The 54,901-nt window shown below is 62.6% G+C and carries 62 protein-coding genes and 1 pseudogene (2 of these 63 cut by a window edge); 32 read left to right on the forward strand and 31 right to left on the reverse strand.

The window, feature by feature from the left end; genetic code table 11:
• The 6 genes from lepA to B5526_RS15980 all read left to right on the forward strand — a co-directional run.
• On the forward strand, positions 1-93 hold the 3' portion of the coding sequence (gene lepA / locus B5526_RS15955; RefSeq protein ID WP_079545029.1) for a translation elongation factor 4. Its footprint begins 1,713 nt before the window's first position; 93 of the gene's 1,806 nt are visible here — the last part of the coding sequence; its start codon lies off the left edge, out of view; it ends in the stop codon at positions 91-93.
• A gap of 111 nt (positions 94-204) precedes the next feature.
• A complete protein-coding gene (locus B5526_RS15960) occupies positions 205-417 on the forward strand; it encodes a hypothetical protein (protein WP_079539387.1) in 213 nt (70 codons plus the stop codon).
• Between the two features lie 119 nt (positions 418-536).
• Positions 537-725: an antitoxin MazE family protein gene (locus tag B5526_RS15965; protein WP_244562306.1), complete on the forward strand. Its 189-nt coding sequence runs from the start codon at positions 537-539 to the stop codon at positions 723-725.
• Positions 722-1,048, forward strand: a complete 327-nt coding sequence (locus B5526_RS15970; protein WP_079539391.1) for a type II toxin-antitoxin system PemK/MazF family toxin — start codon at positions 722-724, stop codon at positions 1,046-1,048. Before B5526_RS15965 ends, B5526_RS15970 begins: the two co-directional genes overlap by 4 nt.
• Before the next feature lie 118 nt (positions 1,049-1,166).
• Entirely contained in the window at positions 1,167-2,339 is a 1,173-nt protein-coding gene (locus B5526_RS15975; protein WP_079539393.1) for an acyl-CoA dehydrogenase family protein, read from the forward strand.
• Positions 2,340-2,500: 161 nt separating this feature from the next.
• Complete coding sequence (locus tag B5526_RS15980; protein ID WP_079539395.1) at positions 2,501-4,471, forward strand: methyl-accepting chemotaxis protein; 1,971 nt, start codon at positions 2,501-2,503, stop codon at positions 4,469-4,471.
• Between the two features lie 40 nt (positions 4,472-4,511).
• On the opposite strand, the gene B5526_RS15985 is transcribed toward B5526_RS15980, so the two are convergent.
• A complete protein-coding gene (locus B5526_RS15985; protein ID WP_079539397.1) occupies positions 4,512-5,231 on the reverse strand; it encodes an RDD family protein in 720 nt (239 codons plus the stop codon).
• Positions 5,232-5,351: 120 nt separating this feature from the next.
• On the opposite strand from B5526_RS15985, the gene B5526_RS15990 reads away from it, so the two are divergent.
• Entirely contained in the window at positions 5,352-5,714 is a 363-nt protein-coding gene (locus B5526_RS15990; RefSeq protein WP_079545030.1) for a plasmid stabilization protein, read from the forward strand.
• Between the two features lie 80 nt (positions 5,715-5,794).
• Positions 5,795-6,274 (forward strand): DUF1801 domain-containing protein, encoded by a 480-nt coding sequence (locus B5526_RS15995; RefSeq protein ID WP_079539399.1) that lies wholly within the window; start codon positions 5,795-5,797, stop codon positions 6,272-6,274.
• 151 nt (positions 6,275-6,425) lie between these two features.
• Here the strand turns inward: B5526_RS15995 and B5526_RS16000 are convergent, their stop codons facing one another.
• Both B5526_RS16000 and B5526_RS16005 read right to left on the reverse strand, forming a co-directional pair.
• Positions 6,426-8,663 (reverse strand): putative bifunctional diguanylate cyclase/phosphodiesterase, encoded by a 2,238-nt coding sequence (locus B5526_RS16000; RefSeq protein WP_079539400.1) that lies wholly within the window; start codon positions 8,661-8,663, stop codon positions 6,426-6,428.
• A 354-nt stretch (positions 8,664-9,017) separates the two neighbouring features.
• Entirely contained in the window at positions 9,018-9,464 is a 447-nt protein-coding gene (locus B5526_RS16005) for a L,D-transpeptidase (protein WP_197688442.1), read from the reverse strand.
• Positions 9,465-9,689: 225 nt separating this feature from the next.
• Between B5526_RS16005 and mepA the strand changes: the two genes are divergently transcribed.
• The 7 genes from mepA (at position 9,690) to B5526_RS16040 (ending at position 14,766) form a co-directional block, all read left to right on the forward strand.
• A complete protein-coding gene (mepA, locus tag B5526_RS16010; protein ID WP_079539401.1) occupies positions 9,690-10,637 on the forward strand; it encodes a penicillin-insensitive murein endopeptidase in 948 nt (315 codons plus the stop codon).
• Between the two features lie 129 nt (positions 10,638-10,766).
• A complete protein-coding gene (locus B5526_RS16015) occupies positions 10,767-10,976 on the forward strand; it encodes a TOBE domain-containing protein (protein WP_079539402.1) in 210 nt (69 codons plus the stop codon).
• A gap of 2 nt (positions 10,977-10,978) precedes the next feature.
• A complete protein-coding gene (locus tag B5526_RS16020; protein ID WP_079539404.1) occupies positions 10,979-11,482 on the forward strand; it encodes a hypothetical protein in 504 nt (167 codons plus the stop codon).
• A 176-nt stretch (positions 11,483-11,658) separates the two neighbouring features.
• Entirely contained in the window at positions 11,659-12,444 is a 786-nt protein-coding gene (gene modA / locus B5526_RS16025) for a molybdate ABC transporter substrate-binding protein (RefSeq protein ID WP_079539406.1), read from the forward strand.
• 9 nt (positions 12,445-12,453) lie between these two features.
• Positions 12,454-13,149 carry a molybdate ABC transporter permease subunit gene (gene modB, locus B5526_RS16030; RefSeq protein WP_079539408.1) on the forward strand — a complete coding sequence of 232 codons (696 nt, stop codon included), beginning with the start codon at positions 12,454-12,456 and terminating at the stop codon, positions 13,147-13,149.
• Positions 13,150-13,151: 2 nt separating this feature from the next.
• Positions 13,152-13,820: a molybdenum ABC transporter ATP-binding protein gene (gene modC / locus B5526_RS16035; protein WP_079539410.1), complete on the forward strand. Its 669-nt coding sequence runs from the start codon at positions 13,152-13,154 to the stop codon at positions 13,818-13,820.
• A 157-nt stretch (positions 13,821-13,977) separates the two neighbouring features.
• A complete protein-coding gene (locus tag B5526_RS16040; protein WP_079539412.1) occupies positions 13,978-14,766 on the forward strand; it encodes a class I SAM-dependent methyltransferase in 789 nt (262 codons plus the stop codon).
• Positions 14,767-14,793: 27 nt separating this feature from the next.
• On the opposite strand, the gene B5526_RS16045 is transcribed toward B5526_RS16040, so the two are convergent.
• The 3 genes from B5526_RS16045 to B5526_RS16055 all read right to left on the reverse strand — a co-directional run bounded on the left by B5526_RS16045 (position 14,794) and on the right by B5526_RS16055 (position 19,945).
• Entirely contained in the window at positions 14,794-15,987 is a 1,194-nt protein-coding gene (locus tag B5526_RS16045; RefSeq protein WP_079545032.1) for a CaiB/BaiF CoA transferase family protein, read from the reverse strand.
• 59 nt (positions 15,988-16,046) lie between these two features.
• Positions 16,047-16,976 carry a glycine reductase gene (locus B5526_RS16050; protein WP_079539413.1) on the reverse strand — a complete coding sequence of 310 codons (930 nt, stop codon included), beginning with the start codon at positions 16,974-16,976 and terminating at the stop codon, positions 16,047-16,049.
• A gap of 1,175 nt (positions 16,977-18,151) precedes the next feature.
• The gene (locus B5526_RS16055) at positions 18,152-19,945 is read right to left on the reverse strand and encodes a potassium/proton antiporter (protein ID WP_079539415.1); all 1,794 of its coding nucleotides are present in this window, start codon (positions 19,943-19,945) and stop codon (positions 18,152-18,154) included.
• Positions 19,946-20,184: 239 nt separating this feature from the next.
• Between B5526_RS16055 and B5526_RS16060 the strand changes: the two genes are divergently transcribed.
• The 3 genes from B5526_RS16060 (at position 20,185) to radC (ending at position 23,786) form a co-directional block, all read left to right on the forward strand.
• Positions 20,185-21,501 (forward strand): mechanosensitive ion channel family protein, encoded by a 1,317-nt coding sequence (locus tag B5526_RS16060; protein ID WP_079539418.1) that lies wholly within the window; start codon positions 20,185-20,187, stop codon positions 21,499-21,501.
• 179 nt (positions 21,502-21,680) lie between these two features.
• Entirely contained in the window at positions 21,681-22,505 is an 825-nt protein-coding gene (gene map / locus B5526_RS16065) for a type I methionyl aminopeptidase (protein WP_079539420.1), read from the forward strand.
• A gap of 567 nt (positions 22,506-23,072) precedes the next feature.
• A complete protein-coding gene (gene radC, locus B5526_RS16070; RefSeq protein WP_079545033.1) occupies positions 23,073-23,786 on the forward strand; it encodes a RadC family protein in 714 nt (237 codons plus the stop codon).
• 80 nt (positions 23,787-23,866) lie between these two features.
• Here the strand turns inward: radC and B5526_RS16075 are convergent, their stop codons facing one another.
• Positions 23,867-24,973 (reverse strand): hypothetical protein, encoded by a 1,107-nt coding sequence (locus tag B5526_RS16075; protein ID WP_154071325.1) that lies wholly within the window; start codon positions 24,971-24,973, stop codon positions 23,867-23,869.
• A gap of 337 nt (positions 24,974-25,310) precedes the next feature.
• On the opposite strand from B5526_RS16075, the pseudogene B5526_RS16080 reads away from it, so the two are divergent.
• From B5526_RS16080 to B5526_RS39445, 4 genes and pseudogenes are all read left to right on the forward strand, one after another.
• A pseudogene (locus B5526_RS16080) lies at positions 25,311-25,475 on the forward strand (JAB domain-containing protein); the annotation flags it as partial.
• A gap of 151 nt (positions 25,476-25,626) precedes the next feature.
• Positions 25,627-26,667, forward strand: a complete 1,041-nt coding sequence (locus B5526_RS16085; RefSeq protein ID WP_172842055.1) for an NHL repeat-containing protein — start codon at positions 25,627-25,629, stop codon at positions 26,665-26,667.
• A gap of 133 nt (positions 26,668-26,800) precedes the next feature.
• Positions 26,801-27,193 (forward strand): hypothetical protein, encoded by a 393-nt coding sequence (locus B5526_RS16090; RefSeq protein ID WP_154071327.1) that lies wholly within the window; start codon positions 26,801-26,803, stop codon positions 27,191-27,193.
• Positions 27,194-27,420: 227 nt separating this feature from the next.
• The gene (locus B5526_RS39445; RefSeq protein WP_283807623.1) at positions 27,421-27,555 is read left to right on the forward strand and encodes a hypothetical protein; all 135 of its coding nucleotides are present in this window, start codon (positions 27,421-27,423) and stop codon (positions 27,553-27,555) included.
• 45 nt (positions 27,556-27,600) lie between these two features.
• On the opposite strand, the gene B5526_RS16100 is transcribed toward B5526_RS39445, so the two are convergent.
• The 6 genes from B5526_RS16100 to B5526_RS16125 are packed head-to-tail and all read right to left on the reverse strand — an operon-like array spanning position 27,601 to position 34,013.
• Positions 27,601-28,539, reverse strand: coding sequence for an acetamidase/formamidase family protein (locus B5526_RS16100; RefSeq protein ID WP_079539429.1), 939 nt, complete (start codon positions 28,537-28,539; stop codon positions 27,601-27,603).
• Between the two features lie 26 nt (positions 28,540-28,565).
• Complete coding sequence (locus B5526_RS16105) at positions 28,566-29,258, reverse strand: ATP-binding cassette domain-containing protein (RefSeq protein ID WP_154071328.1); 693 nt, start codon at positions 29,256-29,258, stop codon at positions 28,566-28,568.
• Positions 29,259-29,260: 2 nt separating this feature from the next.
• Positions 29,261-29,986: an ABC transporter ATP-binding protein gene (locus B5526_RS16110; protein WP_079539435.1), complete on the reverse strand. Its 726-nt coding sequence runs from the start codon at positions 29,984-29,986 to the stop codon at positions 29,261-29,263.
• Positions 29,983-31,080 (reverse strand): urea ABC transporter permease subunit UrtC, encoded by a 1,098-nt coding sequence (gene urtC / locus B5526_RS16115; protein ID WP_079539437.1) that lies wholly within the window; start codon positions 31,078-31,080, stop codon positions 29,983-29,985. The genes B5526_RS16110 and urtC overlap by 4 nt, the downstream gene beginning before the upstream one ends.
• Positions 31,077-32,699 carry an urea ABC transporter permease subunit UrtB gene (gene urtB, locus B5526_RS16120; protein WP_079545034.1) on the reverse strand — a complete coding sequence of 541 codons (1,623 nt, stop codon included), beginning with the start codon at positions 32,697-32,699 and terminating at the stop codon, positions 31,077-31,079. Before urtB ends, urtC begins: the two co-directional genes overlap by 4 nt.
• A gap of 60 nt (positions 32,700-32,759) precedes the next feature.
• Positions 32,760-34,013 carry a substrate-binding domain-containing protein gene (locus B5526_RS16125; protein ID WP_079545035.1) on the reverse strand — a complete coding sequence of 418 codons (1,254 nt, stop codon included), beginning with the start codon at positions 34,011-34,013 and terminating at the stop codon, positions 32,760-32,762.
• Positions 34,014-34,464: 451 nt separating this feature from the next.
• Here B5526_RS16125 and B5526_RS16130 point away from each other — a divergent pair, with 451 nt between their 5' ends.
• Positions 34,465-34,836: a transposase gene (locus B5526_RS16130; RefSeq protein ID WP_079545036.1), complete on the forward strand. Its 372-nt coding sequence runs from the start codon at positions 34,465-34,467 to the stop codon at positions 34,834-34,836.
• A gap of 83 nt (positions 34,837-34,919) precedes the next feature.
• On the opposite strand, the gene B5526_RS16135 is transcribed toward B5526_RS16130, so the two are convergent.
• The gene (locus B5526_RS16135; protein ID WP_197688443.1) at positions 34,920-35,894 is read right to left on the reverse strand and encodes a GlxA family transcriptional regulator; all 975 of its coding nucleotides are present in this window, start codon (positions 35,892-35,894) and stop codon (positions 34,920-34,922) included.
• Positions 35,895-36,004: 110 nt separating this feature from the next.
• Here B5526_RS16135 and B5526_RS16140 point away from each other — a divergent pair, with 110 nt between their 5' ends.
• The 3 genes from B5526_RS16140 (at position 36,005) to B5526_RS16150 (ending at position 38,801) form a co-directional block, all read left to right on the forward strand.
• A complete protein-coding gene (locus tag B5526_RS16140; protein WP_079539441.1) occupies positions 36,005-36,667 on the forward strand; it encodes an HD domain-containing protein in 663 nt (220 codons plus the stop codon).
• A 66-nt stretch (positions 36,668-36,733) separates the two neighbouring features.
• On the forward strand, positions 36,734-38,248 hold the full coding sequence (locus tag B5526_RS16145) for a catalase (protein ID WP_079539443.1): 1,515 nt from the start codon (positions 36,734-36,736) through the stop codon (positions 38,246-38,248).
• The gene (locus B5526_RS16150; RefSeq protein ID WP_079539445.1) at positions 38,235-38,801 is read left to right on the forward strand and encodes a Dps family protein; all 567 of its coding nucleotides are present in this window, start codon (positions 38,235-38,237) and stop codon (positions 38,799-38,801) included. Before B5526_RS16145 ends, B5526_RS16150 begins: the two co-directional genes overlap by 14 nt.
• A 307-nt stretch (positions 38,802-39,108) precedes the next feature.
• Here the strand turns inward: B5526_RS16150 and B5526_RS16155 are convergent, their stop codons facing one another.
• Entirely contained in the window at positions 39,109-39,642 is a 534-nt protein-coding gene (locus tag B5526_RS16155; protein WP_079545037.1) for a TetR/AcrR family transcriptional regulator, read from the reverse strand.
• A 154-nt stretch (positions 39,643-39,796) separates the two neighbouring features.
• Here B5526_RS16155 and B5526_RS16160 point away from each other — a divergent pair, with 154 nt between their 5' ends.
• The gene (locus B5526_RS16160; RefSeq protein WP_079539447.1) at positions 39,797-40,108 is read left to right on the forward strand and encodes a DUF3551 domain-containing protein; all 312 of its coding nucleotides are present in this window, start codon (positions 39,797-39,799) and stop codon (positions 40,106-40,108) included.
• An 87-nt stretch (positions 40,109-40,195) separates the two neighbouring features.
• Here B5526_RS16160 and B5526_RS16165 read toward each other — a convergent pair whose 3' ends face one another.
• Positions 40,196-40,978 (reverse strand): TetR/AcrR family transcriptional regulator, encoded by a 783-nt coding sequence (locus tag B5526_RS16165; protein WP_172842056.1) that lies wholly within the window; start codon positions 40,976-40,978, stop codon positions 40,196-40,198.
• A gap of 34 nt (positions 40,979-41,012) precedes the next feature.
• On the opposite strand from B5526_RS16165, the gene B5526_RS16170 reads away from it, so the two are divergent.
• Positions 41,013-41,585: a TetR/AcrR family transcriptional regulator gene (locus B5526_RS16170; RefSeq protein ID WP_172842057.1), complete on the forward strand. Its 573-nt coding sequence runs from the start codon at positions 41,013-41,015 to the stop codon at positions 41,583-41,585.
• Positions 41,586-41,631: 46 nt separating this feature from the next.
• A complete protein-coding gene (locus tag B5526_RS16175; protein ID WP_079539451.1) occupies positions 41,632-42,477 on the forward strand; it encodes a universal stress protein in 846 nt (281 codons plus the stop codon).
• A 191-nt stretch (positions 42,478-42,668) separates the two neighbouring features.
• Here the strand turns inward: B5526_RS16175 and B5526_RS16180 are convergent, their stop codons facing one another.
• The 7 genes from B5526_RS16180 to B5526_RS16210 form a co-directional block, all read right to left on the reverse strand.
• A complete protein-coding gene (locus B5526_RS16180; RefSeq protein WP_079539453.1) occupies positions 42,669-44,069 on the reverse strand; it encodes a tetratricopeptide repeat protein in 1,401 nt (466 codons plus the stop codon).
• A gap of 133 nt (positions 44,070-44,202) precedes the next feature.
• Positions 44,203-44,730, reverse strand: coding sequence for a DUF1993 domain-containing protein (locus B5526_RS16185; protein WP_197688444.1), 528 nt, complete (start codon positions 44,728-44,730; stop codon positions 44,203-44,205).
• A complete protein-coding gene (locus B5526_RS16190) occupies positions 44,727-45,221 on the reverse strand; it encodes an SRPBCC domain-containing protein (protein ID WP_079539455.1) in 495 nt (164 codons plus the stop codon). The genes B5526_RS16185 and B5526_RS16190 overlap by 4 nt, the downstream gene beginning before the upstream one ends.
• A complete protein-coding gene (locus tag B5526_RS16195) occupies positions 45,218-45,586 on the reverse strand; it encodes an ArsR/SmtB family transcription factor (RefSeq protein WP_154071714.1) in 369 nt (122 codons plus the stop codon). Before B5526_RS16195 ends, B5526_RS16190 begins: the two co-directional genes overlap by 4 nt.
• Before the next feature lie 292 nt (positions 45,587-45,878).
• Positions 45,879-47,438, reverse strand: a complete 1,560-nt coding sequence (locus B5526_RS39005; RefSeq protein ID WP_154071330.1) for a M15 family metallopeptidase — start codon at positions 47,436-47,438, stop codon at positions 45,879-45,881.
• The gene (locus B5526_RS16205) at positions 47,438-48,712 is read right to left on the reverse strand and encodes an RNA polymerase sigma factor (protein ID WP_079539459.1); all 1,275 of its coding nucleotides are present in this window, start codon (positions 48,710-48,712) and stop codon (positions 47,438-47,440) included. The genes B5526_RS39005 and B5526_RS16205 overlap by 1 nt, the downstream gene beginning before the upstream one ends.
• A gap of 31 nt (positions 48,713-48,743) precedes the next feature.
• Positions 48,744-49,097 carry a YciI family protein gene (locus B5526_RS16210; RefSeq protein ID WP_079539461.1) on the reverse strand — a complete coding sequence of 118 codons (354 nt, stop codon included), beginning with the start codon at positions 49,095-49,097 and terminating at the stop codon, positions 48,744-48,746.
• Between the two features lie 248 nt (positions 49,098-49,345).
• Here B5526_RS16210 and B5526_RS16215 point away from each other — a divergent pair, with 248 nt between their 5' ends.
• Positions 49,346-50,056, forward strand: a complete 711-nt coding sequence (locus tag B5526_RS16215) for a TetR/AcrR family transcriptional regulator C-terminal domain-containing protein (protein WP_433994629.1) — start codon at positions 49,346-49,348, stop codon at positions 50,054-50,056.
• A 25-nt stretch (positions 50,057-50,081) separates the two neighbouring features.
• Entirely contained in the window at positions 50,082-51,107 is a 1,026-nt protein-coding gene (locus B5526_RS16220) for a fatty acid desaturase family protein (protein WP_079539463.1), read from the forward strand.
• 12 nt (positions 51,108-51,119) lie between these two features.
• On the opposite strand, the gene B5526_RS16225 is transcribed toward B5526_RS16220, so the two are convergent.
• The 5 genes from B5526_RS16225 to B5526_RS16245 form a co-directional block, all read right to left on the reverse strand.
• On the reverse strand, positions 51,120-51,530 hold the full coding sequence (locus B5526_RS16225; RefSeq protein WP_079539465.1) for a GFA family protein: 411 nt from the start codon (positions 51,528-51,530) through the stop codon (positions 51,120-51,122).
• A gap of 195 nt (positions 51,531-51,725) precedes the next feature.
• On the reverse strand, positions 51,726-52,025 hold the full coding sequence (locus B5526_RS16230) for a hypothetical protein (RefSeq protein WP_197688445.1): 300 nt from the start codon (positions 52,023-52,025) through the stop codon (positions 51,726-51,728).
• Between the two features lie 78 nt (positions 52,026-52,103).
• A complete protein-coding gene (locus B5526_RS39010) occupies positions 52,104-52,328 on the reverse strand; it encodes a GDCCVxC domain-containing (seleno)protein (RefSeq protein ID WP_079539469.1) in 225 nt (74 codons plus the stop codon).
• A gap of 4 nt (positions 52,329-52,332) precedes the next feature.
• A complete protein-coding gene (gene merP / locus B5526_RS16240; RefSeq protein ID WP_079539471.1) occupies positions 52,333-52,617 on the reverse strand; it encodes a mercury resistance system periplasmic binding protein MerP in 285 nt (94 codons plus the stop codon).
• 13 nt (positions 52,618-52,630) lie between these two features.
• Positions 52,631-53,017 carry a mercuric transporter MerT family protein gene (locus B5526_RS16245; protein WP_079539473.1) on the reverse strand — a complete coding sequence of 129 codons (387 nt, stop codon included), beginning with the start codon at positions 53,015-53,017 and terminating at the stop codon, positions 52,631-52,633.
• Positions 53,018-53,065: 48 nt separating this feature from the next.
• Between B5526_RS16245 and B5526_RS16250 the strand changes: the two genes are divergently transcribed.
• On the forward strand, positions 53,066-53,500 hold the full coding sequence (locus tag B5526_RS16250) for a MerR family transcriptional regulator (protein WP_079545042.1): 435 nt from the start codon (positions 53,066-53,068) through the stop codon (positions 53,498-53,500).
• 117 nt (positions 53,501-53,617) lie between these two features.
• On the opposite strand, the gene B5526_RS16255 is transcribed toward B5526_RS16250, so the two are convergent.
• The 3 genes from B5526_RS16255 to B5526_RS16265 all read right to left on the reverse strand — a co-directional run.
• Entirely contained in the window at positions 53,618-53,869 is a 252-nt protein-coding gene (locus B5526_RS16255) for a DUF2171 domain-containing protein (protein WP_079545043.1), read from the reverse strand.
• Between the two features lie 327 nt (positions 53,870-54,196).
• Positions 54,197-54,895: an AprI/Inh family metalloprotease inhibitor gene (locus B5526_RS16260; RefSeq protein WP_154071331.1), complete on the reverse strand. Its 699-nt coding sequence runs from the start codon at positions 54,893-54,895 to the stop codon at positions 54,197-54,199.
• Positions 54,895-54,901, reverse strand: the final stretch of a protein-coding gene (locus B5526_RS16265; protein ID WP_079539475.1) for a 2-hydroxyacid dehydrogenase. It continues 983 nt past the right edge of the window; the window shows 7 of its 990 coding nt (coding positions 984-990); the start codon falls outside the window, past its right edge; it ends in the stop codon at positions 54,895-54,897. Before B5526_RS16265 ends, B5526_RS16260 begins: the two co-directional genes overlap by 1 nt.

Raw genomic sequence — 54,901 nt, forward strand, 5'->3', positions numbered from 1 at the left:
AAGCAGAAGGAAGGCAAGAAGAAGATGCGGCAGTTCGGCAAGGTCGACATCCCGCAGGAGGCTTTTATTGCCGCGCTGAAGGTGGATAGCTGAGGCTGGCTCGTCTTCAATCTTTTGTGCTGATTGAACCTAAGGGAGTGCCGACGGCACTATCCAGAATATGGATCACTCCCCCTCCCTCAAGCGGCACCAAGGAAAATCGTCATGCGGAAAAGAAACTGGCGGCTGATCATCGCGGGCGCCGTGCTGCTGGGTTTTGCCGGCCTGTTCTTCCTGGCCATGCTGGGGATGGTACCAAAGTCGAACGATCCAGCCGCGCTGATGAGCACGGTCGGCCAAGTCTCCGGCGCCGTCGTCGGGATCAGCATTGTCCTGATCGTCTTTGGCCTGATCGGCAAGAAGGTGCCGACCGGCTAGTACCCGGCGGCCGGCAGATCTCGCAAATCCAAATGATTGGATTTCCGAGCGTAACATGTTACGCTCGCGCCATGGCCACCACCCCGAAAAAGTCAAAACCCCGAACCCCGAAGCAGCGCATGGCGTCGCGTCGCGAGCGGCTGCGCGCGCAAGGGCTGCGGCCGGTACAGCATTGGGTGCCCGATCTGCGCAATCCCAAGGTGCTCGCGGAAATCCGCCGTGAGATAAGGCTGATGGCGCAGCACCCGGAAAATGACGCGATTGACGATTGGCTTGACGCTATCCGCGATCCGAAAGACTGGTCTTGAAGCGCGGAGATGTCGTTCTGGTCGTCCTTCAGGGCGAATTAGGTAAGCCGCGTCCTGGCGTTCTTGTTCAATCCGACGAACTTGGCGCGTTGTCTTCCCTGATTGTCTGCCCAATGTCGTCCTACATCGATGCGGCCAATCGGATGCGGCCGATCGTTGCTCCAACCGTACAGAACGGTTTGCTCGTTCGCACGCAGATCATGACCGACAAGCTTAATACGCTTCGCCGCGATCGGATCAGGCGAATTATAGGGGCGCTCGATTCGGACGCCTGCGAAAGGCTGAATAGCGCGCTCCTTCTGGTCCTCGGCTTGACGCGGTGACGTATGCACCCCGCCCCTGCGCTTCTGCCATCCCCTCCCCCATCTTGATCCGCCGCCGCGGATAGATCACCATTGCGGCTTCGCCACTCAAAAGACCCACAACGGGCAGAGGAAAAGCATGAACAAGCTTCCCGGTTTCGGACTGATCGAGCGCGCGAAGGCGCTGGCGCCGCTGATTGCGCAGGAGGCCGACGAGATCGAGCGGACCAGGCGGCTGACCCCGCCGGTGGTTGCCGCCCTGATCGAGAACGGGCTTTACCGGGCGCTTTTGCCGCAAAGCATCGGCGGCGCCGAAGCGCCACCCGAGATATTCATGCAGATGCTCGAAGAAGTGGCAAAAGCCGACGCTTCCACGGCTTGGTGCCTCGGCCAATGTTCGGTCTGCGCCATGACGGCGGCCTATCTTGATCAAGACGTGGCGCGCGAAATTTTCGGTGCCCCCGACGGCATCCTCGCCTGGGGCGCGATCGCCCACGAGGTGCATGTCGTTCCCGGCGGTTTTCGCATTACCGCGCGCTGGGATTTTGCTAGCGGTTCGCGGCAGGCCAACTGGCTCGGCGCTCACGTCCAGGTCGTCGAGGCCGACGGCACCAAGCGGTTAAAGCAAAATGGCACGCCGGAAATCCGCACCATCGTGTTTCCCGCAACCAGCGCCACGATGTACGATGTCTGGGACGTCATCGGGCTGAGCGGCACCGGAACCGATTCCTATTCGGTCGAAAATCTGTTCATCCCCGAAAAATTTACCGCGCTGCGCGACGATTTCACGGCGCTGCGCGAAAAAGGCCCGCTCTACGGGATCACCACCTACACCATGTTCGGACTGGGTTTTGCGGCGATCTCGCTCGGCGTCGCCCGCGCCACGCTGGATGCGGCCATCGAGCTGGCGCGCGGCAAGGCGTCGGTCGGGCTGAAGGCGATGCGCGAGAACAACGCCGTTCAGGGTTTGATCGGCCGCACCGAAGGCAATTTGCGCGCCGCCCGCGCCTATCTCTATGCGACAGCCACTGAGGCCTGGCGCGATCTCAACCACACCGGAAAATTGACGGAGGACCACCGGACCGCGCTTCGCCTCGCCTCGACCTGGACCATCCATCAATCGTCCCAGGTGGTGGATGCCGCCTATCACATGGCCGGCGCCACCGCCGTGTTCAGGGCCAACAAGTTCGAGCGGAGATTCCGCGACATGCACGCCATCGGCCAGCAGATCCAGGCCCGCGACACCCATTACGAGGATGTCGGCAAGGTGATCCTGACCGCCGCTGTCCTGCCGCGCGGACCGACCACTTAAGACCCCGTGGAAGCCGGCAGCTGTTCGAAAGCGTCAAGACCTTCCTGGCCTGCGTGACGCCGCATAGCCGTATGCGATTCTGCGGGCCTGAATTTACCCGGTTGTTAAGCAGTTTCTGGGACCTTCCGAATCTTCCTGTCGCGGAGCTTCGGAAATCCCCCATGTTCAGACTTAGATCGATCGCGGCCCGCCTGATCCTGGCCATTTCGCTGACCGTTGCGGCGGCCTGCGCGATCCTCGGGACCTTTTCGATCATGCAGCAGCGCGCGCTGACCCAGCTCGCGCTCGATCAGCAGCTCAAGCTGCAATATGACAGCGTCATCGCCGCGCTCGACTATGAGGGGCGCGCGGGGCTCGCCGTCAGCGCCGTGATCGCGAATCTGCCGCCGGTCGGCGACGCCATCCTCAAAAGCGACCGCGACGCGCTGGGGACGCTGCTGGGCGGCGCGATGAAGGCGCTAAAGGCGCAAGGCATCTCGCTGGTCACGTTCCAGACCCCGCCGGCGACGGCCTTCTACCGAGCCCACGATCCCAAGGCTTTCGGCGACGACGCTTCCGGCCGCCGCGCCACGGTGGTGCAAGCGAACCAGACCGGCCAATCGATTGTCGGCGTCGAACCGGGCCGCGATACGCTCGGCATTTTCGCCATGACGCCGATCATGCGCGACGGCAAGAGCATCGCCAACACCGACATCGGCATCGCTTTCGGCAAGGAATTCGTCGACCGCGCCAAGAACCGCTTTGGCGTCGATCTCGTCGTGCATTGGTTCGACGGCAAGGCTTTCCGAAAGCTTTCCTCAACGCTGGACGATGCCGCCGTGGTCGCAACGCCGGAGGAAATGAAGAAGGTGTTCGATGGCGGCACGCTGCGGCGCGAGGCGACGCTCAGCGGCCACCCGGTCGCGCTCTATCTCGGGCAGATCAAGAACTATGCCGGGCAGCCGGTCGCGGTGCTTGAAGTCATCAAGGACATCACCGAATACGAGGCGGCGGCGACCAGTTCGCAGCGCAATCTCATTTTCGGCGCCGTCGCGATCCTGGCCGGCGCCGTGCTGCTGGCGTTCCTGCTCGGCCGCGGCCTGTCGCGGCCGCTCGCGGCGATCACCGCGGTGATGAACCGCCTTTCGAGCGGCGACACGGATCTCGCGATCCCCGGCGGCGAGCGCAAGGACGAACTCGGCACCATGGCGCAGGCGGTCGACGTGTTCCGCCGCAACATGCTGGAGGCCCGCAATATGCGCGAGGCGCAGGAGGCCGCCAAGCAGGAGGCCGAACGCGAGAAGAAAGCGTTGCAGCGCCAGATGGCCGACCGGTTCGAGGCCGACGTCAAGAGCGTGGTCGGCGCGGTCGCGAAGGCGACACAGGACATGCAGCGCGTCGCCGGCGAGATCACCGTGAGCGTCAACGGGACGTCGGAGCGGGCCGCGGCGGCAGCCGCCGCGTCGGAAGAGGCATCGGCCAGCGTCAGCACAGTGGCGGCTGCCACCGAGGAGCTCGCCTCGTCCGTTGCCGAGATCGGCCGCCAGGTCACCCATTCCAGCGGCGTCGCCGATGCCGCCGTGGTCAAGGCCGGGCAAACCACCGAAATGGTCGCGAGCCTCACCGCCGCCGCCGAGAAGATCGGCGATGTGCTTCGCCTGATCGGCGCCATCGCCAGTCAAACCAACCTGCTCGCGCTGAATGCGACCATCGAGGCGGCGCGGGCCGGCGACGCCGGCCGCGGCTTTGCCGTGGTGGCATCCGAAGTCAAGGAACTCGCCAGCCAGACCGCGAAGGCGACGGAGGAGATCGCGAGCCAGGTCACCGCGATCCAGTCCGCCACCGGCGATTGCGTCGTCGCGATCGACGGCATCAGCGACACCATTCGCGAGATCAGCGGGATTGCCACCACCATTGCGGCAGCCGTCGAAGAGCAGGATTCGGCGACCCGTGAGATCGCGCGCAGCGTGCAGCAGGCCGCAGCCGGCACCGGCGAGGTTTCGCACAATGTCGCCGGCGCCAGCCACGCCGCCGACCAGTCGCGCGCGCTTGCCGACAATGTCCTGGTCGCCTCCGGCGAACTCAGCCAGCACGCCAGCGCGCTGTTCGAAAGCGTCGATAGCTTCCTCGCTGGCCTGCGCGACGCGGCCTAGAGCCGCATTCGAGAAAACCGGCTAACAGCCTCGGCAGCGCCTAGGACGCCCTGCGCGCGCCGAATAGCTTGCCTCGCCAGCCGAGAACGATGCACAGCGCGCTCGCCGCCAACATCATGAGCGGCACCGCGATGCTGACAAACCGCTCTCCCGGCGAACAGTAATTGAAGTCGACACAGCGCGGCGGCACGAGGCCCGCGACGACGCCGAGATAGATGACGAAAGTCAGCAACAGGTAACAACCAATCACGGCGAGCCGCCGCCAAGGCGGCGGCATGTTCGAATCCGAGAGCTCGGTTCGTTCGGTAATGTATTGATACGGCAAGGCTTTCGCCGGATCGCGGATTTGCACCGTCGACTCCGTCAAAAGGTCGTGCACTGCCTGGTTGCGGCGCGTGGCGGTCATCACGATGAACGAATACCAGCCGAGCACGCCCTTGATGATCATGCGGGCGCAAGCTTTGAGGAAGCTGACATTGCCGCCGCTGTGCTCGTCCACCACGCGCAGATTGCTGAAATAATGCCCCAGCGTACCGCCCGTGAACGACACCAGAACCGGTTCGTACAGCACAAGCGCAATCACCACCAACGTTCCGAGCGCGCGGGAAAGATTGTCGTTTGCGACCGTGGTTGCAACCAGCACCGCGCCGAAAATGACGACCAGGGTAATGATCCAGTCGAGCATGATGCCGCGAACGCGGCGCGAGAACCGCGCGTAGCGCGGCACCTGTGTCGGGGAGACTTCCGCGTCAGGGCGCATGCGAGATATCCGACTTCAATCCTATGTCGACGGAAGCGTGGGTGAGGTTCACAGAAAGCGGAACCCGGGTGCGGCGATAGGCGTTGCGTTGGCAACGGCAACGCCAAAAGGGTGACGATCATGCCGCGCGGTGACAAATCGAGCTATACCGACAAGCAGAAACGCCAGGCCGAACACATCGAGGAAGGTTACGAGCATCGCGGCCTCGGCAAGAAAGAGGCCGAACGTCGCGCCTGGGCGACGGTCAACGAGGAGACCGGCGGCGGCAAGAAGCGCGGCTCGGGCCGCGGTGTCCGTACCTCTAACGTGTCCTCGAAGCGCGGCGGGGCGATCGGCGGACCGCGCGGCGGCAAGGCCTCCGCGAGCCGGCCGGCGGCGGCCAGATCGCGCTCCGCCAAGAAAGCGGCCGCATCGCGTAAGCGACATGCCGTGAAGAGGTCGGCGGCGCGCAAGACCACTCGTAAGACGGCGCGGAAGAAATAGCGATCACAACTCCGCTTCCGCTGGTTCCGATCGTGTTCTACGCTGCGCGACAGCATCGATCCGAATAAGCGGAACACACCGTGAAGAAGCCCGCCAAGAAGAGCACCGCAAAGCGCGCGGCAAGCAAGCCGCGCGCGGATTTTTCCGATCCCGCGGTGGATGCGGTGTTCAACGCCTATCCGGCGCCGCTGAAGGCAAAATTATTGGCTTTGCGGCGGCTGATCTTCGATACGGCTAAGGCCACCGCGGGCGTCGGCCGGCTCGAGGAAACCCTGAAATGGGGACAGCCGAGCTATCTCACGCCGGAGAGCAAAAGCGGCAGCACGATCCGGATCGACCAAGTGAAAACCGCCGCCAACCAATACGCGATCTATTTCCATTGCCAGACCGATCTGGTGGAAACGTTTCGCGAGCTGTATCCGACGGAGTTCAGCTATGAGGGCAACCGTTGCATCCTGTTGAACGCTGCGGAAAAGCTTCCCGAGCCGGCGCTGCGCCATTGCGTGGCGCTGGCGCTGACCTATCATCTGAACAAGCGCAAGGCGGCGCGCGGGAAATAATTGTTCGCCGTCATTGCGAGCCAACGGGTCGCGCGAATGCGCGCCCGATGACAGGCTCCGTGAAGCAATCCATCGCACGGCATAGCAACTATCAATTGCTTCGTCGCTTCGCTCCTCGCAATGACGGGAGTAACGCTCCCGGCCGGGCCTGTTACGCCACCAGCGCGGCTTCCTCGGTGGCATCGCCAAGTGCGACGGAGTCCACGCCGCACTGCGCTTTCAACAGTCCGACGATCTCGACATTGGGCCGGGCGCGGCTGAACAGAAAGCCCTGTCCCTCGTGACAGCCTTCCGAGCGCAGGCAGCTCAATTCGGCCTCGGTCTCGACGCCCTCGGCGGTGATGGTGACGCCGAGGCCCATGCCGAGGCTGATGATCGAGCGGACGATCGCCTGCGCGTCGGGATTGGCGCCGAGGTCGCGCACGAACGACTGGTCGATCTTGATCTTGTCGAACGGAAAGCTTCGCAAGTAGCTCAGGCTGGAATAGCCGGTGCCGAAATCGTCCATCGAAATGCGCACGCCGAGCGCGCGCAGCGCGTGCAGCGTGGCCAGCACCTGGCTGCTCTTTTCCAAGAGCAGCGTCTCGGTGATTTCCAGCTCCAGCCGTTTGGGCGGCAGGCCGGATTGCTTCAGCGCATCCATCACCACCGACAACAGATTGCCGCCGCGGAACTGCAACGGCGACAAATTGACCGCGACGCGGACTTCGTCGGGCCAGATCGCCGCATCCATGCAGGCGCGGCGCAGCATCAACCCGCCGAGCGCATTGATCAGGCCGGTGTCTTCGGCGACCGGGATGAACTCGGCGGGCGAGATCATGCCGCGTTCGGCGTGTGGCCAGCGCACCAGCGCCTCGAAGCCGGTGATGCGCCCGGTCGAAAGGTCGATCAGCGGCTGATAATACGGCCGCAGCACGTCGTTCTGGATCGCGTCGCGCAGGTCGATCTCGATCTTGCGGCGGCTCTGGGCGCGGGCGTCCATCCCGGCCTCGAAAAATGAGAAGGTGCCGCGCTGCTCGTTCTTGGCGCGGGACAGCGCCATGTCGGCGTTCTTCAGAAGCTTTTCGGACTCGTCACCATCGCTGGGCGCCATCGCGATGCCGATGCTGGCGCCGATCACGACGGAATGGCCGTCGAGCAGATAGGGATCGCCGATCGCCTCCAGCAGCCTCCGGCACAGCAACACGGCGTCCTCGGGCCGAGCGAGCCCGCTCTGGACGATCGCGAATTCGTCGGAGTTGAGGCGGGCAATGGTATCCTCCTCGCGCAGCGTCGAGCGCAGCCGCTTGGCGACGCCGCGCAGGAGCTTGTCGCCGACGCCGTGGCCGAGCGTGTCGTTGACCGATTTGAAATTGTCGAGGCCAAGTACCAGCACCGCGACCTTGTCGCTGCTGCGCCTGGTGTGCGAGAGGATTTCGTCCATCTGCTGGCGCAGCAGGTTGCGGTTCGGCAGCCCGGTCAAACCGTCGTGCTGGGCCATGAAGGCGAGCCGCGCCTCGGCGCGCTTGCGCTCGGTGATATCCATCAGCGCGAGCAGCACCGCGGGCCGGTCGTTATAGACGAGCTCGCGCGAATAGATCGCCAGATCAATCAGCGTGCCGTCGGCCCGGACGTGCTTCCAGGTGCGCGCCGTCAGTTCGTCGCTCGAGCGGTCGCCGGCCCAGGGCGGCTCAGATTCGAAGGCCTGGAGCTTGCGAATGGACAGCTTCTCGAATTCGGCGCGGCTATGGCCGTAATGGGCGAGCGCGGCGTCGTTGACGCCGAGGATGCGTTCATCGTCCAGCGCGCAGACGATCATCGGCACCGGATTAGAGTCGAACAACAGCCGGAACGAGTCCTCGCGCTGCTTCAATTCGGAGATGTCGACGCGCAGGCCGATAATGCCGCCGTCCTCGGTCAGCCGCTCCTCGATCAGGATGCAGCGGCCGTCGGCGAGGATCTGCTCATGGCGTTCGCCGGGCCGAAAAAGCCTGGTGAGCCGCTCGGCGATCCACTCTTCTTCGCGGCCGACCGCTTCCGGATAATCGCCGCGCTCGACGCCGATGCGGATCGTATCCTGCAGCCGCGCGCCCGGCACGAACAGGTCCGAGCTGCGGCTGTAGATCTCCGAATATTTCTTGTTCCAGAGGATGTAGCGGCCCTCGGCGTCGAGAAACACGATGCCCTGCGGCAGGATGTCGATCGCCTCGCGCAGCCGTTCGTGGGATTTTCGCGCATCGGCGATCGCGGCCTCGGCTTCGGCGCGTTTGCGCACGATCTCGCCGATCTCGGCCGCGACGCGCCGGCTCGGGCCTGCGAGTTTGGGAATGGGCTTCGCCGGCAGCCCGGGAATCCGGGCAATCGCCGCGCGCTTCAGTTTGTTGGCCGCCTTTGGCCGGACTTTTCGCATTACCGCCGCCCCATTCCGCATTTCTGCGGGTTCCCTTTTCCGATAAGTATCTGAAAAAATGGTATCCTTTGCCGAATTCGGCGTTCGCGCGCGATGCCTTGCGGGATCACCTTGTATTTCGGCTGCCTGTTTATGAGGCGAACTCGCAGGTGTCAGCGTAACAGAGGTTGTACTGCCGCAAGCGATGAGCTGCGCCCGCGAAGCCGCAAGGCAAAATCGTCTACGCGTGTTAACGGATGTCGCGATTGGAGAAGCGCTAGCGCGGTTTTCCGCGCATTCGCACGAAATTTCGCCAATGATGATAAGGGTTATCGAACGGTTAAGATCGCGGCCGCGCTGCGGCGGACCGTCGCGCTAGTTCGAAATCTCGATCCGCGTGTTGCGCGGCCCGTTGCGCCCGACCAGCGCGAACAGGGTCGCGGCATGCGACGGATCCAACCTGACGCAGCCATGCGACGCCGGACCGCCGAGCCGCGTCAACTCGTAAGTGCCGTGAATGGCGAAGCCGCCGTAAAAGAAGATCGCGTGCGGCATCGGCGAATTATAATACTTCCGCGAGAACCAGCGCCGCGCCATCAATTGCGGGTGAAACGTCCCGCTCGGGGTGCCGTAACCGCTGCGCCCGGTCGAGACCGGCCAATTGTGTCGCATCATGCCGTCGACGCTCATCGCCATGCGCTGGGCTGATTTGTCGATCTGGACCACCACATCGGCGCGGGCCGGCGACCATGCTAATCCCGCCATGACGACCGCGGCCGCAAACACCAACCTTGCGCGCCGTCCGACTGACAGCCGTTTCATGACGCAACCCCTGCCGACAATTTTGTTGGAGGCATGATTCGTTTTTGGTTGCGCGTTGTAAAGGCCCGCGCGGCGTGTGACGGCAAGCTGCCGCGGTTAAGCCTGATCCGCCGCCGGCCGATGGTTCGCAGCGGCGAGGCCTAGCGAAAAATCAAGCAATTGCGATTGCCGCGCCATATCCCCGGCTGCAGAATTCCGTGCTACGCTTTGCTGCCAGAGTGAGCCATGAATTCCCGCCTGATTCTCATTCCCCTGCTGTTGTCCGCCATCCTCGCCAGTGCCTCCGCCGCGCTGGCGCAGGACAAGGGCAGCGTTGACCCAAAGCCGCTGCCGCCGCTCGCCAATCCCAAGGATCCCAAGCTCGGCGCTAAGGAGCTGTTCGGCCGCAAGGTGTTGCCGGCGGCGATGCCGACGCACGTGATCGGCTTCTACGCCAAAGGCTGCATCGCCGGTGCCGAAGCGCTACCGATCAACGGCGACACCTGGCAGGTGATGCGTTTGTCGCGCAACCGCAACTGGGCGCATCCCGACATGGTCGCGCTATTGGAACGGCTGTCGGCCAAGGTGCACAAGGAGGCCGGCTGGCCGGGAATCCTGATTGGCGACATGTCGCAGCCGCGCGGCGGCCCGATGATCACCGGTCACGCCAGCCACCAGGTTGGGCTCGACGCCGACGTCTGGCTGACGCCGATGCCGGACCGGCGATTGTCGCGCGAGGAGCGCGAGGAAGTGTCGGCGGTGATGATGGTGCGCGCCGACCGGCTCGACGTCGATCCGGCGGTCTGGACACCAGGGCATCTGATCATGATCCGCGCCGCCGCACAGGAGCCGAGCGTGCAGCGCATCTTCGTCAACGCCGCGATCAAGAAAGCGTTATGCCGCGAAGCCAAGGGCGACCGCAGCTGGCTCGGCAAGATCCGGCCGATGTATGGCCATGACTATCATTTTCATATCCGCATCAAATGTCCTCCCGGCAGCAAGGAATGCGAGAGCCAACCGGACCCGGAATCTGGCGAAGGCTGCAGCGCCGCCGATTTCGCGTTCTGGTTCAAGGACTCTACCATCCACCCCAAACCGTCGACAGAGCCGCCGAAGCCGCATCCGGGGATCACGCTGGCGCAACTGCCGGCAGCCTGCCGCAAGGTCTTGGCTGCGCCGGACGCAAAGCAATAGGGCCCAGGCGGCTATCCTCGCACCCTCGAAATGCGCTAATATTGCGCGTCGTTGCGCCGTAAGCGCGCGGCCACTCCATGACGCGGCATCACCGCGCGCGCAACCCAATTCACCCCAGCGAGAACCATCATGCGCATCAGTGCACGCAACCAGATCAAAGGCACCGTCGTCGAAGTCAAGAAGGGCGCGACCACCTCCCACGTCCGCGTCGACATCGGCGGCGGCCATATCGTGACTTCCTCGATCACCAACGAGGCGGTCGATGATTTGGGCATCAAGGCCAAGGGCGCAGTGACCGTCGTGATCAAGGCCTCCGACGTCATGATCGCGGTGGATTGATCATGCGCGGTTCTTTGTTGATTGCATTGCTGCTGTGTGGGGCTCCCGCTTACGCCGCAGAAGAGCCGAGCGGCTGCGACAAGTTCAAATGGAATATCGAGCACGAACGCACGGCACTGACCGCGCCGGATCGCATCAAGCTTGTGTCGGGTGGTGAACTTGACGCGCTGCCATCGACCGGGATGACGCTCGCTTTGGTCGCACCGGGCGAGGCAAAACTGCCCTCGCCGCCGGAACGCGCGCCCAAGGAAGGCACCTTCGCCGGTTTTGCCAATTTCACGAGCGCACCGAAGGCAGGCCTCTACACCATCAGCCTGTCCGCCGGCGGCTGGGTCGACGTGGTGCAGGACGGGCATTTTGTCAAACCCAAGGGGTTTAGCGGCGCGACCGATTGTGACGGTATCCGCAAGACCATGAAGTACGAGCTTTCGGCCAGCCCGTTCGTATTGCAGGTCAGCGGGACCAAGGAGAATTCGGTATCGGTTGCGATCCTGCCCTCGGAATAGGTCAACAGGCCTTTACCCAAACCTCCAGCCTGTTATTGTTTTTGCTCGCGAAATCCCGGTCGGCCGTAAGCCGCCGGGAGAACGGAACGGCGCTTCCGCCTGTCGCGTCCATGTCAACCAACGCCTGATTTGCGCGCGCGGAAAAGCGCGCCCGCGAATACGCACGGAGCGTCATCATGCATCGTCTTGCCGGACTCGTCGCCGCCTTCATGATCCTGTGCGGATCTGCCTTTTTGCCTGCGCTTGCCCAGGACAAGAACCTCGTCGTGTTTGCCGCGGCCTCGATGAAGAACGCGCTCGACGACATCGACCTAGCCTTCACCTCCAAGACCGGCGTCAAGGTTTCGGCGAGCTATGCCGCAAGCTCGGTATTGGCAAAGCAGATCGAGCAAGGCGCGCCGGCGGATATTTTTGTCTCTGCCGACACTGACTGGATGGACTACGCGGTCAGTAAGAAGAACATCAACGAGCAGACGCGGATCAATCTGCTCGGCAACAGCATCGTGCTGATCGCGCCAAAGGATTCAGACATCAACAACGTCACCATCGCGCCAGGTTTCGATCTGGCAAAACTCGCCGGCGACGGCAAGATCGCCACCGGCGACGTCAAAGCCGTCCCTGTCGGCAAATACGCCAAGGCGGCGCTGGAGAAACTCGGGGCCTGGCAGGCCGCCGAGCCGAAATTCGCCATGGCCGAGAGCGTGCGCGCGGCGCTTACCCTGGTGGCGCGCGGCGAGGCGGCGCTCGGGATCGTCTATTCGACCGACGCCAAGGTCGAGCCCGGCGTCAAAATCGTCGGCACTTTTCCGGCGGATTCTCATCCGCCGATCATCTACCCGGTCGCGGCGACGACGACCGCAAGAGCGGAAGCCGCCGATTATTTGACCTTCCTGAAATCATCGGCGGCGAAGACGATCCTGGAAAGATATGGATTCACGTACCTGATCCGCCCGACCTCCTGATCCCCTTAAGTGTTCGACATCTCGCCCACGGAATGGACCGCGATCGCGCTTTCGCTGCGGGTGGCGACAGTCGCGACGCTGGTCGCGACGCCGCTCGGGATCGCGGTCGCATGGCTGTTGGCGCGGCGTGATTTCTGGGGCAAGTCGGTCGCCGACGCGTTGATCCATCTGCCGCTGGTGCTGCCGCCGGTCGCCACCGGTTATCTCCTGCTTTTGACGTTCGGCCGGCGCGGCCTGGTCGGCGCCTGGCTCGCCGATCATCTCGGCATCGTGTTCGCGTTCCGCTGGACCGGGGCGGCGCTGGCCTGCGGGGTGATGTCGTTTCCGTTGCTGGTGCGGCCGATCCGGCTATCGATCGAGGCGGTGGACCGGAGGCTGGAGCAGGCGGCAAGCACGCTCGGCGCCGAGCCCTGGCGGGTGTTTGCGACCGTCACCTTACCCCTGGCATTGCCGGGCGTGCTGGCAGGGATGGTACTGGGCTTTGCCAAGGCGATCGGCGAATTCGGCGCGACCATTACTTTCGTGTCGAACATTCCCGGCGAAACCCAGACCATTTCCTCGGCGATCTATTCGCTGATCCAGACTCCCGACGGCGATACCGCGGCGCTGCGGCTGGTGGTGGTTTCTGTGGTGATTGCGATGGGCGCATTGATCGCTTCCGAATGGTTCGCGCGGCGCGCGACCCAGCGCCTGCACGGGAATTGACCATGCTGCGCGTCGACATCACAAAGAGGCTCGGCGAATTCTCCCTTGAGGCTTCCTTCACCAGCGAGGGGCGCGTGACCGGCCTGTTCGGCGCCTCGGGTGCCGGCAAGACCTCGCTGATCAACATGATCGCGGGATTATTGAAGCCCGACCGAGGCATCATCGCCATCGACGGCGAGACGCTCGACGACACCGCCAAACGCGTGCATGTCCCCGCGCATCGCCGCCGCATCGGCTATGTGTTTCAGGACGCGCGGCTGTTTCCGCATCTTAACGTCGCACAAAACCTCGACTATGGCCGACGGATGAACAGGCTCGCCGAGGACCCCGCGCAATTCAAGCGCGTCACCGACCTGCTCGATATTGGCCACCTGTTGGATCGCCGTCCCGGCAAACTCTCCGGCGGCGAGCGCCAGCGCGTCGCGCTCGGACGCGCGCTGTTGTCAAAGCCGCGACTGCTGCTGATGGATGAGCCGCTCGGATCGCTCGATGAGGGGCGAAAAGTCGAGATCCTGCCCTATCTGGTGCGGCTGCGCGATGAGGCCAATGTGCCGATGGTCTATGTCAGCCACGACGCCGCCGAATTGCGCCAATTGGCGACACAGATCGTGATGCTTAGGGGTGGACGGGTGACTGCGCTCGGCGGAGTCAAGGTGCTGCCGGGCGTTTGATGATCCTCATGGTGAGGAGGCGCTCTTGCGCCGTCTCGAACCATGAGGCCCCCGTGCTGCCTCATCCTTCGAGACGCGGCCAAGAGGCCGCTCCTCAGGATGAGGTTCTTTGCTATTCTCGTGATCCGAGGCACGCCCTCAACCGGAGAAACAGCCCATGGCCGAGCCGCAGATCCGCTTCAACGACGGTGCAGGCTATGAGCGGATGATGGGGGTCTGGAGCAAACTCGTGGGCGAAGTCTTCCTTGACTGGCTCGCGCCGCGCTCCGGCCTGCGCTGGATCGACGTCGGCTGCGGCAACGGGGCCTTCACCGAGCTGATCGTCAGGAGATACGCACCCGCCGAGATTTCCGGCGTCGATCCCTCCGAAGGCCAACTCGCCTTTGCCCGCGCACGGCCAACCACGCGCATCGCGCAATTTCGGCAAGGCGACGCAATGGAGCTTCCCTACGCAGCCCACACATTCGACGCGGCGGTGATGGCACTGGTGATATTCTTCGTTCCCGATCCCGCCAAGGGTCTCGCCGAGATGGTTCGGGTGGTGGCCCCGGGCGGATCGGTCGCCGCTTATGCCTGGGACGTCCTGGGTGGTGGATTTCCTTTACTGCCAATCCAGAGAGAAATGCGCGCCATGGGCGTTCCCGTACCTCTGCCGCCGAGTTCGGACGTTTCGAGAGCCGAGGCGCTTCAGAAGCTATGGACCGATGCGGGTCTTGAAGGCGTGGAGACGCGGAAGATCGAGGTGCAACGGACCTTCCCCGATTTCGACGATTATTGGACGACGGCCATGCTGGCATCCAGCACCGGTCCGACGGTCGCTGCGATGCCGCCGGATGACGCCGCGCGGCTGAAAAGCCGCGTGCGGGCGGCCATGCCCGCAGACGATGCAGGACGCATTACCTATCGTACGTGGGCCAATGCAGTTAAGGGACGCGTACCGAGTTGAACGGCGGCTGCCACGAGCCGCTGCCGCTCAGACGATCTCACGCGCGCGCAAATCCGCGATTGCATCTGCATCGTAGCCGAGCGAACCCAGCACCTCATCGGTGTGGGCGCCGAGTTCGGGTGCCATTGAATCGAGCCTGCCGCCGCCATGGGCGAGCCGAAAACCGCTGCCGGCAAAGCGCAGGCGGCCATAGGGCGTATCGATCTCCTGCACGGCGCCGCGCGCCAAAATCTGCGGGTGATCGATCACTTCCTCGACCTTCCAGATGCTGGCGCAGGGCGCGCCCGCGGCCTCGAGGATTTTTTCCCACTCGCGCGGAGTCTTCTTCGCAAGCGCTTCCTCGATGATGGCGCGCAGCGCCAGCTCGTTTTCCTGGCGCGCGAACCAGTCAACAAAGCGCGGGTCTTCAAACGTATCGGCGCGTCCGAGGGCCGCCATCAGCGCGCGATATTGCTTCTCCGTGTTCACGGCGAGCAACAGATAACCGTCGCCGGCCCGGAATAAATTGGCGGTCGGCCGGCGGCTCACCGCCTGATTGCCGGACAGTTGCTGACGATGGCCGGCGACCGTGTAGTCCGCCACCGGTCCCGACAGACACGCCAGCGTCGCCTCGAGCATGGAGACGTCGACCAATTGCCCCTTGCCGGTGTGGCTGCGCTGGAACAACGCGCTCGATACGCCGAACGCCGCGGTGGCGCCCGACAGCACGTCGCAGACCGCAAAGCCCGCGCGGGTCGGCCCGGTCTCCTCGTGGCCGGTAATTGCCATGATGCCCGACATCGCCTGGATCTTGCCGTCATAGCCGGCGCCCGATCGTTCCGGGCCGGTCTGGCCGAAGCCCGAGACCGCGCAATAGATCAGCCTGGAATTGATCGCCGAGAGTGCGGCGTAGCCGATGCCGAGCTTGTCCATCACGCCGGGACGAAAATTTTCCATCACCACGTCGGCCTGGGCGGCAAGCTGTTTGACGATGTTGATCGCCTCGCCCTTCTGCAGGTCGAGCGTCAGACTGCGCTTGTTGCCGTTGATCGCCTGCCAGCCAGGCGCAAGGCCGCGAGCGGCCCATTCGCGGCTCAACGGGGTACGGCGCATGTCCTCGCCTTCGCGCCGCTCCACCTTGATGACGTCGGCGCCGAGGAGCGCCAGTTGGTAGCTTGCATAGGGGCCGGCCAGCACCTGCGTGAAGTCGAGAATCTTCACGCCTTCGAACGGTCGGGTCACGCGGGACATCCTCCTGATGGGTAGTTTTCTTGTTCTTGCTTCTTGTTCTTGATGGCGCGTCAGGCGGCCCGGTTGCCGCGCGCGATCTCTTTTTGCTTGTCGAATTCGGCGCGGCGCCGTGCCAGTTCTTCCGGGCTCATCTGCGCGATGTTGTTGTAGTCGAGCTTCCAGGAGGCATCCTCGCTCCAGCGCAGCGGTGACTGCATCGTGGTGCGTGCGCCGGAGGCATGCTCCAAGAGGCCGAGCGCCAGCTCGAGCGTCAGCGCCTGCGACTCGATATCGTGGGGCTTGCCGGCGGAATTGCCCAGCGGGAAGTCGGAGAACAAAAAGCGCGGCACGGAAGCGTGCTCGACGATGTCCTTGGCGCATCCCATCACGACGGTGGGAATGCCGCCTGCCTCGAGATGGCGGGCAACCAGCGCTGACGTCTGGTGGCAGACCGGGCAGTTCGGCACCAGCACGGCGACATCGACCTTGTCGTCGAGGCAGCGGGCCAGGATGTCCGGGGCATCGACATCGATCGTGACCCGGTGGCTGCGATTGGTCGGCGCGCCGAAGAAGCGCGGCGCGACCTCGCCGATCCGCCCCTTGGCTTTGGCCTTGAGGAGCTGCGGCAGGGGAAACCAGGTGCCACTGTCGGTCGCGGTCGTGTGCTTTCGGTCATAGCCGATATGCGAGATGCGCAAATCGTGCTGCTTTCCGGTGTCGCCGTCATAGACCTTGTAGAACTTGGCACCGCCATTATACGCAGCACCAGGGCCCTGATCGCCCTTCGCCGGATCATAGGGGGCGGCGGTGGTAATGATCGTCACGCGCGATTGCGCCAGGGGCTTTTTCAGCTGATAGAACGGCGTATCGACATAATGTGCCCAGCGGTAGGGCGTGGTGTAGCCGATCGCGGCGTAGTAGTCGCGGGTCCGCTGCATATAGGGGACCGGGGAATCGTAGTCCGGCGCAAAGCCGAGTTGTTCATCGAGGGGGGCGGACATTGTTGTGTCTCTCCTGCGTTTCCACCGTAGGGTCATGGATCGACCTTCGGCCAGACTAGAGATAGTCCGCTCATTCCTCAACTGCCGAAAGAGCAACTCACCCCCCGCGATCGGCGACCAGAGGTCGGTCTCGAACAGTCGGGACAAGCCCGGACACACCTCCACACTCGCAGGCGCCGGGCGCCCCGAGTTGATGCGACGTTAATGTCCCTCGGAAACAACGAGGGAGCAGGGAATGCCGGGTGCGCGCTGCACCCGCGGTCTCGTGTGCAAAATGCACGAAAGAAAACGCACACGAGCATACAGGTTCAGCGGAGGCACTCCGGCATTCCCTGCGCAATGGCTTTACGGCTTATAGCGCGCTCTCCCCGGCGACGAATTCCTTTTGTCACCGTCGTCTGCGGATTAAGGTTTGTCCAAGCCCGGTTGGGCCGACGCGCCTCCGCAGACTTGACACCAGCAACGGGTGCCAGGACCACACGGTTTTGCCGTACGCAGCCACCCGTCTTCACCCAAAGGCTTCGCCGGGCTATGGCGCCGTCGTCTTGCGCGAGGAATCTCGCTCACGGGACAAACCCGCCCTGCGATTCCGTTCCGCGCCGACGCTGCCGCGTCCACCGCATCCCACCGCGCGTTTCGTGACGATCGCGACCCGCCCCTCTTCTCGGGTGAGACGGGCAGAGTCAAATCACTGATTTGCCCGACGGCACCAGCGGAATATTTTTGTCGGCAGGGCTGGACAGAGAAATTCGCGAGCGCAACGCTGATTTGCCCGTCGGGCAATCGGCGTTCAGTCCGTGGGTGGCAGTGCCCTTAATTACCACATCGCGTCATTGCCCGGCACTCTGGCGGACAATCGCATGGGTAAAATATCTTGAGAGCACTGTCACGTAATGCGGACGTGAGCGAACGAGTATCCCCGCTTGCTCTCGGCTCTATGACTCACGACGAATTCTTTGATCGTACGACATGGTGATCTTCTCAATTTCGCCCTTGACGATGTTCGTTCCGCTCAAATCGATGGCATGTGGCACCGGCATGCCCCATATTCTAACTGTTTCGTGCGGGGAACCAAGGCATCTGGCTAGGAAGGACAGCCCAATTCTTCCGAGCCGGACACGCAACTGGCGAACGATCGTATTGGTAAAGTAGTTGATATACCCTAATTTCGTAATCTAGACCCCCGCCACCGACGCCCAGAGGTCGCCGAGCTTGCGCTTGAGCGTCTGCATGCGAGTCAAGGGTCCGCTGTCTTCCTCGTCCTCGGGCAGCCTCAATCCGACAACATTGACCCGGCCGCCGCCGATATTGCGCGCCACCAGAACGATGGAATCGAGAGCAAGCTCCGCGCCCTCCCTCGGGGCGTGATCGAGATGCACGTCGAAATAATCGGCCAGTGTCAGTTTTGCGTCCGCCTCGTTCACTTTGACGCCGTAGATCTCGGCAAGTTCGGAAAGCGTGTGCTCGCCCGAAACGATGAAATCGCCGAGCAGATGCGGGTCGGGCGCGCTGCTCGGCAGCATGTCGACAAAGAAGCGGTCCAGCGCCGCGGCCTTTTCCGGCGGCGCCAGCAGATAGATGTAGTCGCCCGGCGCAATCGGATCGGCTTCCACGGGCGAGAGGATGCGCTGGTCGCGGATCACGAGCGTCGGTTTCGACCAGGAAGGAATGAGGCCGCGCCGGAAGAACAGGCTCTTGGGGCGCACGGAATAGCCGACCAGTTCCTGCTCGAGCTGGCCGGGCAAGTCCAGCTCAACACGGCGCGGGCCGCGATCGGCGCGCGGCAGCGCCACATGCAGCCGCCGCGCCGCGGCCGCCAGCGTCCAGCCCTGCAGCAATAGCGAGATGATGACGACGACAAAGGCGACGTCGAAATAGAGATAGGCTTTTGAGAGCCCGACCAGCATCGGGATCGACGCCAGGAAGATTGCGACCGCGCCGCGCAGGCCGGTCCAGGCGATGAACATCTTCTCCCGCCAGTTGAAGCGAAACGGCGCCAGACACAGAAACACCGCGATCGGCCGCGCCACCAGCATCAAGACCAGCGCCACCATCACGGCCGCCACGGCGCTGCTCATCAGCCGCTGCGGCGAGACCAGAAGCCCGAGCAGCACGAACATCACGATCTGCGCCAGCCAGGTCGCGGCGTCGAGAAACGTCACCACCGAATTATGCGCCCGGGTCGGCCGGTTGCCGATGATGATGCCGGCGAGATAGACGGCGAGAAATCCCGAGGCATGGCCGAGCTGCGCGGCGCCGAAAATCACCAGCGCTGCGGTCGTGACAAAGGGCGCGTGCAGGCCCTGCGGCAGCGCGACCCGATTGAGCGCCATCACCACCAGACGCCCGCCGACCACGCCGATCAGGGCGCCCAGCGCCGCCTCGCGGCAAAATTCCAGCACGACATGCCAGGCCGAGCTGTGACCGACCGAAATGAGCTCGACCAGCATCAGCGTGAGAAACACCGCGAACGGATCGTTGGTGCCGGATTCGGCCTCGAGCGTCGCGCCGACGCGGGGGCGCAATCGGAGCCCCTGCGCATGCACCAGCAAGAACACCGCCGCCGCATCGGTCGATGCGACTACCGCACCCACCAGCAGCGCCTCGGTCCAGTTCAGATCGAGCGCATATTTGGCGACCGGTGCAGTGATCAGCGCGGTCAGCAGCACGCCGACGGTGGCCAGCACCATCGAGGGCGCCAATACCGCGCGGATGCTTTGAAAGCGCGTCCGCAAACCGCCGTCGAACAGGATCAGCGCAAGCGCCACCGAGCCGACCAGATAGGTGGTGCGCAAATCGTCGAACTGCAGCTGGCCGGGGCCGGAATCGCCGGCCAGCATGCCGATCACCAGAAACACCAGCAGTAGCGGCGCGCCGAAGCGCAGCGCGAGCAGGCTCGACAGGATGCCTGCCATCACCAGGACCGAGCCCAACAGAATGGCCAGGCTGACAGAATCGAGAGAAGCCATGAACCTCCGAAAACAAAAGCAAATACCTTAGCTTGCATCCTTATCGTCGCCACAGTTCATCGCCAACCCATTTCTGGCTGGAGCGGCAAAGTGCCCGATTTGACGGCCTCAACTCGCGCTCGTATCGATGGTGCGGGCGCCGCGGTTGTGGGAATCTGGACGATATTCGAATCAGGTTTGACTGACGATCCGACTTGCCGGGCGACTCTGGGATGAGATTTTGATGATGGGTTTTGAAGATGGATTTCGACCTCACTGACGTCATCGATGTCCTGCATGCCGCCGCGCGTTCGGTCGGCGCGGAGGTCGCCTCACCCTGGTTCTATCTGCAGCTCGGCCTGATCCTGGCCGGCGCCGGGATCTCGCTGGCCTTGGGCGCCGCGATCCGCGCGCGGATCGACATGACCTCCCTCGGCATGGGCTGGCCGGCGCCGCTGCGGCTGTTCATGCGCGTATTGGTCGGCAGCGCATCGACCGCGATGTTCGCGCTGTTGATGCGGATCGCGCGCACCATCATGGTGGCGTCGACCTGGCCGAGCCGAAGTTACCTGCTCAGCATATCCGCCAAGCTGGCATTTGCCTGGCTCGTCATCCTCCTCGTCACGTCGGTCATTCGCAACACCTTCCTCGTCCGCCTGGTGTCGTTGTCGGCGTGGCTGGTGGCGGCGTTGAGCATTCTCGGCGAGCTTGATCCGGTGATCGACGCGCTCGACTCGGTCGCGATCATGGTCGGCGGATTGCGGCTGACGCCGCTGCTCCTGATCAAGCTCACGGTGCTGTTGGCGGTCGCGCTGTGGTTCACCAATATCGCCAGCAAATTCGTGGAGAGCCGGATCACGCAAACCAGCGACCTGACGCCGTCGCTCCAGGTGCTGCTGATCAAGATCATCCGCCTCGCCCTGATGGCCTTCGCGGTCACGGTCGTGATGAGCGCGGTCGGCATCAACCTGTCGGCACTCGCGATCTTCTCCGGTGCCGCCGGCGTCGGCATCGGCTTCGGCCTGCAAAAGATCATCGCCAATTTCATCTCCGGCATCATCCTCTTGGCGGACAAATCGGTGAAGCCGGGCGATCTCGTCACCATCGGCGACGCTACCGGGCGCATCAACGAGATGAAGACCCGCTACATCTCGGTCGCCGCCGGCGACGGCCGCGAATTCCTGATCCCGAACGAGGACCTGGTCACCCAAAAAGTCGTCAACTGGACCTACACCGACAAGAACACACTGGTGAAGGTCACCTTCGGCACCAATTACGACGCCGATCCGCGCCTGGTCTGCAAGCTCGCCGTGGATATTGCCGCAGCGGCCCCGCGCGCCATCAAGAGCAAGCCGCCGAACTGCCTCCTGGTCGAATTCGCCGAGGCCGGCATGAAGTTTTCCCTGACTTTCTGGATCGCCGACCCCGATGGGATGGACAACGTCAAGAGCGAGGTGATGCTGTCGCTGTGGGACGCCTTCAAGCGCGAGGGCATCCAGGTACCCTATCCGGTGCGCGAACTTCGCGTCCGCGGCGGCGCCTTGCCGGTGGAGACCATGGTCGACGCGACGACCTGACGGCGGGCACCCCAAGCCCAAATCCGGGGTGGCTAAATCCATTGGTTCCCCTCGCCGCACCAGCCTTCACAACAGCTCTGGGCGGCCCAACCTTGGCTTGCGCTGACCGCGCCGATCATTAAATTAGGCCGACAAATCACCCCTTTCGGCCCCTTTTCACGCGAAGACATGATCCGCCCATGAGCTACATCGAAGCCACAGATACCTCCTTGCGCAAGACCGGACAGATCAAGCTGCACGGGCCGAGCGGCTTTGCCGGCATGCGCAAGGCAGGCGCGCTGGTCGCGAAATGCCTCGATGAACTGACCGATATCGTCAAGCCGGGCGTGCCGACCTCTGAGATCGACGAGTTCGTCCGCGAGTTCGCCTTCAGCCATGGCGCCTATCCGGCGACCTTGATGTATCGCGGCTATCGCTATTCGACCTGCACCTCGATCAACCACGTGGTCTGCCACGGCATGCCGGGCGACCGCGCGCTGAAGGAAGGCGACATCGTCAACATCGACGTCACCTTCATCGTCGAGGGCTGGTACGGCGATTCCAGCCGGATGTACGCGGTAGGCGCGATCGCCCGCAAGGCCGAACGGCTGATCGAAGTGACCTATGAAGCCATGATGCGCGGCATCGCCGCGGTCAAACCGGGCGCCACCACCGGCGACATCGGCCACGCGATCCAGGGCTTTGTCGAGCCGCAGGGCATGAGCGTGGTGCGCGATTTCTGCGGGCATGGTCTCGGCCGCATGTTCCATGACGAGCCGAACATCATCCATATCGGCCGGCCCGGCGAGGGCGTGACGCTGAAACCCGGCATGTTCTTCACCATCGAGCCGATGATCAATCTCGGCAAGCCGCATGTGAAGATCTTGTCCGACGGCTGGACCGCGGTGACCCGCGACCGCTCGCTGTCGGCGCAGTTCGAACATTCGGTCGGCGTGACCTCAACCGGCGTCGAGATTTTTACGCTGTCACAGCGTCATGGCGAAAAGCCGCCGGGGGTGGGGTAGTCGCGGTTCTTATTGACGCGCTGTGCCTGCTCCATAGGAGGTCGTCATACCCCGCGCATGCGGGGTATCCAGTACGCCGCGGCCTTTCGGCTCTATCGCTGATGTCTCTGGAATACTGGATCGTCCGCCGGAGCCTGTCATCGGGCGGCGCCTTGCGCCGACCCGGTGACGGACGATCGCGACCGCATGGGCGACGACTTCGCTCAGGCTGTACGGCGAGGACAAATATACCGAGCTCTTATCGAATACTGGCTTCTATCCAGCGGGTCACCGCACGACAATCACGGGTATCGCCGCCCGCCTCGCGCACGTCGACCCCGATCCTATCCGGGTGCATTTGCGGACCTTGCAGATAGTCGGAGAAACGGCACGCCGCCAAGCCTCGGTCTTAGCGGTTTCCAGCACTCTTGCCGATCTTGGCTGGTTCCTGTTCGCAAGTTGCGTCCTCGTTGTCCTGATGGCCGAATTAGGTAACGGCTTTCCCGGACGGCGACTTTAGCAAATCAACCCGTCATCATCGACAATTCGCGGTTGCAAAAGTTGACCGACACGGCATGGTTGGCGCCGATGCCCGCCAAGACAAGCGAACCTGAAGATCAATCCCCCGAGACGCCGCACTATCACGGCCACCGCGAGCGGCTGCGCGAGCGCTTTCACGGCGCCGGGCCGGACGCCTTAAGCGATTACGAACTGTTGGAGATGGTGCTGTTCGCAGCCCAGCCCCGGCGCGACATGAAGCCGCTCGCCAAATCGCTGCTCAAGACATTCGGGTCGTTCGCTGAAGTCATTCACGCGCCGGAAGCGCGGTTGAAGGAAGTTGACGGCGTTGGCGACGTCACCATTACCCAATTAAAGCTGATCGCCGCCGCTGCAAGCCGCATCGCCAAGGGCCAGTTGCAGCGGCGCACGCTGTTGTCGTCGTGGAACGACGTGCTCGACTATTGCCGCACCTCGATGGCGTTCGCCGACAAGGAGCAGTTCCGCATCCTGTTTCTGGACAAACGCAACCAATTGATATCCGACGAGGTGCAGCAGGTCGGCACCGTCGACCACACCCCGGTCTACCCGCGCGAGGTCATAAAACGGGCGCTGGAATTGTCGGCAACCGCCGTGATCCTGGTGCACAATCACCCCTCCGGCGATCCCACGCCGTCAAGTGCGGATATCCAGATGACGAAAGCGATCATCGGCATCGCCGCCCCGCTGGGCATCTCCGTGCACGATCACATCATCGTCGGCAAGAACGGACATGCGAGCATGAAGGCGATGAAGCTGATATGACACAGCTCGGGATTAGAGAAGGTGAACCCTGCTAATCCACCGGAAATAGCGGTTACGCTCCGCTCATCCGCCTTGCGCGCTCAGAACTTCACCGTTAGCCCGCTACCGGCATAGTAGCTCGTCTCGGCCTGAAATGTGATAGCGGCTGCCGCCGGTACCGGCAACGCCGGCGCAGCGTTAAACGGACAGGAAAACGTCGGCGCCATAATACCAGGAACCGAATTGTCATAGTTCAGACCGACGAAGGTCCTGAGCGAGACGTTCTTCATTGGCTGAAAGGTGATGTTGGCTTCGGCATTAGCGAGAAGCACGCCTTTGTTAGCGTCGGCACCGATAACGCCAGTCGCAAAGGTGCCAGCGTTCGTAGTCCCCACGGAATCGTTACCAGACAGATTTGTACGGCGGTTTGCGAAACCTAGGGAGCCGCCAAGGCCTACCGAAAATTGGTTCGTCAGGGCGATGGCGGTATCGGCGCCGAGCCGCGCGCCCCAATCGACCCATCTCAACTGCGTATTCGCGTTGTACAGTAGGTTGTCCGCACTAAAGCCGTTATTGGTGAAATGGGACAGCGCCTGGTCGTTGCGGCTGGTGCCGCCGAAGATCGCAAGCGACGGGGTAAACGTCACCGCACCGGATTTCAAATCAGTCGCAACTTTGCCGTTGAACTGCCAGCTGTCGTAGGTGGTGTTCACCGTCGATGTTGAGTTGCATAGGCCGGGACCGCGGCCTACGAATTGGGCGCAGGAAAAGCTGGCCACAAACCGGCCATCCATCATTTGGAGTGTACTACTCGGCAAGTTGTAAGCGCCGGAGCTCGCGCTTTGCGAACTGGTCGCGCGCACGTAGGACCCGCCGATTTCAACCCTCACGTTCGAGCCAAACAGCAGGCCTTGCGGCAGGAAATATCCTGCTCCACCCGAGATGCCGTAGCCATCGGCATGCGGGTCGATGCTAACGATTTGCGCTCCGTAGGTGGCCGTTCCACCGACATTCGTTGCCGGGCCTAGATTGTAGGTCGGCAGGTTCACACGTTGATACGAACCATCGAGCCAGACATAAGCGTTCCATGAATCCACCATCACGGCGCTTTGCGGGGCTTTCACCGGCATGTCGGCGGCGAGCGCGCCAGGAAGGCTGGCAACACTCAGCGCGGTTGCACCGAACAAGGCAGTAATGATTTGACGCATGAGCGCCCCAAAAAACGTCCGCCCGACGGCATGGACTGCATAAGAATTGCGCCAGGCGCTACATCGGAGGCCGTCTTGGACCATGCGGAAAAGACTACAGGCCTCAGCGGAAGTTCTTGCATTGATCGAACTCATTGTTGCCCGCGAGCAACACAGATTTTGAAATCCAATCCCAAATTCTATTTTCGATCTCCAAGACCGGTCGACAAGCCCGGCCAACATTCGCGTAAATCTCTGTCGGTGACGCGAGCGCAACTAACGCCCCCGTTGCTGTCCCCTGCCGTGGCCCGCGGAGTCAAAAACTGAGTTAGATCACTGCGGCAACGCGCATAGTGATTTGCTGCACAACCACCCCTCCGGCGATCCGACGCCGTCGCAGGCGGATATACAGATGACGAAAGCGATCATCGGCATCGCAGCTCCGCTCGGCATCTCCGTGCACGACCACATTATCGTCGGCAAGAACGGACACGCCAGCATGAAGGGGTTGCGGCTGATATAGGTCTCGGACCGGCGCTAGACTAGCCCAGCTTGGTCCTTGAACCAAATCCGCGAACGATACGACGTACAATGAAGCAAGATTGCCCGTTATGGGCGGAGCGTTGAAGGATACGCGCGATTGGCATTTTATAGGCGGATCGTCGATATGGGAAATGGCGTTTGAAAAGCGTTTCGTCCGCGCGGCCACGTGGGCGTGTGGGCTGACGGTGATGGCGATCTCAGTGACCGTCCCCGCCGGCCCGGCCAAGGCGCAAGCCTACACCTACTCCGCAACGATCGGCGCCGGCGCGCTTCTCAGCGACCCGGTGGCAAGCGCGGTCGACATCGCTCAAGGCCGCCTCTTGGTTGCCGACCGCAACAATGACGCGGTTCTGGTCTATGACACAACGACGCTCGCCCATATTGCCACGATCGGCGTGGTCGGGGTCGCCGTCCCGCTCGACAATATTCATCTGAACCAGCCCAGCGGGGTCTGCGTCGACGCCGCCAACGATCATATCCTGGTCGTCGATGGCGGCAATGAGCGGGTCCAGATCTACGACGCCAAGAGCCTCGCTTATGTCGCGACGATCGGCGAGCCCAACGTCGTCGGTATCGACAATGCCCATTTCAACCGGCCGGCATCGGTCAAGATCAACCCGGTCGCCGGCCAGATCTACGTCGCGGACAGCTTCAATGAGCGGATCCAGATCTTCGACGCGAAGAGCTTCCGCTACGTCGCGACGCTCGGCACGACCCGGGTTCCCGGCACCGACGCCAATCAGCTCATCCAGCCCAGCGACGCCGAATATAACCCGCTAACGAACCAGATCATGATTGCCGACAGGCTCAACGAGCGTGTGATGCTCTACGATGCCACTACCTTGAAGCCGCTCTCGCAGCTCGGCGAGACCGGCATCCCCGCCTATGAGGCGGGCGACAACGCGCATTTCTACGCCCCGACCGCGATCGCGTTCGATGCCGCGAACAAGGTCGTCCTGATCGTCGATTCAGGCAATCATCGCGTTCAGATATATCATGCGCAGAACTACAAGTTTTTCCGGACCCTGGGGAAGGCCGGCGAGGACGGCACCGACAACAAGCACTTCGCCACTCCGAAGGGCGTCAGCGCCGACCCCGCCCATTCCCGAATCTTCGTCGTCGACTCCGGCAACTCCCGCGTGCAGGTCTACACGACGAAGCCGGCGCGCTAGCTGATGTCACGTGGGCACGCTTAGATGTCAGATTTTCCGTGTAGGATTATGGTAGTAGAGAAAAAATTAACCCAGGCTGGGATCGTCCAGCGCAACCGCGAAGCACCGAGCTTTTTCCTGAAAGGACCTTCAAATGGGAATGAACGAACGCCGCAAAATCAAGGAATTGGAAGACACCACCTTCCCCGCCCGCGTGGAAGACATCAAGGAGATCTGCGGTGCGGCCATCCCCTATGAGGTCGATTGGGAAAGTCTGGCCGACGATGCCGAGGGGCTGAATTTCATCGACAACCTCTCCTGCCACCGCCTCAACATGGCGCTGCGCGTGATCTGTCGGGATGATCTCGGAAAGGCCGCCGTGCGCGACGGCCTCAAGCTGATCAAGCTGAAGAACGTAAAGGACAAGGCCGCGATGAAGATGACGATGCAGAGCGGCACTTTGGAAATGCACTGCGCCTATGCCTTGAAGTCCGACGGCATGTTCAGCGAAAGCGAAATCCAAAAGCTGCTGGAAGAGAAACTCTAGAGCGCGATGACTTTTCTTCGAATCGTCATCCCGCTCTATCTTTTTGATTGAGCACGATCTTCCGGAAAATCGGTGTCCACTTTTCCGGATCATGCTCTAGGCTAGCAGAGTTGCGATCCACGGGAGGTCAATTTCGTCAAATGGTCTTGCCTCTACCTCCAGGCGGTGTGCGCGTTGCTGGCGATCGCCATGATCCATTGCGACAACCGGCTGGCATCTGCCGTTGGATGGGTCTGTTTGCGACCGGCGTAGCCACCTCGGTGCTGCTGATCGCAGCGCACGATCGGCCGTTTACCGGACAAATCTCGATCACGCCGGAACCGCTGCTGCAGATCATGCCGGATGCGCCGGCGGATCGGTGAGCGGAAGGGAAGCTCTAGACCGGCGCCGCGAGCATTTTGCGCCTCTCACAAATACGCCTTCGACAGCAGCATGTGGATGCCCTTGTTGCCGTCGACGAGCTGGGTGACACGCAGATTGCCGGCGAGCGAGCACAGCATATAGGCCTGATTGCGCGACAGATTGGTGCGCTCGCAAATATGCTTCACCATCTCGCGCACCGCCTGCTTGGCAGCGTCGTCGAGATCTTCGTCGAGTCCGATCGACATCAGATGGGTGGCACTTTCGGCGAACGGCCATTTCAAGTCCATGTCCTTGCGAACCGTAAGACGGAACGTGCCGGTCACCCCGGTTTCGAGCGCGGTGATGCATACCTCGCCGTCGCCCTGCACGCCGTGGCCGTCGCCGGCGAAAAAGAGAGCGCCCTCATTGAACACCGGCAGATAAAGCGTGGTGCCGGGACGCAGTTCCTTGTTGTCCATATTGCCGCCAAAGGCGCGCGGCACCGGCGATCCGCAGCGTCCCCACGCCGGCGGCGGCGCGGTCGCGATGATGCCGAAGAACGGATCGAGCGGAATCTCCAGGCCCCAAGGCATCACGCAAACCTGGCGGGCATGGTCGACGGTCGGATGAATGGTCTCATATTCGGTGAACTCGTCCGGCAAGGTGCCAAGCAGCGGCAGGATCGACACAAAGCCCCAGTCCTGGCGCACCTTCACGCTGACGATATCGACCTGCAGCACGTCGCCGGGACGCGCGCCGTTCACATAGACCGGCCCCGTGATGAAATGCGGCCCGGGGCCCTGCACCAGCGTGTCGAGCGCCAAGAGATAATCCGGCGGCACCAGGCTCTTGTCTTCGGGCAGCGATTCCTTGCCGCCGGCGGGGAAGGAATGCAGCGTCACGGTATCGCCGGAGGCGATTTCCAGCACCGGCGGCGTGGCGCTGTCGATATATCCCCACACCATGTTTTCGGGGGCCGAGGAGATTTCATGACGGCGGGACATAGGTTTGCTCCGTGGCTGGTTTTGGTTCAGATGGCGATGTGCCGGCTCAAGAGTTCGCGGCTGGAGGATTCGGTGCGGCCGGCTTCGATGACGCCGCCACGCGACAGCACCACGAAAGCATCGGCAAGGCTCAATGCAAAGTCGAGATATTGCTCGACCAGCAGCAGCGAGATCTTGCCCTTGAACGAGGCCAGGACGTCGCGGATCGCCGCGACCAAATTGGGCTGGATGCCTTCGGTCGGCTCATCGAGGATGAGCAGGCTCGGTCGCGTCACCAGCGCGCGGGCGATGGCGAGTTGCTGCTGCTGGCCGCCGGACAGCGCGCCGCCGGGACGCCGCCACATTTGCTTCAATATCGGAAACAGCGCGATGGTGTCCTCGACCGTCGCGGTGCCGAAAGTGCCGTGCGCGCGGGCCGCCGCATCGATGTTCTCGCCGACCGTGAGTTCAGAAAAAATCTCGCGGCCCTGCGGCACATAGGCGAGGCCTGCGGCCGAGCGTCGGTACGACGACCAGCCCGTGATCTCGGTCTCATCGACCAAAACCCGGCCGCGGGTCGCCGGCAGCACGCCCATCAGGCATTTCAGCAGCGTAGTCTTGCCGGCGCCGTTGCGGCCGAGCACGGCGACGCATTCGCCTGGCGGCACCTCGAAGCCGACCCGGCGCAGCACCTGTGCGCTGCCATAATGCTGATCGAGCCCCTCGACGCGGAAGCGCATGGTCAACGCCCCAAATACACGTCGACGACGCGCTCATCGGCCCGCGCATTGGCCATCGAGCCCTCGAACAGGGTTTTGCCCTCATGCAGCACGGTGACGCGGTCGGCGATCTGTTCGACGAAATCCATATCGTGCTCGACTACCACGATGGCGCGATCGGGCCGCTTCAGGCTGCGCACCAGCGCCGCGGTGCGTTCGGTTTCCTCTTCGGTGAGGCCGGCCACCGGCTCATCCAGCATCAGGATCTTGGGGTTCGACGCCAGCACGGTGCCGACCTCGAGCCACTGCTTCTGTCCATGCGCCAATTCCGACGCCGGACGCTCGGCGAAGTCGGCCAGTCCCACCACCTCGAGCACCTCATGCACCCGCTTGCCCAGCGCCTCTTGCGACAGCGCGCGGCGAAAGCCGCCCTGCGCCCCGATGGCGATGTGCTGGTAGACGCTCAGGCCCTCAAAGATACTCGGCTTCTGGAATTTGCGCCGGACGCCGGCCCGCGCGATGACGGCTTCGCTTGATCGGGTGATGTCGGATGTGTCGTCGAAGATGACGCGGCCCTGCTTGGGGCGGGTGATGCCGGAGATCACGTCAAGCAAGGTCGTCTTGCCGGCGCCGTTCGGGCCGATCACAGCGCGGACCTCGCCGAAATCGACCGCGAGCGACAGCGCGTCGATGGCGCGGAAACTGCCGAACTCGACGGTGACGCTGTCGACCAGCAACGCCGCACTCATCCGCGCAACTCCGGCGTCTCGGAGGAAAGCCGTTTTAGGCCCATCGGCCGCACCAGCTTCAGCGTCGCAACATCGACCAATCCGTTGGGGAACACCAGCACCACCAGCATGATCAGTCCCGACAGGATAAAAGGCCACAGCTCGGGAGCTGCCGCCGACAGCCAGAATTTTAGGGCGTTGACCAGCACCGCGCCGATCATCGCGCCGATCAGATGGCCGCGGCCGCCGATCGCGACCCAAACCGCGATTTCGAGCGACAATTCCGGCGCCAAGAGCCGCGGATTGATGATGCCGACCTGCGGCACATAGAGCATGCCGGCGAGTGCGGCGATCAGCGCCGACAGGCACCAGACCGCCAGCTTCAGCCGCAACGTCTCATAGCCCAACGTGCGCAAGCGCATCTCGTCGTCGCGGGCAGCGATCATCAAGCTGCCGAAGCGGCTGGCGAGCAGCATCCGGCAACCCAATAGGGTTATGCCGAGCGCGAGCACCGAGAGCGCCGCCATGGCGATGACGACGCTCTTGAGGCCGATCGGCCAGCCGAACACCACGGCAAAGCCGGTCATGCCGTTATTGCCGCCGAAACCCGTGTCGTTCCGGAACATCAGGAGCATCGCGACATAGACCAGTGCCTGGGTGATGATCGCAAAATAGACCCCGCCGACGCGGGAGCGGAACGACACATAGCCGAACACGCCGGAGATCAGGAGCGTCACCGCGACCGTCACCAGCACCGCATAGGGAAAAAAGCCAAACCCCGCCCAGTAGAACGGAAACTCGTGCCATCCCATGAACTGCATGAAATCGGGCACCTTGCCGGTGACTTCATAAGAATGCTTCAGGAGATGCATCGCGACGACATAGCCGCCGATGCCGAAAAACAGCCCGTGTCCGAGCGAAAGAATGCCAAGATAGCCCCAGATCAGATCGAGCGAGAGCGCCAGCACCGCAAAGGCCGCGAGCTGGCCGACGGCATTGGCGAGATAGCCGGAAAGCCCGAACGGCGTCGCCATGGAAATCACCAGCAGCAGCGCGACCGCCAGCACCGCGGCGAGCAGAAACAGGAAGCTGCGATCGCTCGAAAGCGGCTTCATTTGCGGCGTCCCTTGATGGCGAACAGGCCCTCGGGGCGCCACTGCAGGAACGCGATGATCATCAGGAGCACGATCACTTTCGCCGCGACCGCGCCCCACAAAGGCTCGATCAGCACGTTGACCTGGCCGATGCCAAGCGCTGCGACCACGGTTCCGACGATGGTGCCGACGCCGCCGAGCACGACCACCATAAAGCTGTCGATGATGAAATTCTGGCCCATCTGCGGATTGACGCTGTAGATCGGGGCCAGCGCCAGGCCGGCAAGCCCCGCAAGGCCCGAGCCGAGCCCGAAGGCCATCCTGTCGATGCGGCGCACCGGAATCCCGATGCAACCCGCCATGGTTCGATTTTGCGTCACCGCGCGGATGTTCAGCCCAAGCGGCGTCAATCGCATCAGGCCCCAAGTGAGCGATAGCGTCAAAACCGCGAAGGCGATCGCAAACATCCGGTTCCAGGTGAAGATAAAATCGCCGATCACCGGCACACCACCGGTGACGTAGAAGGGAGTGACAAAATTGAGGTTCTGGGTTCCGAAGGTGACGCGCACCAGATTGATCAGGAACAGGCTGACGGCCCAGGTGGCGAGCAGGCTCATCAGGGGCCGGCGATAGAGGTGGCGCAGCAGGATTGCTTCCAGCGCGATGCCGATCAAGGCCGTAATAAAAAAAGCCACCGGAATGGCGACGATCAAGTACCAGTCGAGCAGGCTGGGTGCGAGATAGCGCAGCGCCTCCTGCACCAGCCAGGTGGCATAGGCGCCGATCATGATCAATTCGCCCTGCGCGAGATTGATCACGCCCATCAGGCCGAAGATCACGGCAAGGCCGATCGCGGCCATGAACAGGATGCTGGCAAAGCTCAGGCCATTGTACAGCGTGGCGAGGATGTCGCCGGTGGCGATGCCACGCTCGATTTTCGAAATCGCGGCATCGACCGCGCGTTTGAATTCCGGATTGCCGGCGTAAGCGGGATCGGCGATCAGCGCGCGAACCTGTGTGAGCGCCCGCCGGTCCGGCGTGGCCGCGATCCGCGCCAGGGCGGCGATGCGCTTGGCCGGATCGGCGGAATTCAGCGCGGCGGCCTGCGCTACCGCAATGATCTGCGCTTTCAGGCCCGGGTCGCTCTCCTGCCCGCTTGCGGCCTCGAACAGACGTTCGGGCAGTTGAGCGGCTTGACGCTCGAGCGTGTGCAACGCCGCGCTGCGCCGCGCGACATCGGGTGAGGCGCGCAGTGCCAATGCCGCATCGGCGGTCTCAAACAGCGCGCGATTCTTCAGGCTGAGCAGCGGCGACCGGCTCGGTTCACTGAGGGGCCGCGGGGTGTGGGTGAAGACATCGAGCGATCCCTCGCTTGAGATGATGACGGCGCCGCCCGCGTCGCAAGACAGTTTGCGATCAATCATGGCGCGCGCGACCTGCGCCGCGAAGGCCCGCTCATCCGCCGAGCCGTCCGCCGCAATGTCGGTCAAAGCGCGGCCGGCCTCGCCAAGCGAAGCCGTGTCGCCGCAGAGTTTTGCGATCAGATCCGCGCGCGGCCCCTCCGCGGCCGGCGAGGGTGTCCACGCCGCGACGAGAAAAAACGCAGCAACCAACAGGGGACGCATGAAGAGGGGACGCATGAAGCCCACCGATCGCGGCCGATTCGGACCAAACAAGCGGCGGCGCGAACCGATCACGTATCAGCTGTAAGGACTGAACGGAACAGGCTTTGGCGCGTCCTTGGATTGCCACAGAATATCAAAACCCTGCTTTTCGTTGACCGAGCCGATGAACACGCCGCGTGACACGTAATTGTTTTCGGCGGTCATCGCCAGTTTGTAGCCCGACGGACAATCGAAGCTCAAGCCAGCGAACGCCTTGCGCACCTCGGGCACGTCGAACGAATTCGCCTTTGCCGCCGCCATCGCCCAAAGGTGAACGGCGTCATAGGCTGATATCATGGGATCGATCGCGACGTCGGCCTTGAAGGGCACGTTCTTGGCCTTCACGTAGTCGGCCCATTGCTTGAGGAACGCCGTGTTCGCCGGCGCCTTGGCGTTCTGCAGATAGGCCCAGCAGTTGAGATGGCCCACCAGAGGCTCAGTGTTGAGGCCCTCGAGGTCCGCCTCGACCATATCGAGGCCGAGCACCGGCACATCGGTCGCCTTGATGCCCTGATTGGCGAATTCGCGCAGGAAGTCCGGGATCGACGAGCCGACGACGGTGAGCACCACGATCGGCTTGCCGCCGCCTTTGTCGGCGAAGGCGCGGATTTGATTGACCAGCGTCTGGAAGTTCGAAAAGCCCAGCGGCACGTATTCTTCCTGCCAGGCCGTTTCCGCGATGCCCTTGGATTTCCAGTAGCCCTTTAGCTGCTTGTTGATGGTGCGCGGCCAGACATAGTCGGAGCCGAGCATGAAGAAGCGTTTGGCGCTGACGCCCTCTTCACCCATCAGATAATCGACGGCGGGCAATACCGAGCTCGCCGGCGGCGAATTGACATAGACCACGTTCTTGGAATTCTCGTCGCCCTCGAAGTGCAGCGGATAGAACAACAGCCCGCCCGCCTGTTCGACCACCGGCAGCACCGACTTGCGCGACACCGAGGTCCAGCAGCCGAACAGCGCCGCGGCCTTGTCCTGGTCCAGCATCTGCTTGGCGACTTGCGCATAGAGCGGCCAGTCGGAGGCGGGATCGGACACCGCGACCTCGATGGTGCGGCCATTGACGCCGCCCTTGGCGTTGATCTCGTCGGCCGCCATCCGGACCACGTGGTTCAGGCGGCCCTCGATATTGGCCATGGTTCCAGAGGAGGAGAACAGGCAGCCGAGCTTGACGGTGCCGCTGGCTGCGTGGGCGGAGCGGATGATCGCGGGTGCGCCGATCGGCGTCGTCAACGCTGCGGCTGTGAGCCCGGATGCCTGAAGAAACGAACGCCGTGAAAACATGCTCATGAATTCCATCCCTTCGTGCAAGCAGGATCGTGCAAGCAGGGCTGGATTTCATTCCGCCGCGGATCGGGAAGCAACGCCAAATAGTATTCAAGGCTGCTTAACGAAGGTGCAAGCGCGGGTCTTTCATGGCTGTGATGTCATTTTTGTCATTTAGGATTGCCGCAATTTCACGATAGTATCGCCGCCGGTCAGCCGCGCCGACCGGCCGTTTGAATACGCGCGCCCAGGCGACAGAATGCCCAGCCGATACGAACCAAAGCCCGTGCAAGGCTCGACAAGATCGTTCGGCGCTCGCATGCGACACGGAATCCATACGATCGTGCAATGGCATGCGGATTCGTAACCGGCGGCAGGTCGAGGACAGAACAAGCCGCGTCGAAAGGGACCCAAGGGAACGGCGGCAGTCCAAAGCTCAAAACTTCGCTCGATGACACAGGAAGGCATGAAGCCGATGCGACACTCCCAGCATACTGACAGCGAGATTCTGCACCTCTTGTACGAAGCCGATGCCGGCATTTCGGTTGCCGAAATTTGCCGCACCGCCCACATATCGCTGCGCACTTTCTATCGCTGGCGCAGGCGTTATGGCAGCCTGACCCCGCCCGCTTTGCTCTTGATGAAGGAGCTGCAAGCCGAGAACCGGAGGCTGCGGGCCCTCGTGGACAAGCTTTCGGAACGCTCCCATGAAGCAGTCGGCAGCGCGTCGCCGCCGGCGCCGCGGCTTGCGCCGCGGCCGGATCACGGATTTGGACCACGGGTGTCGCCCGAGCAAATGCGCGGCGCTTCGCTCGGCCGCTTCGCATCGGTGCGCGGCACGCGCTGACACGGGCTCTAGCCGAGGCGCCACGCAATCGCACAAGCCCGCCGCGTCCCTGCATCCGCCAGCATGAAGGGGACGCGGCTGATTTAGACCTCGGCGATCGTGGCGAACCGCTTGCGATACTCGGCTGGCGTAACGCCGACATGGCGCGCAAAGGCGCGGCGCAGGGTGTCCGCATCGGCAAAGCCGCAGTGCGCGGCAACCTGCTTCGGCGGTTCGTGGCCGACCTCCAGCAACCGCCGGGCGGCGTTCACGCGCGCTTCCTCGACCCAGGTCGCAGGCGTGATTCCGACCTCGCTTCGAAACAGACGTGCGAAGTGGCGGGGGCTGAGGTCCATGCGCTTGGCGAGATTGGCGACACGGTGATCGAGCGCCGGATTGGCGGCGACCCATCGTTGCAGCTCCTGAAGCGCCGCTCGACCCGCCGGAAACGCTTCGCCCTTGCGGCTGAACTGCATCTGGCCGCCCGGACGCTTGAAGAACATGACGAGCTGCCCGGCAACTCTCATTGCAATGTCGTGTCCGAGATCCTCCTCGACCAGCGCGAGTGCCAGATCCAGCCCGGCGGTCACGCCGGCCGCGGTGCGCAATGGCCCGTCGCTGACATGGATCGCGTCCTGGTCGACGCTGACGGAGGGATAGCGAACCGCCAATTGCTCGGCGACCGCCCAATGCGTCGTCACGCGCCGCCCATCGAGCAGGCCCGCCGCGGCCAGATAGAACGCACCGCTGCAGACCGAGCCGAACCGGCGCGCCGCCGGCGCTTTCCGTCGCAGCCAATCGATCACCTTGCCATCGGCCGGGACATCGACTGCGTTCGGGCATCCCGCAATCAACAGGGTATCCGGCTTCACGTCCGCGTCGATGCCGATGACGCGATCGGGCATCAGCCGCGCCCCGGACGAGCTACGGATCGGGCCCGACTCGGCCGCGACCACCAACAGCGCATAGCGGGAGTTCCCGGCCTGCACGTTGGCCTCCGCGAACACGTCAAGCGGCCCCGAGACATCGAGTAATTGCACGCCTGGCAGCGCCACAATGGCGATCGTTCTTGCTTTCATCACCCACGTCCGTTCAAGCCCGGTTTTGGCAGAATCTGACGTAATACGTCGATTGCAGACAATCTAGCCCGATTTTATGTCTGTGGCGAGCACAAAAACCGGAGCAAACCATGAGCACGTCCGTCGAACTTTTGAACCGACCCATCCACGGCGTCAGCATTCCCGACAGCAAGCTCGCGCGCGAAATCACCGAATTGGTGCGCGATACCGAGTCGGGGTTGCTGTTTCATCATTCCAGCCGCGTCTATTATTTCGGCGCGCTGGCCGGGAAGCGCCGCGGCCTAAGCTTCGACCCGGAGCTTCTCTACGCCGGCGCGATGTTCCATGACATGGGGCTGACGCGGCAGCACAGCAGCGCCGACGAGCGCTTTGAGGTCGACGGCGCCAATACGGCCCGCGATTTTCTACGCAGTCACGGGATTTCCCAGACCGATATCGACACGGTCTGGACCGCGATCGCACTCCACACCACCCCCGGCATTCCCCAGCACATGCACCCCGTCGTGGCGCTGGTGACGGCCGGCGTCGAAATGGACGTGCTCGGCCTGAGCTATGCCGAATACAGCGATGCCGAGCGCGAGGCGGTGGTGCGCGCCCATCCGCGCCCCCAGCATTTCAAGGAAGACATCATCCAGGCGTTCTACGACGGCATCAAGCACAAGCCGGAGACGACCTTCGGCAACGTCAAGGCCGACGTGCTCGCCGACAAGGATCCGCACTTCCATCGCGGCAACTTCTGCAGCGTGATCCGCGGCTCCGCCTGGCGCGGCTGATCCATCCTCCCCGCAAAAATTGCGCGGCCCGCCCGCGGCCGCGCGCCCCCATCAAAGGACCGTCCCATGACCGACAAACGTCCATACCTGACCCACGCGACGGGCGCGCCCGTCAGCGACAATTTGAACATCCAGACCGCCGGGCGTCGTGGCCCTGCGCTGCTGCAGGACATCTGGCTGATCGAAAAACTCGCCCATTTCGATCGCGAGGTCATTCCCGAACGTCGCATGCACGCCAAGGGGTCGGGAGCCCACGGCACCTTTACCGTGACGCACGACATCACCCGCTACACCAAGGCCAGGATTTTTTCCGAGATCGGCAAGCAGACGCCGATGTTCGCGCGCTTCTCGACGGTGGCCGGCGAGCGCGGCGCCGCCGATGCCGAGCGCGACATCCGCGGTTTCGCGCTGAAATTTTATACCGAGGATGGCAATTGGGACATGGTGGGCAACAACACGCCGGTGTTCTTCTTCCGCGACCCGCTGCGCTTTCCGGACCTGAACCACGCCATCAAGCGCGACCCGCGCACCGGCATGCGCAGCGCCGACAACAACTGGGATTTTTGGACCCTGCTGCCGGAGGCGCTGCACCAGGTCACCATCGTCATGAGCGAGCGCGGCATCCCGAAGAGCTTTCGCCACATGCACGGCTTCGGCAGCCATACCTACAGCTTTATCAACGCCGAGAGTGAGCGGACCTGGGTCAAATTCCACTTCCGGACCCAGCAGGGCATCGCGAACCTGACCGACGCCGAGGCGGAAGCCGTGGTCGGCAAGGATCGCGAGACGCACCAGCGCGATCTGTTCGAGAGCATCGAACGCGGCGATTTTCCCCGCTGGACGGTCTTCATCCAGGTGATGACGGACACGCAAGCAAAGGCGTTCCCGTTCAATCCGTTCGATCTGACGAAAGTCTGGCCCAAGGCCGACTTCCCGCTGATCGAAGTCGGATTCTTCGAGCTGCATCGTAACCCGGAGAACGTCTTCGCGGAGGTCGAGCAGGCCGCGTTCTCGCCGGCCAACATCGTACCGGGCATCAGTTTCTCGCCCGACAAGATGCTGCAGGCGCGCCTGTTCTCCTATGCAGATACCCAGCGCTACCGCCTCGGCGTCAACTTCAACCACATCCCGGTCAACGCGCCGAAGTGTCCATTCCATAGCTATCACCGCGACGGCGCCATGCGCACCGACGGTAATCTCGGCGCGACGGCGACCTACTTCCCGAACAGCCGCGGCGAGTGGACCGACCAGCCGGACTTGAACGAGCCGCCGCTTGAGATCGACGGCGCCGCCGCGCACTGGGATCATCGCGTCGACGACGACCACTATCGGCAGCCGGGCGACTTGTTCCGGAAGATGAGTTCAACCCAGCGCCAGACGCTGTTCGACAACACCGCCCGCGCCGTCGGCGGCGCGGCGGTCCATATCCAGGAGCGCCACATCGCCAACTGCGCCAAGGCCGATCCCGAATACGGCGCCGGCGTCGCAGCCGCGCTAAACCGCATGGCCGGCCGCAACCCGGCCACCGACCAGCGGAAGCCGGCACGAGGCTCGAAGGAGAAGATGGATGCACGCGGCTGACACTGCGGCGCGCCGGGACGCCCCGGCGCAGCCGGCCCCCGGCCGACATCCCGAGGGAGTCGCAGCGATCTCAAAGGCGTTGACCGCCCTGTTGGCCGACATGTTCGCCCTCTATGTGAAGACGACCAAAACCTCGCACTGGCACATGTCGGACGCCCAGTTCCGGGACTATCACCTGCTTCTCGACGAGCAGAGCTCCGAGATCCTCGCGACCACCGATCTGATCGCCGAGCGCCTGCGCAAGCTCGGTGGCACAACGCTGCGCGCCATAGGCCAGATCGCGCGCCTCCAGCGCGCTCCCGACAACGACAATGACACTGTCGACACGCGGCACATGCTGACCGATCTGCTCGCGGACAACCGGCGCCTGGCAGAGTATCTCCGCCGCGCCCACTCGCTTTGCGTCGATTATCGCGACATCGCGTCGGCCAGCCTGATCGAGGACCGGATCGATGAGGCGAAACAGCGTGTGCGGTTGCTGGCCGAAACGCCTGCGATGCGGGCGCGCGCTATCGTGATGGAGATACGGCGGCGGCGCGGCCGTCAACCCTGACGCCGTTTTCAGCCATGCTTTTACACCTAAACGCGGCCTAGAGCATGATCCGGAAAAGTGGGTACCGGTTTTCCGAAAAGATCATGCTCAAACAAAAAGATAGAGCGGGATGACGATTCGAAGAAAAGTCATCACGATCTAATGGGCCGCCTTTTCCAGGCAAACATATAGCTCAAGCTTAGGGGCAATTTGGAACATCAACATTTCGGACCGGCGCCAAAGGATAGTGGCCGACGCCGATGATCTGCCCGCGCCAGTGGTCTTCTGCATTGCCGTTGAGCGCGGCTTGCCGAACCAAATTCAAGAATTAAGGAAGTATTCCGGCCGTTCGGTATGCTTCGATGATCTGATCGAAGACCGCGACGTCGCCGCGTCCTCGGGCCAGGAGTTGGGCGCCTCCAACGGCCGCGAATATAGCGAGCGCCTGTCGTTGAACGGCCTTCGTATCCGCTCGGGATTTTCGCAGCGACAGCACCTTGACCAGCCACCTGACATTTACTTCGGCAAACCTGGTTAATTCGGCTCTCGCTTCGATGGGTACGTCGACCTGCTCAGCAGCCATGATGCCCGCAAGACACATCCGATTGTCCGTCAACGCCTCGCGGAAGACGCCCGTATAGCTCCTGATGCAAGATTGCTGATCCTGAGAGGCGGCTAGCAACCCGTCGAGATATACGACCAGATTGTCCGTGTAGCGTCGTGCGAGGGCGCAAGCCAAGTCGCCCTTGGTCGGAAAGTGGTAGTGCACACTGGCGCTCTTGACCCCGACTTCCGCGGCCAGCTCGCGAAAGCTTAAGGCATTGTAGCCGCGGTTCTGCACCATGGCGCAGGCGGCGCTCATGATGGTTTCCCGTGTGTCGGTCGTCACGGCCTTACTCCTTTGGCCTATCTATCGATAGATAGCTCTTGACAGGGGGAAAACGCAACACTTATAAGCAGGCAACGTCTATCTATCGATAGATAGAGGAAACGACCAACTAGAAACGGACAGAAAAATGAAACCGATCTCAAGGATGGTTATCGCGTCAGCGGCAGCGCTATGCACATTCGCTTTTGTCGCGATGGCGACGCCCACCGCCCGCGCGGGCGAATTTTGCATGACTGACAGTTCCGCCATGCGAAGCTGTGGTTTTGCGACCATGGAGCAATGTAAGGCTTCGGCTTCCGGCAAAAACGGAAGCTGTGCGCGTGATCCCTTCTACGACAATACCAACAGTGGCAATAACAACAGTGCGTTGGCCTATCAACCAAAGCAAACCCCCTCACGAAGCAAGCTTCGTCCGGCGAAACAACCAGCTGTGCATTGATCAAGTTGCACCGATCGCCTGACAGCGCGGTCTTTGAGGCCAGGCCTCAGAGACCGCATTGGCCGTATCCCTGACGCCGGGCGACCGTCAAACTTTGATGCCGTTCCAAAAGACCTTGACTGCATGATCGATGCTGCGCTGGATCGCGGCGCGGAGGTTCTTGGGCAGGATGCCGGCCATCGCGCGCCGATGCAGGTCACCGCCGACCGAGTCAAGAAACTGCACGGCCGCGAGCTGCGGATCGTCGAGGCGGATCAGGCCGCGCGCGCGCCAGACCGACAGCATGCCGGCAAGGTGCGCCTGGGTGCGCTCGGGTCCAAGCTGGAAGAAGGTCCGCGCGAGTTCAGGGAAGCGGATGCCCTCGGCGATGATCAGCCGGTTAAAACCGACGGCGTCCGGAGCCATCACGACCTCCATGTAGCGCCGCGCGATGTGAGCGAGAGCATGGAGGACGTCGGAGTGAACGACTTCGGGGTCGCCGAACGCCGAAACGATGCGCTCGACGCGTTCCTCCACGATCGCGGCGAACAGACCGTCCTTGCCACCGAAGAACGAATATACCGTGGCCTTGGATGCCCCGGCGCGCTCGACCACAAGGTCGATGGTGGCCCCGCCATAGCCGTTCTCCAGAAAGATTTCGGTGGCGGCGTCCAGAATTTGGGAGCGTCGGACCTCACCGCGGGGTCTGGTCCGCCGCACTGTCGCAGTCGCGGGCATGGCCCCTTGTTTTCTCCAAAACGTAACGTACATTACGTTATCATTGGAGGTCGCCATGTCAAGTCGGCACCTTGCGTCGGCGATATGCCCGGTCCCGCCCGCACAGGGGACAACGGGCAAGTCTGGTGCAGGCCCGCGGCTGTACAGTGCCATGCGATCCGTCCCTGAGGATAAGCCCACGCGCATCTTGCGCGAGACCGAGCGGCTTCTTCGAATTTACGGCCATAGCAAACTCACGGTGGCGGACGTTGCGGACGGCTGCGGCTTCTCCGCCGCCAACGTCTACCGGTATTTCTCAAGCCGCCGCGCAATCCTCGATGCGCTTGCATCGCACTACCTGTGCGAGGCCGAACGCACGGCCCTTGCTTGCACGATCCGTAACAGCGATTCGGCGCGCGATCGGCTCAGTCGTTTTCTCACCGGCTTGAACACGGCTCTGACTGCTTTCTCTGACTTCGAACCGAGAGTCAGCGAGCTGCTCGCCGATGCCACGACAGAACAATGGCCCTGCTACTCCCACTATGAGGCGCGCCTCGTTCGGAATATCGCAAAGATACTCACTGACGCGAGCATATCCGGAGAGTTCAGGCTCTTAAGTGAACCCGAGCAGGAAGCCCGGCGCGTGAAGGCTGCAGCCTGTGCCCTGGTAGAGCCCGACGTCATCCTGCTCTGCCGAGATAGATACGACGTCTCCACGCGCGAGGCTCTGAGCCGATTAATCGCGGCTGCACTGTCGAACCGATCTTTATCACCAGGCTGAGCGGCAAGCCGGCGGATGCAAAAAATTGCCTATAGGAGATGAAGTCATGACTTTGAAAAGCATCGGGGTGTTCGTCGACGCGACGCCCGAAGGAGAGAAACGGATCGACTATGCAGCTACGCTCGCCCACCAATGCGGCGCCCACCTTGTCGGGATTGACGTCGTATCTGCCGTTCGCAGGGAGCATCGATCCGATTACTATGTGGTTGGCGAGAAGGCCATCCGAGCTTCGCTCGCCTCGCGGAAGGCCGCCGACGAAGCCGCGACCAGCAATGTTCGCCGGCGCTTCGAGGCAATTTCGGCGAACCGCGATCTCAGCTCAGAATTCCGCGTGATACGTCGAGGCGGACCTGGTGAGGATCTCACTCTCAGCTCGCTTCACTCCGATCTGGTGGTCATCGGTCAGCGTGAGCTGCAAGAGTTGCCGGGATACGCGGCTCCCGAAAGGCTCTTGCTCGCCAGCGGCGCTCCTATTCTCGTTATACCGAGCGGCTGGAAATCCGAGCCGATCGGCAACAATATACTGGTCGGCTGGAACGCCAGCCGTGAGGCCCGGCGCGCGGTCGTAGATGCGCTGCCCTTCCTCGTCGCGGCAAAATGCGTGAAGCTTTTGGTTGTCGATTCAGACGAGAGAGCCGGCCGGCACGGCGAGGAGCCCGGAGCTGATATCGCCCTATACCTCGCGCGGCACGGTGCCCACGTCGAAGTAGAGCAGGTGTCGTCGCAAGGCGCTCCGGTCGCCGACATCATCCTGTCCTGTGCGAGAGATCACGGCGTGGACCTGATCGTCATTGGCGCCTACAGCCACGCCCGCTCCGTCGAGATGGTGTTCGGCGGCGTCACCCGGAAATTGCTGAAACAGGCGCCGGTACCAGTGCTGATATCACGGTGATTGGGTTGCCAGCTGAGGGTATGAAGTCGATCTAAAGGACCGTCTCGCGACCAGCCCCTGTTGGATTTCGTTCGCCCACCATTAGAGCGTGATGACTTTTCTTCGAATCGTCATTCCGCTCTATCTTTTTGTTTGAGCATGATCTTTTCGGAAAACCGGTACCCACTTTTCCGGTTCATGCTCTAGCCGGCCTACGGCCCGAGCCGCCGCAATTCGGCTTGTGCGCCGGTGTGTTCGATGAAGGATTTTGGGCAACTGCCGACGGCCTCCTCGAGGCGCTGCCTGGCACCCGCGCGGTCGCCCTGCAACGTCAGCCATTCGCCGAGATAGAACAGAGCCTCGCAGCGCTGTTCAGGTTTTTGCGCGGCGGCAAGCAAAGCCTCGGCATCAAGCCGCCCGAGATAAAACTCGAACACCGGATACGGCCAGTCCCGGCTGTTGATGCGCTGTGCCGCGGATTCGAGGTCGAAAGCCGTCTGGCCGGCGCGCGATTGCGCCAGGAAGCGAAACAGGCTGGGATAGGGATCCGTCGGCATGGCACGCGACAGATCCGCCGCCGCGTCTGCGAAGTCGCCCCGATAAAAATGCGCGTAGCCGCGATTGTTGAGCGCGGTAGCGTCCTGCGGACTGATCGCGACGATGCTTTCGAAATCGGCAATCGCGGAATCGTAATCACCGGTCTTCTCATAGGCGACGCCGCGGCCGGCATAGGCCTCGGTATCCCTGTCGTCGATGGCGAGCACGATTGTCAGATCCAGGATCGCCTGCGCGTAGTCCCCTTTCCTGACGTAGGCGTAGCCCCGGTTCCGGTAGGCGCTGGTGTATCGGACATTGATGGCGATGGCCTTGTCGAAATCGGCGATGGCGGCGTCGTATTCGCCCTTTTCCCGATTGATGAGGCCGCGATTGTTATAGGCGAAGGCGAATTTCGGATCGCAGCGGATCGCGCTCGTGTAGTCCGCCAGCGCGCGGTCCTTTTCGCCACTATCGTCATAGGCGATCCCCCGGTTGTTGTAGGCGTCGGCAAATTTGGGATTGATCCTTATCGCCGCGTCATAGTCGGCGATGGCGCGGCCATAATCGCGCTTCCTGCGATAGTTGTTGCCGCGATTGTTGTAAGCCATGGCAAATTTCGGGTTTAACCTGATCGCGGTGTCGTAATCCGCGATCGCGCGGTCGGCCTCACCCTTGCGGCCATAGGCATTGGCCCGGTTGTTGTAGGCGAGATCGAGCTTCGGATCGATCCGGATCGCCTGGTCGTGATCGGCGATGGCACGGTCCTCGTCCCGCTTGTCGTCATAGGCGCTGCCGCGATTGGTATAGGCGATCGCAAGGTTGCGGCCGGAATAATTGCCCGACTTGATCAGCGCCGTGCAGCCGTCGATCGCCATATCCGACGTCGCGCCGTCTTCGTTGTTGCACCACCGCAGCTGCTGGGCCGATTGCGCGGCAGCCGGCGCCAGCCCGCCGGCCATCAGGCCTGACGCGACGACAATCGCCCTCAAATATCGCCCGGCGAATGGAATGCTGGCACCCTGCATCGCGTCCTCGATCGATCGTACCACTTCGAAGGCAGTCGTCCGAGGGTGCATCGAGGTTCAGGCTATTCGGATCGAAAAAGGCGAAATTCGCGCTTTATCCTGCCTTGGCCCGCGCGGCGGGCCGTTGGGCGGCGCGGTCTTTGCAAAGCTCGGTCGCGCCGCGTCACGCCCGTTTCCCGCGCGGTCAATTATGTGGCCGGACGAAGTCGCCGATCCAGCTTGCGTAGTCGCGCTTGCCGATGTCGACGCCGTTGTGCCGGAGGATGTCGTAGGCGGTCACGAGGTGGAAATAGAAATGCGGCAGCGACCAGGCCCGGAGGAAGCGCAAACCGTCCATCGTAATCACAAAACCTTCGTCGGATCGATCGATGCTGCAGTCACGCCCTTCCGCGCCCTCAAAGGCCGCCGCCGTGACGCCGTCGAGATGTTCGATCGTTCTTGCGATTTCGGCTTTGAGCCCGGCAAAGCTCGTCCCGACGGCGTCCCGCTCTGCAGGAATGCGGCCCGTCAGGCGTACCGTCCCGTCCTTCGCATAGTTGCAGGCCTGCTGAACCTGCTGGGCGAGCGTGTACATGTCCGGCGCGAGCCGCGCGTTGACCAGATCGAGCTTGCTCTCGCGGGCATACGCCGCGCCCTTGTCGAGCAGGCTCGTCAGGCTGTTCAGCCCGGGGACAAAAGACTCGACGGCCATGGCGTACATCATGCTCGTCATAAGAGGTCTCCGCCTGGCATCGTTTTGAGATATTCGACGAGGTAGTCGTTGCTGGCCTCGATCGGGCGGCTGAAGCCGATCTCGAGCGCCGCCTCGCGCTCGGCGGGCGAGTTGAACTCAGCCACCATCCGCCAGCGCGTGCTCCCATCCAAGTCATCGAGCGTGACCGACGTGCGGCAGGTCGGCGGGCCATCCTTGCGCGTGCCGTGATCGACATGCTGCCAGACCAGACGGCGCGGCGGCTCAACCTCGAGAAAGACAAACTCCAGCCGCAATTCGTGCCCGTCCGGAAAGCGCATCACATGATGCCAGAGGCCCCCGGGCCGCACGTCCATCTCGCAGACGGGATTGCTAAAGCCGGGACCACCCCACCAGCGCCTGATATGTTTTGCCTGCGTCATCGCTTGCCACACGAGCTCGCGGGGCGCGTCATAGACGCGGCTCATGACGATGGTGGTTTCGGCGACGGCGACTTCGGTGAGACTACTCATCGGGGTTTCCTTTTCGCTTTCGGCTTTGCGGTTTTCTTCGCCGCGGTTTTGGGCCGCACCGTCTTCAAATACGCATCGAGACTATCGAGATTGCGCTCCCAGAAGGCGCGATATTCCTCGAGCCAGTCCGACACTGATTTCAGCGGCGCGGTTTCGAGATGGCAGGGACGCCATTGCGCGTCGCGGCCGCGGCTGATGAGGCCGGCGTTTTCCAGCACCTTGAGATGTTTGGAGATCGCCGCAACGCTCATGTCATAGGGCAGCGCCAGATCCGTCACCGTGGCATCGCCGCTCGCGAGCCGCGCCAAAAGCCCGCGGCGGGTCGGATCGGCGAGCGCAAACAGCGTCGAGCTCAGGGGGTCCAGCCGCATCTGTATTCAACTATATTGTTAACAACCGTTTGGTTTAATACGCCGCGGAGAGCTGGCCGTCAAGGCCGGCATCCGGCCCGGGCGGCAAGGCATCGGCGAAGGATGTGGTTTCAGCCATTTTGTGCTCCCTTGAATGAAGACGGATGGTCGCTCCGTTGCATTCAAGACGGGCTATCGGTCGCCGGCACAATGGCATCCCTCAATTTCCGGACGCGAGCTGAGGGACGAGGTTGATGACTTTTCGGACAGCAGCAGGTGTTCCGCGGCAGCGGGTTTTGAGGGACGCTCACAATTTAGGAGGTGCCGGGGCCGCTTCTTGTTTCACATTCGCGCCTGGCGGCGGAGCGCGCGCAACAATTGGAAAGTCGAAACTCTGTTGCGGAAACGGCTCGTCGGCGAGTTCGAAATGCCACCATTCCCGCGAATAGGGCTTAAATCCGAAGCCTTGCATGGATTGTTGGAGCAATGTTCGATTGGACCTCGCTTCCGCGGTCACATTGGGGCTTCCGGTGCGTGCAAGCGGGTCAAGGCAATCGTAACCCGTGCCGAGATCGATCGTGCCATCTTCGAAGCGCTGGCCTTTGGCGCCGGTACAAGGTTTTGGCGAAGCCGTCGAATCGTAGCCGGCGAGCGCGGAAAGATCAGCCGGCACGATGCCAAGATCGACCGTGCTGCCGCGCGAATGCGCCGAACGCGCGGCAAGATAGCCAAGCGCAAAAAGCTCCGCCTTGTTGGTGTTCGGAAAAAATTCCGCTTTCATCCTGATGTCCCTGGGCAGCCTGCTCCAGAGCAAAAATTCCCTGACCGCGCGGGCTGGTCGATAACAATCCCAGACGATGAGCGAGAGCTTCTTGGCGGCAAGCTCCGCCTGGACCTGGCTCAAGGCGCGCGCCGCCCTTTCGGTCAGCACGCACTCGTTGGCCAGATAGCCCTCCACTGGCCGCCCCACAAAATTGTGCAAGCCGGCGTAGCGGATGTCCTGCCGGATTGTTGGATCGATGTCGGCGAGGTAGACAAATCCGCTGGGGAGTTTTGTACCGGCGACTGGCGCATCAGGGGGCTTGCAGAACTTTTTCACGGCTTCGGTAACCGCTGCCGCAATGATCGCCTGGTATGCGGGCGTCGACACCAGCAATTCCTCATCGCGATTGACGATCACGCCGGCTTCCAGCAGGACGGCCGGCATATTCGTGTGCCTCAACACGACGAGATTATCCCGGCGGTAAATCCCTCTGGTTGAATCCAGGTATGGTACCCTTGCCCCTACCGGATTGTTCGGCTCGTGGGTGGTCGTGAAATGAAGTCCGCCGGCCATCAGCTGATCAGCCATTATTCGCGCCAGGCCAAGGCTTTCCGGGTATCTCGGGGAGACGTGAAGGGAAAACCCTGTGGAGTCGTCGAAAAAGCCGCGCTGTTCGCCTTCGTAGAGCCAGGGCTTGAGATATTTGTCCCGAACGCCGTCATGATGAATGGAAATGAAGATGTCGGCGTTCATCCGGTTGGCGCGTTCGGTTCGTTGGCTTAACCCCGAATGCCCGTTCAACTCGGTCACCATCAGAAAGGTAGAACGGAAACCGGCGCCTAACAGCTCGTCCCTGACGCGCTGCGCCAGCTTGAGGTTGAACGCGTATTCGCCGATGCCGCGCGCGCTGGTGGCTCCCACATTGGTCGCGGTGTGCCCGACGTCGAGTGCGATGACGATCTGTTCGGGTGCTTTGGATGTGCAAGATGCGGCAAGTGCGGGCCGAACCTCTACTGCCAATGAAAAGACAACCAGCGACATCAGCAGCCACGCGAACGGCGCCACGGCGTGAATAGATCCGCGATGAAGGGCATGGAGCCGCATCACGACGACCCCGCCGCGTCAGCCGCTTCCGCGGCGCGCCGCCGCAACAGCTCCTTCTCGCGCTGGTTGCCGGCGAGGCCTGCTGCCGCCTCGAACGCGGCGCGCGCGTCCTGATGGCGGCCGAGTTTTTGCAGGAGGTCGCCGCGAACGCTGTCGAGCAGATGATAATTTTTCAGCGCCGGCTCGTGCGCGAGCCGCTCGACCATCGCAAGCGCTGGCGCCGGGCCCTCGGCCATGCCGACCGCGACCGCGCGGTTGAGTTCGATGACCGGCGAGCGCACGAGGTCTGTAAGGCCCGCATAGAGCCCGGCAATTCGCGGCCAGTCGGTTGCCTCCGCCGTGGTGGCTTGAGCGTGGCAGGCGATAATCGCCGCTTGCAGCACGTAAAAGCCATTGGCGCCGCCGAGTGCGCGCGCCCGCGCCAGCGCCTGTAGGCCGCGGCGGATTTGCAGCTGGTCCCAGAGCGCGCGGTTCTGGTCCAACAGCAGAATGGGTTCGCCTGTGCCATCGACGCGCGCCGCGGCGCGCGAGGCGTTCAGTTCCATCAACGCCAGCAAGCCATGGGTTTCCGGCTCGCGCGGCGCGATCGAAATGAGCACGCGGCCGATGCGAAGCGCTTCGTTGCAGAGCTGCGGCCGCAGCCAGTCGACGCCGCGCGCCGCGGTATAGCCTTCGTTGAAGATGAGATAGACGACCTCGAGCACGGAAGCGAGCCGCTCGGAAAGCTCGCCCCCGCGCGGGGTCTCGTAGGCAAGCCCGGATTCCGACAGAGTCCGCTTGGCGCGCACGATACGCTGGGCGATGGTCGCATCCGGCAACAGAAAAGCCCGCGCGATCTCTTCGGTGGTCAGCCCGCAGATCATCCGCAGCGCCAGCGCCGCGCGGGCCTCGCGCGACAACAGCGGATGACAGGCGGTGAAGATCAGCCGCAGCAATTCGTCGCCGATGTCATCGTCCAGGCGCCCATCCAGATCGGGCATGGAATCCTGCTCCTGCTCCAGGTCACGGGCCACCATCTCATGCTTGCGCGCGAGCATTTGGGTGCGGCGCAGGTGATCCAGCGCCCGGCGCTTGGCGGTTGCCATCAGCCAGGCGCCGGGTTTTGCCGGCACGCCTGAGGTCGGCCAATGCTCGAGCGCGGCGAGGAGGGCTTCCTGCGTGAGATCTTCCGCCAGCGGCACGTCGCGCAGCATCCGCGAAAGGCTCGTGATCAGCCGCGGCTGCTCGATCCGCCAGACCGCGACGATGGTGCGGTTGATGTCGGCGGCCGTCATGGCCGCCGACTATCTCGAGCGAAGGCGCGCCTCAAGGGCCGGCAAACGCGCGAACCTCGCACGTCCCTTCCCAGCCCGGCATGTGGTCCAGGTGCAGTTGCATGAACTCCTTCCCCATTGCCACCGCTTCTTCCTTGTCGCGCAGTTCAAAGATCGCGTAGCCGCCGACGACCTCCTTGGCTTCCACGAACGGCCCGTCGATGACACTGAGCTTGCCATCGGCAATGCGTACCTGGGCGCCGGTCTGGACCGGCATCAGCCCGCCATTGTCGAGCATGCGGCCGGCCTTGATCTCACGATCGGCGAGCTTGTGCATGGCGGCCATCAGCTCCAGCGTCGGGTTTCCGGGAGGACCGGGATGTTTGACGATATACATGAAGCGCATCGGAAGTCTCCTTTGAAGCGAGCCGCGGGCGCCCTCGCCTTCACGGAACTGTCTCGCACATCAGCTCGACGATCCAGCCCGGCGCGGGTCGACATGGGCATTGCAAAAAAGATCGCACAGGCTTTGGCGCGGGCGGGCGGGACGCTGGAAACCGACCGCTCCGCTAGTAATCCCGGCTTGTTTCGCCTCGGCTTGACAAGTTTGTTTGTATGACATACAAATAAATCACAAGATACGTTGGTCAGGCCATGACCTCTGCATCCGCGACCAGGGACGACATGAAAAGCCCCGCTGCAAACGACCGTTCGAGCGATCCCAAGCACAGCGCCCGTGCAACGCGCACGGCGGGGCGGCAAATGCGCTCGCGGCTGCTCGATGCGGCGAGCATCTTGTTCAAACAGCGCGGGCTTGCGGCGGTGTCGATCGCCGATATCGCCGCAAGCGCCGACGCCTTCCCGAGCCAGATCACCTATTATTTTCGCACCAAGGAAGCGCTGTTCGTCGAAGCGGCCTGCCGCGACGTGCTCTATGTCGCGCGCGCGGCCGAGGAACATGCGGGCAAGCAGCTCTCGCCGCAGGATTACACGCGCGCGCTGGTCGACAGCGTGTTGGGGTCGGACGCGGTCGGCTTCTTTGTCGAGGCGATGACGCTGACCCGACGCCGGCAGGATCTCGCGCCGCTGGTGGAGCGGACGGTGGAACGATTGCACGCCGAGGGTTTGCGCGCCTATGCCGCCGAGATGGCCGCGCGCGGCTGGCATTCGCGGCTCGATCCAGAAACGAGTGCCCGGCGATTTTGGGCGATCGCGATCGGCGTCACGCTCGAAGGCCATGCGATGGGCCGTTCGGCGGACGCATCAGCCGCCGAGATGCTGCGCCTGCTTGGCCCGCAGGCCGATGCGCCTGCTTCAGCCGCGCGGCTCAGGGTCGTCGGCGCCGACGCTTCGCCCCAAGACTAAAGAGAAGGCCTAAGGAGAAATAGCGATGACCGCCCTTCGCATGCGCGCCCGGAATTTCTTGACTGAGCAGGAATTGATCGAGGTGCGCACCCGCGCGACCTGGAAGAGCATTTTGCTCATGGCGCATGCGTGGACCCTGATCCTTGGCTCGATCGCGATAGTGGCGCTATGGCCCAATCCGTTCACGTTTGTACTTGCGGTCGCGATCATCGGCTCGCGCCAGCTTGGGCTGGCAATCCTGATGCATGACGGCGCCCATGGCGCGCTCGCCAACGGCGAGAAATTGAACATGGCGCTCAGCCAGTGGTTCTGCGCCTATCCGATATTTGCCGAGACCAAGGCCTATCGGCGCTATCATCTGCAGCATCACGCGCGCACCCAGCAGGACGACGATCCCGACCTGATCCTCTCGGCGCCGTTTCCGATCACGCAGGCAAGCTACCGGCGAAAATTCTGGCGCGACATCTCGGGCCAGACCGGCTACGCCCAGCGCAAGGCGCAATTTCTCAGCGCACTCGGCGACAAATCGTGGCCGCTCCGCCAGCGCGCCGCGCATTTCTGGGAAAAACTCGGCCCGCAATTCGTCTTCAACCTGATTTTCCTGGCGGGACTCACGGCCGCGGGCGTGTGGTGGGCCTATCCGCTATTGTGGCTGTTGCCGCTCCTGACCTGGATGATGGTCATCACCCGGATCCGCAACATCGCCGAACATGCCGTCGTGCCGGACAGCGACGATCCCTTGCGCAACACCCGCACCACCCGCGCCGGCTTTGTCGAGCGGCTGTTCATCGCGCCGTATTACGTCAACTATCATCTCGAACATCATTTGCTGTTTTATGTGCCCTGCTACAACCTGCCGCGCGTCCACCAAATTCTCTCCCGCAGCCGCTATGCCGGGCGGATGGAGGTGCAGCCGAACTATGCGGCCGTGCTAAGGTTGGCGACCGCAAAACCCGCCAACGAAGACCGGCCCGGCGCGCTCGTCAGCAACGTCCGCCGCGCCCGCACCGGCGTCAGCGTCGACAACAATCAGGTGTCATCAGGGTTTTGAGGCGCGGGCCGCTTACGCCCCCGGCCGCATCTTGGGGAGTTTCGGCAGCGCCGGATCGAGGTGATCCCAGGCGTGTCCGCGCGAGGCGAACATCACCATTTGCGGCTTGAAGGCGGCGGGATCGTCGAGGGTGCCGACATAGACGCCGATAAAATCCGGTTTCGACAGCGGTTTGTTGTAAAGCGGCGAGCCGCAGGCGGTGCAAAAGCCCTTGCGCTTGCCATCGCCGGAATCCGCCGCCCGCTCGATCTCGGTCACCGCGCCGGTGACGCTCATCGCCGCGCGCGGAAACACCATGACCGACGCGTGCCCGGAACCGGTATCCCGCTGGCAATCGCGGCATTGGCACTGGAAGCCGCGAATCGGATCAGCGGCGATCTCATAACGAACCGCGCCACAGGCGCAGCGCCCCGCATACGACATGATGCGAACCTCCCGAGCTCGATAGCGACGATCGCGCTGCGCTCCCGCTACGCCAGCGCGGGAGCGTTCTCTAATTGGTACAAGAACAGATTTGGTGCGGATACTGCGGCATGTTCCCGAATAATCCAAGGCAGATATCTACGTCCCGCGACATTCGGAAGGGCAACTGAAGCCGTTCTAGACAGTTGTGGTGCGCTACGAGAACTTTCCCCATACCCGCTCGGTGGCCCACCAAATAAGCCCGCTTCCCCCGAGGATGATCACGCCCAAACCGATCCATCCAAATATGCCGACGGTGACGAGCCCCACACCAAGCGCCATTACGGGCACGATCATGGCGAGATAATAAGGTCCGGTGTAGCGGCAGTGTGTGCGATTGCACCGCCTCGCATTCAGAATGCACGCCATGCCCATCCAGATGAGGGCGATGATCCAGATCACGGCGCGAACAGATATTGGAACAAACAAACCGGCAAAAATGGCTGCTTTAGGCATCCACCACGCCAGCAAGCTGGTGTGCACACTACCAAGCCAATCGCGGGACGTTTGGGTCGGCGCGTTGGTCATCGCCTGCTAGGCACAGCAGGAGGCAGCACCCGGTTCGCCGGAGCGTACTGCCTGAATTGGCGGACACGGCACCGAGCCGTAGGAACAGAACACGCAACAATCGCCCGACTTCGGCTTTAGCTTTGTGCCGCAGCCGGTGCATTCATAGAAGAACTGACAGGCATCGGTCGGCATAATCTCCGTTTTTGAAACGGCGCAGTGCGGACAAGTGATGGTCGATTGAAGAAGCATCGGATCAGCTCTTGGGCGCGGACGGATAACCCGCCTTGGTGGTCGCCGATGTCAGTTGGTTCACATCGGCTTTGGCGTCGTCGTAGATGACCGTTGCCGTCTTGTCCTTGAAGGACACCGCAACCTTGGCAACGCCGGGGACTGCTTCCAGGCTACCTTTGACGATCGACGGGCAGGCGGCGCAATCCATGTTGTTCACTGCCAAGGTAACGGTCTTGTCCGCCGCAAACGCAGCCGGCGAAGCAACGACGCCCACGGCGAAGGCCGCAAGGGTGAGAAACTTATTCATAGAGGTTCTCCGATCAAGAGTTGAGGAATAGGGGTGCGATGAAGTCGAGGCCGAGCGCGGCGACGACGAGGATCGTCGCGAGGATGAGGCTCGTTTTGACGACACGGTTCGGCAACGGGCGCGCGCAGGCCTCGCCGTCAGCGCAGGCGCGTCGAGAGGATCGATAGACCAGCCAATAGCCGTAACCGAGCAACGCGAGCGTCGCGGCGATGAACCAGGGCTGATAGGGGGCAAGCCGGGTGAAATTCCCGATCCATGCTCCGCTGACCCCGAGGCCGAACAGAACGAGGGGCAAGATGCAACAAGACGACGCCGCCAGCGCTCCGAGAAGGCCGCCTGCCGCTATTAGACTTTGCCGCCGCCGGTTGTCGGTAATTTGATGGTCTTGGTTGATCGTCATCGATTATACGGTGCATCCTGTAGCGACTACAGGATCAAGGACTATTTCATGGGCACCATCACGTCTTCGCGAGCCGAAGCCTTCTCAATCGGCGAGCTGTCCAAGCACAGCGGCGTGAACATTGAGACCATTCGCTATTACGAGCGCATCAAAATGCTGCCGGCGCCGCCACGCACGGCGAACGGGCGGCGGGTCTACGGGCCAGCCGAAAGACGGACATTGGCTTTCATCCGGCGTTCCCGCGACCTCGGGTTCACGCTTGAGGAGATTCGCGCCTTGCTGGCTTTAGGAGGGCCAGAGCGTGCTTCGTGTGCCGACGTACGTAAGATCGCGAGCGCGCATCTGGCGAGCGTTCGTAGTAAACTCTCCGACCTCGTCAAGCTTGAGTCCATCTTGTCGGAAACGGTCGCGCAATGCTCCGACGGCCCTAGCCCCGACTGCCCGGTGCTCGACATTTTGGATGCCGGCCGGCAAAGCGACTAGACCATATATTCCATGTCAGACGAAGGCGCTGAGTCCAGCGGTGCCCACAATTACCCCATGTCAGCATGATACTTAGCCGCATGGTGATGCATAAAGCCAGTTAGGCGACCAGTAAATTCACGTGGCCTTTCCCGAGCGTTCCTCTTCCATCGTCACCGCGACCGCCGCATTCGCCGACAGCCGCACCCTCTCGCCTTCGACCTCGGCGACCAGCCCCAGATCGATGAAATGATGATGGCCTTTGTGGCGTCCTTCGCCGCTGTCGGCTTTGGCGAGCTTGATCCTGCCGCCTTCGACGCGATCGACGGTACCGATGTGAACGCCGTCGGCGCCGATCACTTCCATATGCTGCTTGATGCTTAGTCTCATTTCGGGCCGCCGTCGCGCAATCAGTTCGTCGCGTTTCCTGGTCAGGAGGTCGAGCTGCGCCTCCTGGTCAGCGATACGCCGCGCGTTCAGTTCCTCGACCGCGCCACCGGAATAGGCGGCTGCCTGTTCGGTCAATTCGATGAGGTTTTCCCTGACCGCGGCGATGCGTCTCTCGATCTCCGCGAGGTCCAGCGAAATGTCAGGCATGGCTCGTCCTCCCCGGCGCGGCAGGCGCGCCCTTGCGCAGCCCCAGGAGCGGCGCTGCCCGAGAGCGCTAACGCCGGGACAGCCGTTTCTGTTTCATGCTGCCGGCGAGAAAAGCAAAAATTACTGTCCCCGCAGCATGATCAGCGGATCGGCGCTGTCGGGCACCCGCCGCCATTGCGCGTTGTCGTCGGCCTCGAACTGCCAGGTCTCGCCGCTTTGCGACATCAACAGCATCTGGCCGTGATCGAGCCGCCATTGCGTCGGCGCAAAGGCCGCGACCGCGGCATCGCATTTCGGCTTCAGGAAGACCTGGAAATTATCCCCGCCGGCTTCGGTATTGGTCAGCGTCAGGCCGCAGATCGCCTGGCCGTTGCCGCGCACCATCGACCAGTCGCCGATCATCTGGTCCATCGATTTTGCCAAAGAGCGCGCGGCAGCAAGGTTTTGCAGGATGTAGATGCCTTCGCCCTGCCGCAGGCCTTCCAAAATCCCGCTCTCGACTTCGGTAAAGTCGATCACCGGGCCCCCGGTTGCATCCTGCAGCCGCACGATATCGAGCCCCTTGATGCTCCAGGCCGCGATGTCCTTGGTGAACGGCAACGCAGCCGCGCAGCCGGGCTCGAGTTCGAGTTTTAAGCCTTGCGGCGTCGTATCGCCTTTGAGGGTAACGACGCAGGTCTTGCTGCGTTCGGTGGTCGAGAGCTCCCACTGGCCGATCATGTCTTTCTTCAGAGTGCTCGCATCCTGCGCGCGCGCCTGATCAAGGCCGGCAACCAGCGCCAGCAGCGCCGCAAGCGCGATGCCGACACGAGGCGTCATCAGCGG

Source organism: Bradyrhizobium lablabi (assembly GCF_900141755.1).
Classification (GTDB): Bacteria; Pseudomonadota; Alphaproteobacteria; order Rhizobiales; family Xanthobacteraceae; genus Bradyrhizobium; species Bradyrhizobium lablabi_A.

Coding starts and splice junctions, on each gene's coding strand:
- B5526_RS15985 (WP_079539397.1), bottom strand. CDS start 5,231: ATGCGCCCTGACGCGGAAGTCTCCCCGACACAGGTGCCGCGCTACGCG.
- B5526_RS16140 (WP_079539441.1), top strand. CDS start 36,005: ATGAGCACGTCCGTCGAACTTTTGAACCGACCCATCCACGGCGTCAGC.
- B5526_RS16225 (WP_079539465.1), bottom strand. CDS start 51,530: ATGTCGTATGCGGGGCGCTGCGCCTGTGGCGCGGTTCGTTATGAGATC.
- radC (WP_079545033.1), top strand. CDS start 23,073: ATGCCCGCCAAGACAAGCGAACCTGAAGATCAATCCCCCGAGACGCCG.
- B5526_RS16250 (WP_079545042.1), top strand. CDS start 53,066: ATGGGCACCATCACGTCTTCGCGAGCCGAAGCCTTCTCAATCGGCGAG.
- B5526_RS16135 (WP_197688443.1), bottom strand. CDS start 35,894: ATGAAAGCAAGAACGATCGCCATTGTGGCGCTGCCAGGCGTGCAATTA.
- B5526_RS16005 (WP_197688442.1), bottom strand. CDS start 9,464: ATGAAACGGCTGTCAGTCGGACGGCGCGCAAGGTTGGTGTTTGCGGCC.
- B5526_RS16125 (WP_079545035.1), bottom strand. CDS start 34,013: ATGAGCATGTTTTCACGGCGTTCGTTTCTTCAGGCATCCGGGCTCACA.
- B5526_RS16000 (WP_079539400.1), bottom strand. CDS start 8,663: ATGCGAAAAGTCCGGCCAAAGGCGGCCAACAAACTGAAGCGCGCGGCG.
- mepA (WP_079539401.1), top strand. CDS start 9,690: ATGAATTCCCGCCTGATTCTCATTCCCCTGCTGTTGTCCGCCATCCTC.
- B5526_RS16175 (WP_079539451.1), top strand. CDS start 41,632: ATGACTTTGAAAAGCATCGGGGTGTTCGTCGACGCGACGCCCGAAGGA.
- B5526_RS16205 (WP_079539459.1), bottom strand. CDS start 48,712: ATGACGGCCGCCGACATCAACCGCACCATCGTCGCGGTCTGGCGGATC.
- B5526_RS15960 (WP_079539387.1), top strand. CDS start 205: ATGCGGAAAAGAAACTGGCGGCTGATCATCGCGGGCGCCGTGCTGCTG.
- B5526_RS39005 (WP_154071330.1), bottom strand. CDS start 47,438: ATGCGGCTCCATGCCCTTCATCGCGGATCTATTCACGCCGTGGCGCCG.
- B5526_RS16245 (WP_079539473.1), bottom strand. CDS start 53,017: ATGACGATCAACCAAGACCATCAAATTACCGACAACCGGCGGCGGCAA.
- B5526_RS16160 (WP_079539447.1), top strand. CDS start 39,797: ATGAAACCGATCTCAAGGATGGTTATCGCGTCAGCGGCAGCGCTATGC.
- B5526_RS16050 (WP_079539413.1), bottom strand. CDS start 16,976: ATGTCCGCCCCCCTCGATGAACAACTCGGCTTTGCGCCGGACTACGAT.
- B5526_RS16230 (WP_197688445.1), bottom strand. CDS start 52,025: ATGCCTAAAGCAGCCATTTTTGCCGGTTTGTTTGTTCCAATATCTGTT.
- B5526_RS16220 (WP_079539463.1), top strand. CDS start 50,082: ATGACCGCCCTTCGCATGCGCGCCCGGAATTTCTTGACTGAGCAGGAA.
- urtC (WP_079539437.1), bottom strand. CDS start 31,080: ATGAAGCCGCTTTCGAGCGATCGCAGCTTCCTGTTTCTGCTCGCCGCG.
- B5526_RS16255 (WP_079545043.1), bottom strand. CDS start 53,869: ATGAGACTAAGCATCAAGCAGCATATGGAAGTGATCGGCGCCGACGGC.
- modC (WP_079539410.1), top strand. CDS start 13,152: ATGCTGCGCGTCGACATCACAAAGAGGCTCGGCGAATTCTCCCTTGAG.
- B5526_RS16215 (WP_433994629.1), top strand. CDS start 49,346: ATGACCTCTGCATCCGCGACCAGGGACGACATGAAAAGCCCCGCTGCA.
- B5526_RS16110 (WP_079539435.1), bottom strand. CDS start 29,986: ATGAGTGCGGCGTTGCTGGTCGACAGCGTCACCGTCGAGTTCGGCAGT.
- B5526_RS16060 (WP_079539418.1), top strand. CDS start 20,185: ATGGATTTCGACCTCACTGACGTCATCGATGTCCTGCATGCCGCCGCG.
- B5526_RS16015 (WP_079539402.1), top strand. CDS start 10,767: ATGCGCATCAGTGCACGCAACCAGATCAAAGGCACCGTCGTCGAAGTC.
- map (WP_079539420.1), top strand. CDS start 21,681: ATGAGCTACATCGAAGCCACAGATACCTCCTTGCGCAAGACCGGACAG.
- B5526_RS15965 (WP_244562306.1), top strand. CDS start 537: ATGGCGTCGCGTCGCGAGCGGCTGCGCGCGCAAGGGCTGCGGCCGGTA.
- B5526_RS16150 (WP_079539445.1), top strand. CDS start 38,235: ATGCACGCGGCTGACACTGCGGCGCGCCGGGACGCCCCGGCGCAGCCG.
- B5526_RS16040 (WP_079539412.1), top strand. CDS start 13,978: ATGGCCGAGCCGCAGATCCGCTTCAACGACGGTGCAGGCTATGAGCGG.
- merP (WP_079539471.1), bottom strand. CDS start 52,617: ATGAATAAGTTTCTCACCCTTGCGGCCTTCGCCGTGGGCGTCGTTGCT.
- B5526_RS16075 (WP_154071325.1), bottom strand. CDS start 24,973: ATGCGTCAAATCATTACTGCCTTGTTCGGTGCAACCGCGCTGAGTGTT.
- B5526_RS16055 (WP_079539415.1), bottom strand. CDS start 19,945: ATGGCTTCTCTCGATTCTGTCAGCCTGGCCATTCTGTTGGGCTCGGTC.
- B5526_RS16210 (WP_079539461.1), bottom strand. CDS start 49,097: ATGCGCTTCATGTATATCGTCAAACATCCCGGTCCTCCCGGAAACCCG.
- B5526_RS16100 (WP_079539429.1), bottom strand. CDS start 28,539: ATGTCCCGCCGTCATGAAATCTCCTCGGCCCCCGAAAACATGGTGTGG.
- B5526_RS15980 (WP_079539395.1), top strand. CDS start 2,501: ATGTTCAGACTTAGATCGATCGCGGCCCGCCTGATCCTGGCCATTTCG.
- B5526_RS16190 (WP_079539455.1), bottom strand. CDS start 45,221: ATGAGTAGTCTCACCGAAGTCGCCGTCGCCGAAACCACCATCGTCATG.
- B5526_RS16145 (WP_079539443.1), top strand. CDS start 36,734: ATGACCGACAAACGTCCATACCTGACCCACGCGACGGGCGCGCCCGTC.
- B5526_RS16165 (WP_172842056.1), bottom strand. CDS start 40,978: ATGGCACTGTACAGCCGCGGGCCTGCACCAGACTTGCCCGTTGTCCCC.
- modA (WP_079539406.1), top strand. CDS start 11,659: ATGCATCGTCTTGCCGGACTCGTCGCCGCCTTCATGATCCTGTGCGGA.
- B5526_RS16090 (WP_154071327.1), top strand. CDS start 26,801: ATGGGAATGAACGAACGCCGCAAAATCAAGGAATTGGAAGACACCACC.
- B5526_RS16260 (WP_154071331.1), bottom strand. CDS start 54,895: ATGACGCCTCGTGTCGGCATCGCGCTTGCGGCGCTGCTGGCGCTGGTT.
- B5526_RS16085 (WP_172842055.1), top strand. CDS start 25,627: ATGGCGTTTGAAAAGCGTTTCGTCCGCGCGGCCACGTGGGCGTGTGGG.
- B5526_RS39010 (WP_079539469.1), bottom strand. CDS start 52,328: ATGCTTCTTCAATCGACCATCACTTGTCCGCACTGCGCCGTTTCAAAA.
- B5526_RS16185 (WP_197688444.1), bottom strand. CDS start 44,730: ATGACGAGCATGATGTACGCCATGGCCGTCGAGTCTTTTGTCCCCGGG.
- B5526_RS16155 (WP_079545037.1), bottom strand. CDS start 39,642: ATGAGCGCCGCCTGCGCCATGGTGCAGAACCGCGGCTACAATGCCTTA.
- B5526_RS16020 (WP_079539404.1), top strand. CDS start 10,979: ATGCGCGGTTCTTTGTTGATTGCATTGCTGCTGTGTGGGGCTCCCGCT.
- B5526_RS16105 (WP_154071328.1), bottom strand. CDS start 29,258: ATGCGCTTCCGCGTCGAGGGGCTCGATCAGCATTATGGCAGCGCACAG.
- B5526_RS15975 (WP_079539393.1), top strand. CDS start 1,167: ATGAACAAGCTTCCCGGTTTCGGACTGATCGAGCGCGCGAAGGCGCTG.
- urtB (WP_079545034.1), bottom strand. CDS start 32,699: ATGCGTCCCCTCTTCATGCGTCCCCTGTTGGTTGCTGCGTTTTTTCTC.
- B5526_RS15990 (WP_079545030.1), top strand. CDS start 5,352: ATGCCGCGCGGTGACAAATCGAGCTATACCGACAAGCAGAAACGCCAG.
- B5526_RS39445 (WP_283807623.1), top strand. CDS start 27,421: ATGGGTCTGTTTGCGACCGGCGTAGCCACCTCGGTGCTGCTGATCGCA.
- B5526_RS16130 (WP_079545036.1), top strand. CDS start 34,465: ATGCGACACTCCCAGCATACTGACAGCGAGATTCTGCACCTCTTGTAC.
- B5526_RS16180 (WP_079539453.1), bottom strand. CDS start 44,069: ATGCACCCTCGGACGACTGCCTTCGAAGTGGTACGATCGATCGAGGAC.